Origin of the sequence: Pseudovibrio sp. Ad13 (genome assembly GCF_001623225.1) — a bacterium.
Lineage (GTDB): Bacteria > Pseudomonadota > Alphaproteobacteria > Rhizobiales > Stappiaceae > Pseudovibrio.
The window spans coordinates 1-57671 of sequence record NZ_LMCC01000022.1; the positions used below are offsets into that span (position 1 = coordinate 1).

The 57671-nt window shown below is 52.1% G+C and carries 53 protein-coding genes and 1 pseudogene (1 of these 54 running past the window's edge); 18 read left to right on the forward strand and 36 right to left on the reverse strand.

The window, feature by feature from the left end; translation table 11 throughout:
- On the reverse strand, window positions 1-308 hold a 308-nt coding region (locus PsAD13_RS24765), incomplete at its 3' end, for a hypothetical protein (protein WP_063319812.1).
- Between the two features lie 496 nt (window positions 309-804).
- On the opposite strand from PsAD13_RS24765, the gene PsAD13_RS24770 reads away from it, so the two are divergent.
- Window positions 805-1161 carry a VOC family protein gene (locus PsAD13_RS24770; RefSeq protein WP_057465498.1) on the forward strand — a complete coding sequence of 119 codons (357 nt, stop codon included), beginning with the start codon at window positions 805-807 and terminating at the stop codon, window positions 1159-1161.
- A gap of 281 nt (window positions 1162-1442) precedes the next feature.
- Here PsAD13_RS24770 and PsAD13_RS24775 read toward each other — a convergent pair whose 3' ends face one another.
- From PsAD13_RS24775 to PsAD13_RS24800, 6 genes are all read right to left on the reverse strand, one after another.
- Entirely contained in the window at window positions 1443-2510 is a 1068-nt protein-coding gene (locus PsAD13_RS24775; protein ID WP_063319781.1) for a hypothetical protein, read from the reverse strand.
- A 122-nt stretch (window positions 2511-2632) separates the two neighbouring features.
- Entirely contained in the window at window positions 2633-3109 is a 477-nt protein-coding gene (locus PsAD13_RS24780; protein ID WP_057465450.1) for a YaiI/YqxD family protein, read from the reverse strand.
- 72 nt (window positions 3110-3181) lie between these two features.
- A complete protein-coding gene (locus PsAD13_RS24785) occupies window positions 3182-4501 on the reverse strand; it encodes an amidase family protein (protein WP_208986924.1) in 1320 nt (439 codons plus the stop codon).
- A 233-nt stretch (window positions 4502-4734) separates the two neighbouring features.
- On the reverse strand, window positions 4735-5118 hold the full coding sequence (locus PsAD13_RS24790; protein ID WP_063319782.1) for a CesT family type III secretion system chaperone: 384 nt from the start codon (window positions 5116-5118) through the stop codon (window positions 4735-4737).
- Window positions 5108-5989 (reverse strand): hypothetical protein, encoded by an 882-nt coding sequence (locus tag PsAD13_RS24795; protein ID WP_063319783.1) that lies wholly within the window; start codon window positions 5987-5989, stop codon window positions 5108-5110. The genes PsAD13_RS24790 and PsAD13_RS24795 overlap by 11 nt, the downstream gene beginning before the upstream one ends.
- A gap of 295 nt (window positions 5990-6284) precedes the next feature.
- Window positions 6285-8738: a Tex family protein gene (locus tag PsAD13_RS24800; protein WP_063319784.1), complete on the reverse strand. Its 2454-nt coding sequence runs from the start codon at window positions 8736-8738 to the stop codon at window positions 6285-6287.
- Window positions 8739-9114: 376 nt separating this feature from the next.
- Between PsAD13_RS24800 and PsAD13_RS24805 the strand changes: the two genes are divergently transcribed.
- Window positions 9115-9504, forward strand: a complete 390-nt coding sequence (locus PsAD13_RS24805; protein WP_063319785.1) for a hypothetical protein — start codon at window positions 9115-9117, stop codon at window positions 9502-9504.
- A 75-nt stretch (window positions 9505-9579) separates the two neighbouring features.
- Here the strand turns inward: PsAD13_RS24805 and rpiB are convergent, their stop codons facing one another.
- Both rpiB and PsAD13_RS24815 read right to left on the reverse strand, forming a co-directional pair.
- The gene (gene rpiB / locus PsAD13_RS24810; RefSeq protein ID WP_063319786.1) at window positions 9580-10029 is read right to left on the reverse strand and encodes a ribose 5-phosphate isomerase B; all 450 of its coding nucleotides are present in this window, start codon (window positions 10027-10029) and stop codon (window positions 9580-9582) included.
- Between the two features lie 46 nt (window positions 10030-10075).
- Complete coding sequence (locus PsAD13_RS24815) at window positions 10076-11185, reverse strand: ATP-dependent RecD-like DNA helicase (protein WP_057465454.1); 1110 nt, start codon at window positions 11183-11185, stop codon at window positions 10076-10078.
- Window positions 11186-11364: 179 nt separating this feature from the next.
- Between PsAD13_RS24815 and PsAD13_RS24820 the strand changes: the two genes are divergently transcribed.
- Window positions 11365-12741, forward strand: coding sequence for a glutamate decarboxylase (locus PsAD13_RS24820; RefSeq protein WP_063319787.1), 1377 nt, complete (start codon window positions 11365-11367; stop codon window positions 12739-12741).
- A gap of 32 nt (window positions 12742-12773) precedes the next feature.
- On the opposite strand, the gene PsAD13_RS24825 is transcribed toward PsAD13_RS24820, so the two are convergent.
- Entirely contained in the window at window positions 12774-13727 is a 954-nt protein-coding gene (locus PsAD13_RS24825; protein ID WP_063319788.1) for an aminoglycoside phosphotransferase family protein, read from the reverse strand.
- A complete protein-coding gene (locus tag PsAD13_RS24830) occupies window positions 13720-14763 on the reverse strand; it encodes a P1 family peptidase (RefSeq protein WP_063319789.1) in 1044 nt (347 codons plus the stop codon). Before PsAD13_RS24830 ends, PsAD13_RS24825 begins: the two co-directional genes overlap by 8 nt.
- Before the next feature lie 403 nt (window positions 14764-15166).
- Between PsAD13_RS24830 and PsAD13_RS24835 the strand changes: the two genes are divergently transcribed.
- Window positions 15167-16102, forward strand: coding sequence for a sugar kinase (locus PsAD13_RS24835; RefSeq protein WP_063319790.1), 936 nt, complete (start codon window positions 15167-15169; stop codon window positions 16100-16102).
- A 45-nt stretch (window positions 16103-16147) separates the two neighbouring features.
- On the opposite strand, the gene PsAD13_RS24840 is transcribed toward PsAD13_RS24835, so the two are convergent.
- Entirely contained in the window at window positions 16148-16840 is a 693-nt protein-coding gene (locus PsAD13_RS24840) for a FadR/GntR family transcriptional regulator (protein WP_057465458.1), read from the reverse strand.
- Window positions 16841-17390: 550 nt separating this feature from the next.
- Between PsAD13_RS24840 and PsAD13_RS24845 the strand changes: the two genes are divergently transcribed.
- Complete coding sequence (locus PsAD13_RS24845) at window positions 17391-18335, forward strand: 2-hydroxyacid dehydrogenase (RefSeq protein ID WP_063319791.1); 945 nt, start codon at window positions 17391-17393, stop codon at window positions 18333-18335.
- A gap of 118 nt (window positions 18336-18453) precedes the next feature.
- The gene (locus tag PsAD13_RS24850; protein ID WP_084404817.1) at window positions 18454-19476 is read left to right on the forward strand and encodes a LacI family DNA-binding transcriptional regulator; all 1023 of its coding nucleotides are present in this window, start codon (window positions 18454-18456) and stop codon (window positions 19474-19476) included.
- Between the two features lie 6 nt (window positions 19477-19482).
- On the opposite strand, the gene PsAD13_RS24855 is transcribed toward PsAD13_RS24850, so the two are convergent.
- From PsAD13_RS24855 to PsAD13_RS24880, 6 genes are all read right to left on the reverse strand, one after another.
- Window positions 19483-20448 (reverse strand): aldo/keto reductase, encoded by a 966-nt coding sequence (locus PsAD13_RS24855; RefSeq protein ID WP_063319792.1) that lies wholly within the window; start codon window positions 20446-20448, stop codon window positions 19483-19485.
- 127 nt (window positions 20449-20575) lie between these two features.
- Window positions 20576-22942, reverse strand: a complete 2367-nt coding sequence (locus PsAD13_RS24860; protein WP_063319793.1) for a HEAT repeat domain-containing protein — start codon at window positions 22940-22942, stop codon at window positions 20576-20578.
- Between the two features lie 195 nt (window positions 22943-23137).
- Window positions 23138-25813, reverse strand: coding sequence for an arsenate reductase (azurin) large subunit (locus PsAD13_RS24865; RefSeq protein ID WP_063319794.1), 2676 nt, complete (start codon window positions 25811-25813; stop codon window positions 23138-23140).
- Between the two features lie 10 nt (window positions 25814-25823).
- Window positions 25824-26420, reverse strand: coding sequence for an arsenate reductase (azurin) small subunit (locus tag PsAD13_RS24870; RefSeq protein WP_193757822.1), 597 nt, complete (start codon window positions 26418-26420; stop codon window positions 25824-25826).
- A gap of 12 nt (window positions 26421-26432) precedes the next feature.
- Entirely contained in the window at window positions 26433-27575 is a 1143-nt protein-coding gene (locus PsAD13_RS24875) for a cytochrome c peroxidase (RefSeq protein WP_063290485.1), read from the reverse strand.
- 12 nt (window positions 27576-27587) lie between these two features.
- Window positions 27588-28661, reverse strand: a complete 1074-nt coding sequence (locus PsAD13_RS24880; RefSeq protein WP_063290486.1) for a cytochrome c peroxidase — start codon at window positions 28659-28661, stop codon at window positions 27588-27590.
- Between the two features lie 273 nt (window positions 28662-28934).
- Here PsAD13_RS24880 and PsAD13_RS24885 point away from each other — a divergent pair, with 273 nt between their 5' ends.
- Window positions 28935-29702, forward strand: a complete 768-nt coding sequence (locus tag PsAD13_RS24885; protein WP_208986925.1) for a helix-turn-helix domain-containing protein — start codon at window positions 28935-28937, stop codon at window positions 29700-29702.
- A 54-nt stretch (window positions 29703-29756) separates the two neighbouring features.
- Here the strand turns inward: PsAD13_RS24885 and PsAD13_RS24890 are convergent, their stop codons facing one another.
- From PsAD13_RS24890 to PsAD13_RS24900, 4 genes are all read right to left on the reverse strand, one after another.
- Window positions 29757-30479, reverse strand: coding sequence for an ABC transporter six-transmembrane domain-containing protein (locus PsAD13_RS24890; protein ID WP_208986926.1), 723 nt, complete (start codon window positions 30477-30479; stop codon window positions 29757-29759).
- Window positions 30466-30615 (reverse strand): ABC transporter six-transmembrane domain-containing protein, encoded by a 150-nt coding sequence (locus PsAD13_RS28545; protein ID WP_208986927.1) that lies wholly within the window; start codon window positions 30613-30615, stop codon window positions 30466-30468. The genes PsAD13_RS24890 and PsAD13_RS28545 overlap by 14 nt, the downstream gene beginning before the upstream one ends.
- 81 nt (window positions 30616-30696) lie before the next feature.
- The gene (locus tag PsAD13_RS24895) at window positions 30697-31845 is read right to left on the reverse strand and encodes a DNA alkylation repair protein (protein WP_063319795.1); all 1149 of its coding nucleotides are present in this window, start codon (window positions 31843-31845) and stop codon (window positions 30697-30699) included.
- Entirely contained in the window at window positions 31838-32170 is a 333-nt protein-coding gene (locus tag PsAD13_RS24900) for a hypothetical protein (RefSeq protein ID WP_063319796.1), read from the reverse strand. Before PsAD13_RS24900 ends, PsAD13_RS24895 begins: the two co-directional genes overlap by 8 nt.
- A gap of 69 nt (window positions 32171-32239) precedes the next feature.
- On the opposite strand from PsAD13_RS24900, the gene PsAD13_RS24905 reads away from it, so the two are divergent.
- From PsAD13_RS24905 to PsAD13_RS24915, 3 genes are all read left to right on the forward strand, one after another.
- Window positions 32240-32998, forward strand: a complete 759-nt coding sequence (locus PsAD13_RS24905) for a WYL domain-containing protein (RefSeq protein WP_063319797.1) — start codon at window positions 32240-32242, stop codon at window positions 32996-32998.
- Window positions 32999-33093: 95 nt separating this feature from the next.
- Complete coding sequence (locus PsAD13_RS24910) at window positions 33094-35316, forward strand: esterase-like activity of phytase family protein (protein WP_063319798.1); 2223 nt, start codon at window positions 33094-33096, stop codon at window positions 35314-35316.
- A 324-nt stretch (window positions 35317-35640) separates the two neighbouring features.
- Window positions 35641-36531: a hypothetical protein gene (locus PsAD13_RS24915; protein ID WP_063319799.1), complete on the forward strand. Its 891-nt coding sequence runs from the start codon at window positions 35641-35643 to the stop codon at window positions 36529-36531.
- A 71-nt stretch (window positions 36532-36602) separates the two neighbouring features.
- Here the strand turns inward: PsAD13_RS24915 and PsAD13_RS24920 are convergent, their stop codons facing one another.
- Together PsAD13_RS24920 and PsAD13_RS24925 are read right to left on the reverse strand one after the other, a co-directional pair.
- A complete protein-coding gene (locus tag PsAD13_RS24920) occupies window positions 36603-37460 on the reverse strand; it encodes an alpha/beta hydrolase (protein WP_063319800.1) in 858 nt (285 codons plus the stop codon).
- A 190-nt stretch (window positions 37461-37650) separates the two neighbouring features.
- Window positions 37651-38124, reverse strand: a complete 474-nt coding sequence (locus PsAD13_RS24925; protein WP_063319801.1) for an ester cyclase — start codon at window positions 38122-38124, stop codon at window positions 37651-37653.
- A gap of 109 nt (window positions 38125-38233) precedes the next feature.
- Here PsAD13_RS24925 and PsAD13_RS24930 point away from each other — a divergent pair, with 109 nt between their 5' ends.
- Window positions 38234-38593, forward strand: a complete 360-nt coding sequence (locus PsAD13_RS24930; RefSeq protein ID WP_063290496.1) for a helix-turn-helix domain-containing protein — start codon at window positions 38234-38236, stop codon at window positions 38591-38593.
- On the opposite strand, the gene PsAD13_RS24935 is transcribed toward PsAD13_RS24930, so the two are convergent.
- From PsAD13_RS24935 to PsAD13_RS24975, 9 genes are all read right to left on the reverse strand, one after another.
- Window positions 38590-38796, reverse strand: a complete 207-nt coding sequence (locus PsAD13_RS24935) for a hypothetical protein (protein ID WP_152986835.1) — start codon at window positions 38794-38796, stop codon at window positions 38590-38592. The genes PsAD13_RS24930 and PsAD13_RS24935 overlap by 4 nt on opposite strands.
- Before the next feature lie 154 nt (window positions 38797-38950).
- Window positions 38951-41104, reverse strand: a complete 2154-nt coding sequence (locus PsAD13_RS24940; RefSeq protein WP_063319802.1) for a 3-hydroxyacyl-CoA dehydrogenase NAD-binding domain-containing protein — start codon at window positions 41102-41104, stop codon at window positions 38951-38953.
- 148 nt (window positions 41105-41252) lie between these two features.
- Window positions 41253-41639 (reverse strand): hypothetical protein, encoded by a 387-nt coding sequence (locus PsAD13_RS24945; RefSeq protein WP_063319803.1) that lies wholly within the window; start codon window positions 41637-41639, stop codon window positions 41253-41255.
- A gap of 225 nt (window positions 41640-41864) precedes the next feature.
- Window positions 41865-43583: an ABC transporter substrate-binding protein gene (locus PsAD13_RS24950; RefSeq protein ID WP_057465478.1), complete on the reverse strand. Its 1719-nt coding sequence runs from the start codon at window positions 43581-43583 to the stop codon at window positions 41865-41867.
- A 74-nt stretch (window positions 43584-43657) separates the two neighbouring features.
- Window positions 43658-43939, reverse strand: a complete 282-nt coding sequence (locus tag PsAD13_RS24955; RefSeq protein ID WP_057465479.1) for a DUF2160 family membrane protein — start codon at window positions 43937-43939, stop codon at window positions 43658-43660.
- A 13-nt stretch (window positions 43940-43952) separates the two neighbouring features.
- Window positions 43953-44705 (reverse strand): carbohydrate ABC transporter permease, encoded by a 753-nt coding sequence (locus tag PsAD13_RS24960; protein ID WP_244271793.1) that lies wholly within the window; start codon window positions 44703-44705, stop codon window positions 43953-43955.
- A gap of 149 nt (window positions 44706-44854) precedes the next feature.
- Window positions 44855-45742 (reverse strand): sugar ABC transporter permease, encoded by an 888-nt coding sequence (locus PsAD13_RS24965; protein WP_057465481.1) that lies wholly within the window; start codon window positions 45740-45742, stop codon window positions 44855-44857.
- 3 nt (window positions 45743-45745) lie between these two features.
- A complete protein-coding gene (locus tag PsAD13_RS24970) occupies window positions 45746-46825 on the reverse strand; it encodes an ABC transporter ATP-binding protein (protein WP_057465482.1) in 1080 nt (359 codons plus the stop codon).
- A gap of 10 nt (window positions 46826-46835) precedes the next feature.
- Window positions 46836-47918, reverse strand: a complete 1083-nt coding sequence (locus tag PsAD13_RS24975) for an ABC transporter ATP-binding protein (protein ID WP_063319813.1) — start codon at window positions 47916-47918, stop codon at window positions 46836-46838.
- Between the two features lie 779 nt (window positions 47919-48697).
- Here PsAD13_RS24975 and PsAD13_RS24980 point away from each other — a divergent pair.
- The 3 genes from PsAD13_RS24980 to PsAD13_RS24990 all read left to right on the forward strand — a co-directional run bounded on the left by PsAD13_RS24980 (window position 48698) and on the right by PsAD13_RS24990 (window position 51207).
- A complete protein-coding gene (locus tag PsAD13_RS24980) occupies window positions 48698-49462 on the forward strand; it encodes a sugar phosphate isomerase/epimerase (protein WP_063319804.1) in 765 nt (254 codons plus the stop codon).
- Window positions 49463-49546: 84 nt separating this feature from the next.
- Window positions 49547-50578, forward strand: coding sequence for a hypothetical protein (locus PsAD13_RS24985; RefSeq protein WP_063319805.1), 1032 nt, complete (start codon window positions 49547-49549; stop codon window positions 50576-50578).
- A 242-nt stretch (window positions 50579-50820) separates the two neighbouring features.
- Window positions 50821-51207 carry a hypothetical protein gene (locus PsAD13_RS24990; protein WP_063319806.1) on the forward strand — a complete coding sequence of 129 codons (387 nt, stop codon included), beginning with the start codon at window positions 50821-50823 and terminating at the stop codon, window positions 51205-51207.
- A 36-nt stretch (window positions 51208-51243) separates the two neighbouring features.
- On the opposite strand, the gene PsAD13_RS24995 is transcribed toward PsAD13_RS24990, so the two are convergent.
- The 3 genes from PsAD13_RS24995 to PsAD13_RS25005 form a co-directional block, all read right to left on the reverse strand.
- Complete coding sequence (locus tag PsAD13_RS24995; protein ID WP_063291511.1) at window positions 51244-51777, reverse strand: methylated-DNA--[protein]-cysteine S-methyltransferase; 534 nt, start codon at window positions 51775-51777, stop codon at window positions 51244-51246.
- A gap of 109 nt (window positions 51778-51886) precedes the next feature.
- Window positions 51887-52732: a fumarylacetoacetate hydrolase family protein gene (locus PsAD13_RS25000; protein WP_063308353.1), complete on the reverse strand. Its 846-nt coding sequence runs from the start codon at window positions 52730-52732 to the stop codon at window positions 51887-51889.
- A 15-nt stretch (window positions 52733-52747) separates the two neighbouring features.
- Window positions 52748-53485, reverse strand: coding sequence for an SDR family oxidoreductase (locus PsAD13_RS25005; RefSeq protein WP_063299688.1), 738 nt, complete (start codon window positions 53483-53485; stop codon window positions 52748-52750).
- 267 nt (window positions 53486-53752) lie between these two features.
- Here PsAD13_RS25005 and PsAD13_RS25010 point away from each other — a divergent pair, with 267 nt between their 5' ends.
- The 4 genes and pseudogenes from PsAD13_RS25010 to PsAD13_RS25025 all read left to right on the forward strand — a co-directional run.
- Window positions 53753-54550: an IclR family transcriptional regulator gene (locus PsAD13_RS25010; RefSeq protein ID WP_063291447.1), complete on the forward strand. Its 798-nt coding sequence runs from the start codon at window positions 53753-53755 to the stop codon at window positions 54548-54550.
- A 10-nt stretch (window positions 54551-54560) separates the two neighbouring features.
- On the forward strand, window positions 54561-55601 hold the full coding sequence (locus PsAD13_RS25015; protein WP_063319807.1) for an aldo/keto reductase: 1041 nt from the start codon (window positions 54561-54563) through the stop codon (window positions 55599-55601).
- Complete coding sequence (locus PsAD13_RS25020) at window positions 55594-56439, forward strand: amidohydrolase family protein (RefSeq protein ID WP_063319808.1); 846 nt, start codon at window positions 55594-55596, stop codon at window positions 56437-56439. Before PsAD13_RS25015 ends, PsAD13_RS25020 begins: the two co-directional genes overlap by 8 nt.
- A gap of 1 nt (window position 56440) precedes the next feature.
- Window positions 56441-57671 (forward strand): annotated as a pseudogene (locus PsAD13_RS25025) (altronate dehydratase family protein) (it continues 293 nt past the right edge of the window).

The window sequence follows — 57671 nt, forward strand, 5'->3', positions numbered from 1 at the left end:
TTGGTTTCGACCGGTGGTGGAGAGGCGACGCTGCGTGTCGCGTGACCGGAAAGTCCTTTAGGGAAGGACGTGCCGGACAACGCATCGGTTAAAATTCCGCAGGTCTTATCAAGTGCCTCTAGGCGGTTACATAAAGCGTAGTGCAAAGTGAATAAAACATCACGTTCGCAACTGTTCTTCATCCGCTCGCTCAGCACCATATGCTGCATATAAGCAAGGTTTTGAAGATCAGAAACAGCAACGTTCACGTCATCAAATTCATTCTGAAGAGTATTTGTGGCGCCACAGGCGCATGCAGTGTCGGCCATATTCAAAGCCTCGTTGTTGGCTGTTGAAGGACCGCACGACAAATGAGCTTTCTACTGCCCACTGGCGAGCGGGAGGGTAGAAACCTGACAACGACAGGCGGGTTTATTCCCCCCCGAAGGAGGTGTTGTATTCACCGCCCTCCCGCTCATAACAAAGGGTTTGCACCTTCAGAAAAAAGGCACAAAAAATCCGCCAGTTACGGGAGCGGGTACCGCGTTGAGAGGTTTCTACGCCTCACATATGAATGTGGAATGGAACCGCCCACCTGTCAACGAAAAGTTGCAACAACCCCGCACCTGTTGCCCTAAGGATACGCTCAGGAAGGATCATAGAGTGTAACTCGTGATAACAGTCTGTCATCATGAAATAGCATTCGCGGACTCAAGAGGGCCTTCGCCGCGACCTAACTCACGGGAACTATGCACTTGCCTGCAACCAGATGACCAAGCATAATTGGCATCTAAAGTCAGGCTGCTTAGGACTTCACGGATGGCGATATCTTTAGGACGTTTAATTATCTATACCAAAAAACTGCCTCAAATGGCCAAATTTTATTGCCGTTACTTTGGCTTTGATGAAATCCAGAAAGACGGGGATCGGATTGTAGAACTTCGCCCGCAAAGTGATGGTTTCTCTATACTTTTACACGCTGCATCAAAGGGGCAAAAGGAAGGTCAGTCCTTGGTCAAACTTGTTTTTGATGTTGAAGATGTTCCAAGTTTCTGCAAGGCAGCGGGAGACCTTGGATTGCAATTCGGGCCAGTCCATCAGGCAGATGGCTATTGCTTTGCCAATACAACTGACCCATCCAACAACAAGGTGTCAGTATCTAGCCGCGCCTTCACGGTGTAACCATGTTGATCGCGACCTTACAATTGCCTGCGTAGTGATTGGGTGACGATTCATAGAACCGAACACCAGATCACTGCTCCGTTCATCCGGCATAACGGCGATGGCGCAACAGGCAAAGCATCAATCGCCTCCCCTCCTTCGTCTTCCCGCACTTGATGCGGGATCTAGAGCCCCACGCCAACGCCTATCCTCAAAGCACTGGGTACCGGATCTCCGCTCCGCTCGTCCGGCATGACGGCAGTGGCATATGCGATTTGACATACGAACTCTACGTCGAGCCGCTACTCAAAACAGCTCAGAACATCGTTCTCAAAATACGGTTCTTGATTGACCCAGAACATGTAGTCCACCTTCATAAAATCCTGCGCAAAAGCATGAAGCAGCGGCACGATATTCTGATCATTTTCAATCACTTCAGTTGTGCCCGTCCGCCCCGTATAATTGCCATCCTGAATAGCAATCCCGAGAGGCGCGGAGTACGCCCGCTCATGCATCATCGCGATGGTATGGTTCAGCTGACCACGACGCTTGAACATAAGGTCCGGCGCACCCAAACCAACACCAATGCTTTCACCATACTCATAGATTGAGCTCAGATAGCCCTCATCTTCGAAGGGAAGCCACTCACCCGGCATAAAGTTCGCATACTGCATCGTAACCGATGTCGGAAACGCCGCCTTCATCGCGGACATATTGCCCTTCAGCGCTTCAGAATATCTGGCCGGACTGAACTGCTCATCATCCTCAGCAGACACCCCAATGGCAGACTCTTGCAGATTGATACCCTCAATCCGCCCGTCAAAGGCTTGCCCCAGTGCCTGAAGAAGCTTGGTAAACCGCTCCTGCACCTTGCTGTTCCAACGCTTTGCAACCCAACCTTCCGGCTCGTTGTTATCGTCAAACTGATAAACAGCACCGCCGTCATACTCATCAGAAAGAATGTAGTCAGGAACAGGGACATAGTCTGGATTAAACGAAGCATCCTGAAGCTGGACGAACAGCGTCTTGCCTTTGGACTCCAGATACGCCAGATCCGCTTCAATCAGAGAGAAATCATAGTTTCCCTCGGAGGTTTCAAGCGCACGCCACGGATACATGATCTGCGCACCTGCAAACCGGGAGCTCTCCAAAAACGGATGCTCCTCAATCGCTTCGCGGTCTCTGGCAAAATAAACAAAGTGTTTGATGCTATCCGGAGCAATGGGGCAAGCAGCACCCAAATACTCTTTGTAAGCCTCTGCATAACGATCCGCAGGGTTCTTCCACTTGGCGAATGCAGATGGAGACGAAAAAGAAAAAAGCGCAACAAGGCCTAAGGCAACTGATTTGCGCACGCTGATAACTGGCATAGGGAAACGACCTGACGTCTATCGAGAGTAGAGCATCAGAAAAGCGCTCAACTTTGTCGACAAAGAGGCCTACAGCACATCATCGTCAGTTTTCACAGAGCTTAATGGCAAACACCACCCCGCTATACCGAAAACCCCTGACGCTTCAGCTGCTGAATGATCTGATCGATCTTCTGCAAAAACTGAGAACGGTCTTTCGGTGAGAACGGGCGCGGCCCGCCTGTCTGCTCCCCAAAGCTGCGCAAATCTTCCATCAGGTTACGTGTTGCCAGCGCCATACCAATGGAAGCTTCATCAAACACTTTTCCTTTGGGGGACAGCGCAAGCGCACCTGCCTTCACCACACGGTCAGCCAGCGGAATATCCTGTGTCACAACAATATCACCCGGAACGGCCCGCTCAGCAATCCAGTCATCCGCAACATCAGGCCCGTCAGGCACGATCACCCGCTCCACATCCATATCACGAGGCGTGTTGATGAAACTGTTGGCAACAACAAACACCTTCAGACGATACCGGTCAGCAACCTTGTAAATCTCGTCTTTGACGGGGCATGCATCCGCATCAATATAAATAAGTATCTTTTTAGCGCTGGTCACAGCAGCTCTTCTCCTGCATCGCAGCGTATTCCCCAAAAGTGGTTCCGGTTTTCGGAGAGGAACACGCTCAAATCAGCCCTTTAGTCGCGCAGGAGCGATCACTTTGTCAATCAAACTTGCCATTTCAAGCACATGCCAGTCACGTCCAGCCCGCTCAATCAACATCAAACCCGTCCCCGGCATGCCATGCGGGTTCATGGGAATGGTCGCAGCACATCCGTCAACCCAGTTCACAGCACGCGTATTCTGCGAAAGCTGAGAGCCAAATTTTTCCGGATTGCTGTCAACATCCTCAAGCAGCGGTGCAACAATCGGCACCGTCGGCGCAATCAGAATATCAAACTTGCCCGCCATCTCTTTAAAGGCACGAATAGCTTCCACCCGCTTCGAGCGCGCCTCTTCCATCTCTTTGCTCGTCACCTCAGTCGACTTGAGAATCCGCTGAACCACATAAGGATCACCAGTCTCTTTGAGACCTTCCAGATACCCGCCAACCAAAGCAGTGGTCTCGTAACTGCAGATCGTCCCAAGGAACGTCGCGCTATGGCACAAGACAGGCTCCGAAACCGGCGCAATGATAGCCCCCGCATCCCGGATCGCCTGCATCGAGCGGTCAAAATCCGCACTCACTTGCGTATCCAGCCCCTCAGCCAATGGCGAAGCCACAAGCCCCACATGCAATCCATCAAGGCTCTTTATCCTGCGCGGAGCAAGACACTGCCCCGAAAGCACAGCATGCAAACGGGTACACATATGTATTGATCGCGCAATAAAACCGACCGTATCAAAGGAAGGACAAACAGAGAAAAGACCCTTGGTCGAAATCGCCGCCCGCGTCGGCTTAAACCCGTAAAGCCCATTAAGCGCTGCCGGAATTCGCACAGACCCGCCAGTATCGGTTCCCAGAGCCGCATCACACAGCCCCAGCCCCACACTTGCAACAGCCCCCGAGGATGAACCACCGGGAATCCGTGCCGGATCAATCACATTTGCAGGGGATCCAAAACAGGGATTAAGCCCAAGCCCCGTAAAACCCAACTCACTCATATTGGTACGGCCACAGGTAAACGCCCCTGCAGCTTTCAGGGCAGACACCACCTTGGCATCTTCACAAGCCGGAGCCCGCTTGCGCAGGAACGGCGAGCCAGCACTGGTGACAATGCCAGTTTCATCAAACAGGTCTTTGAGAGAAACAGCCACGCCATGCAAAGGCAACGAGTCATGCGCTTCTTTCTGCCGCTGATCCGCAGCTTCAGCAGCGCGCATAATTCTCTCTGCATCAAACTCCAGAAACACACGTTCTACACATCCATCAGGCAGGTCCATTGCCCGATCAATATATCGGCGCGCTACATCTACCGCTCTGAAATGTATACGAGGATCTGTCGACAAGTTATCTCCACTCATCACGCATGCATATTTATCGCACTTTGATGGTTGTGGCCTGTTTTCCTCGTCAGTTCAATCATCTCCAAACAAAAGAGATACCAGTCTATTAATCTCCCACTGCGAAGCGCAGCAAAACTACAGTGTATCGCCGAAAAAAGCGAACTGGTTTTCGGACAAAGATACGCAAAAACAAAGGCTAAAGCAGTTCAGATGCTTCAACTCAAATGCGAACTGCTTTAGTTCCGGGCAGTGAGGGATAAAGCTGCTGAACCAAGCGCCTCAACGCTCTCCAGCAAATCTGGCAAAGACAATCCACTCAGCGCAATACGAGACCACAGCACCACAGAGTCATCATCCCCCTGCCCGACAATAATCGGATGGCCTGAAAGGTCAGGCAGGTTCAGCTTCAGCAGGCTGCTTTCACTCAGCCCCTCATGAATGGCCTCACGCTCAACCCGCACCAGCAGCTTAATATAGTCTGGCTCATTGCCCACAAAGTACATGCTGCGCGCACCATCAACATCCACCTGATAGACCTCATTCTCATCATACTCGTTGATCAGATACTGCCTCATGAGGTCTTTCATCAGGTGATGGAAGTTCACATTGTTAGAAGCCATGCTTTTTCCCAGCCTTCAGCCCCTCGAACTTCTCATGGAAGTATTTCGCAGGAATTTCATCCGCTTGAACAGTCTCTGAAGTCCAATCCGTCACGTAGGTAGTCGCAGGATTTTCCGTGGTACTGAGGCTTGAAAACATAAATTGAGACCTGGAGTTCTGCTCAACAATAAAACGCTCAAGCTTCTTTCCCGGAGCACTGGGAACGTCCAGCGACTTAAAGAAGCCCTGAATTTCCTCAAAGGGCACTGGCTTTAGCCCCTCAATATCCAGAGATAAAGCAGGCTTTGGCCCGGCACGCGTCCACGACACCACGGTTGGCGCTTCACCCATGATACTCTGTTTCCCGTCCTGAAGACGAAAAGCCCCCGGAAACGTCGGCCATGCATCAACAACAACAGCCTCTTGCGTAGGGTCTCTGGGATCACCAATCATGCAAAACGCATGATCAACCATTGAAGAGGAAACACGAGCCACTGGGCGATCTGTTTCTGATGCCGCCAGAAGCTTATAACTAACCTCGGCGTGCCCGGAACAGTTGCCGGCCTGCACACGGACTGAGCTTTCGGCCAACCCACCATGCTGCGGGGCTTTCGCCAGCCCATAATTGGCTCGCAGATAACTCTCACCGCGCGAAGCGAACACCTCCGGCGTCAAATTACCCGCACCGTACGGAAGCAACTGCTTGGTCTGCCAGATAACTTTTTGTGCAACCTTCAGGTCTTCAAAGGTCTGCGCGGAAACGCGAACCTCCTTCCCCTGAAAATCCCCTAGATACTTCTGCGCTTTCTTTACAGTTGTGAAGTTAACAGCATCAGGCGTCTCAGTAGTATTAGAACGAAGACAATGAACAAGCGAGGCAAAGGACGGCACTAAATTCTCCCGTTACACAACCTAAGATAGAACACACAACTCAAGATCAACAGTAACAATGAGAGAAATTCTAACTGTGAGATTCAGCACAGGGATCGATTACATTAACTTGAAGAAAGACCAGGAGGAAAAATATAAATACTACAACATCATGATTTTAAAAATCTTTGCCAATTCTACACCCCTGATAGATCAGGCATAAAAATAAAAATTATTTAAAATACAGAACTCCTAACAAAAAAAGAGCCCGCCAGCAGAACCAGCGGACTCCCCGAAAAACTGATTGGAAGCAGACTTACCGTTTAGGCTTGTTAAACGCCGCTGCCAGAGCCGCTGCCATGGCATTGTTGCTACCACCGCTCGTATCAGCTGGCTTGTTGCCACCATGATCGCCCCCGCGAGGTCCTCCACCACGGTTGCCGCCATTTGGACGATTACCGCCGCCCGGACGACCTCCACCCTGGTTGCGGTTGCCACCCCGGTCAGCCTGTCGTTCCCGCGCATTCTCACGAGCATCTGCAGTGTCCTTGCGCATGGTCAGGCCGATGCGTTTGCGGGCAATGTCCACCTCAACAACACGCACCTTTACGATATCACCCGCCTTCACAACCGTATGCGGATCATCCACGAACCGGTCTGCGAGCTGAGACACATGCACCAACCCGTCCTGATGCACGCCGATATCAACAAAGGCACCAAAGTTGGTCACGTTGGTCACCGTCCCTTCCAGCATCATACCCGGCTTGAGATCCTGCATGGTCTCAACACCGTCCTGGAAGGAGGCGGTCTTAAACTCAGGACGTGGATCACGCCCCGGCTTTTCCAGCTCTGCAAAAATGTCCTTTACAGTCGGCAGACCAAACTTCTCGTCCGTAAACTCTTTTGGGTCCAGATTGCTCAGCAGGTTGGAGCCCATGATCTCACGAATATCTCGACCACATGCTTTGATGATCTTCTGCGCAAGTGGGTACGCTTCTGGGTGAACAGAGGACGCATCCAGCGGGTTCTCGCCATCTGCAATCCGCAGGAAGCCCGCACACTGCTCAAACGCCTTTGGCCCAAGCCGCGCAACCTTCAACAACTGCCTGCGGTTTTTAAAGGTGCCGACCGTATCACGATACTCAACCACCGCTTTCGCAAGGCCCTCTGTCAAGCCGGAGATATGCGCCAACAGCGGAGCAGATGCCGTGTTGAGGTCAACCCCAACCGCATTCACCGCATCCTCAACCACACCATCCAGCGAGCGGGCCAGCTTAGTCTGGTTCACATCATGCTGATACTGCCCGACACCAATGGACTTCGGCTCAATCTTCACCAGTTCCGCAAGCGGGTCCTGCAAACGGCGACCAATAGAAGCCGCTCCGCGCAAAGACACATCCACATCCGGCATCTCTTTCGCAGCCAAAGCCGAGGCAGAATAAACCGAAGCCCCCGCCTCGTTCACCATCACCTTGGTTGGGCGATGTTCTGCCGGAATATCCTTCAACAAGTCCGCCGCCAAACGATCCGTCTCGCGGCTGGCAGTCCCGTTACCAATCGCAATCAGGCTCACGCCATGCTTGGCAACCAATGCCCGTAAGGTGGCAAGTGACCCCTGAATGTCATTGCGTGGCTGGAACGGGTAGATCGTGGCCGTATCAATCAGCTTGCCAGTCGCATCAACAACAGCAACCTTCACGCCAGTCCGAATACCCGGATCAAGCCCCAGTGTCGCACGCGGCCCAGCGGGCGCTGCCAACAACAAGTCCTTCAGGTTACGGGCAAAAACCTTGATCGCTTCTTCTTCTGCTTTGTCGCGCAGCTCGCTCATCAAGTCCAGCTCAACATGAAGACCAATCTTCACCTTCCACGTCCAGCGACACACATCAGAAAGCCACTTGTCCGCAGGGCGACCGTTGTTCACGATGCCCGCCGCATCAGCAATCATCTGCTCCACTGGCTTCACAGCGGAAACATCATCCTCATCCACCTTCAGATCCAGCGCCAGAATACCTTCATTGCGACCACGCAACAGCGCCAATGCACGATGGCTCGGAATGTTCTTCCAATTCTCAGAATAACCAAAGTAGTCAGAAAACTTCGCGCCTTCCTGCTCTTTGCCAGCAACAACTTCTGCCTTCACAGCACCCTGACGCGCCACATAGTTACGCAGTTTACCAACCAACTGAGCGTTCTCAGAAAAACGCTCCATCAGGATCTGACGAGCCCCATCCAGCACCGCCTTGGTGTCCGCAAACCCCTTTTCGGCATCAACAAAGCTGCCCGCTTCGCTCTCGGGCGTCTTGTTCGGATCACTCAGCAGCAGATCTGCCAGCGGCTCAATGCCAGCTTCGCGAGCAATCTGCGCTTTGGTACGGCGCTTCTTTTTGTAAGGGAGGTAAAGATCTTCCAGAGTGGCTTTGTTATCAGCACCAGCAATCTGTTTTGCCAGCTCGTCGGTGAGCTTGCCCTGCTCTTCAATGGATTTCACAATCGCTTTGCGACGATCTTCCATCTCACGCATATAAATCAGGCGCTCTTCCAACGTACGCAGCTGCGTATCATCCAACCCGCCCGTCGCTTCTTTACGGTAACGCGCAATAAACGGAACCGTAGACCCTTCATCCAACAACTGCACCGCAGAATTCACCTGCCCCGGCGCACAGCCAATTTCACCCGAAATACGCTGAGAAATCCGCAAAGCAATATCAGCAGAAAGCTTACCCGCTTTGGCAGGAGAAGAAGAAGCAACAGAACTCAGATCAGACATTCAAATCTCGCAGGCTTATTAAAAACAGATGCCCACCCTAGGTTCCCAATGCGGGCAAAACTAGGTACGAGAGACGAATACGCACAGGGAAAGATAATGAAAACCAGAAGCACTTGAACACATTAAGTCTGCATCATCCAATGATCTAGACATTCAATTGCCCTGCAAACTTTTGCATATGATCTTGATTTTGGGCTACTCCGACTTCTGAAAGCAAATACCTGCCTTCTGATTGCAACCCATCATTTTTGTTTTCACTCATATGAATATGATGAAAAAATTTCTTTTAAATGCAAATTTCCATGGCAAGAATGACCACCAACTAGCTGAATTATGTAGTATACTCGTAAAAGCTGAAATACAGGGGGCATTACTAATGAAACTATTAATTGCAGCTGCGGCGTGTTTGGTCGCGACATCGTCATTCGCAGACACCTATAAACGCGAAGTACCAGCCAACAAAGGTGGTTATGTGGATGGTGTCGGTTTCTACGACCGCTCAACCTGTTCTGCAGAAGCCATGCCAAGAGTAAAAATCAACAAAGAGCCTAAACACGGCAAACTTATCTTGAGACCATCCACTGGACCAATTAACCGGGACAACACCATCTGCAAAGGCAAGAACATAAATGTTATGTACATTTATTATCAGCCTGAGAAAGGATACCGAGGTCCGGACGAAGCACGCATAAGCTATAGCATCATGACATCAGGGCGCACCCGAGGCGGTCGCGGCTCTAACTCCTACAAAATTACTGTCAAGTAATCCAATAGAAACCAAGCGCGGGCACGCCCGCGCACAAGCTTACTAAAACTTAGAGTCTGTCTCACCAGACAAGCGCTAAACTTCCAGCGCTTCAATCATCTCCACACGCATTGCATGTCGCCCGCCCTCGAACTGAGCGGAAAGGAATGCATCCACGATATCGAGTGCAACTCCTTCGCCAATCACGCGGACACCCATAGAAAGCATGTTGGCATTGTTGTGCTCGCGGATCATGCGAGCAGAGAATGTGTCGCTACAAACCCCGCACCGGATGCCTTTAACCTTATTCGCCGCCATCATGATCCCTTGGCCGGTACCGCACAACACAATCCCGAACCTGCAATCACCAGAAGCAACAAGTTGTGCAGCCGCTTTACCATGCTTTGGATAGGGTGTGCTTTCAGGCGTTGTCGGTCCGATGTCGACAACCTCCCATCCCTTCGCAGCGATATGAGCCGCCACAACTTGCCGAAGCGGAATGCCTGAGTGGTCGCTTGAAAGAACGATGCGTTTGTTGCTCGTCATGAAATATCTTTCCCGTTTAGCAAGGCATTTTGACGGCAAAGGGTGGTTACCGCACCACCGTAATCTTCTGCGCCGCACGGGTCACTGCCGTATACAGCCAGCGCGTCTTGTGTTCGCGGAAAGCCCAGCTCTCGTCAAACAGCACTACATCATCCCATTGAGAACCCTGGGATTTGTGCACGGTTAGAGCGTAGCCGTAGTCGAATTCATCGGCACGGCGGCGGATGGCGTAAGGAAGTTGTTCGCTGCCTTCCTCGAACATCGCAGGCAGCACCTTCACCCTAATCGCCTTCTTGGAGATGTCATCCTCTGATGTAACGTCAAAGCGCAGCGTATTACCGCGTGGCGGACGCAGGCGGGAGACTTCCCAGAGGCCACCATTCAGCAAACCTTTGGTCTTGTCGTTACGCAGGCACACCAGTTTGTCACCCACGGATGGCATCTGTGTCGTGATACCTTTCAGGTCCCGAATCCGGCCGTTATAAAGCCTGCGCGTCTTGTTGGTCCCCACCAGCACCTGATCAGAGGCAAGGATCCGTTCTTTGTCGATGTCCCGACGGGAGATCACAGAACTGTCGCCATATTGGCCAAAATCCAGCTCTTGCCCATCGCGAATATCCATGGACATGCGCACAATCGGGTTGTCTTTCGCCTGACGATGAACCTCGGTGAGCATGATATCCGGCTCGGTCTCGGTGAAATAACCACCACCTCGCACCGGCGGCAACTGTGCAGGATCACCCAGCACAAGCACCTTTTTACCGAAAGAAAGCAGATCGCGTCCGAGTTCCTCATCCACCATGGAGCACTCATCAATGATGATCAGGTCCACTTTCGCGGCAGGGCTGTCGCGGTTAATGGCGAACTGAGGGCTCTCATCCTCGTCCTCATCATCCTTCTTGGTACCTTTTGGACGGTAGATCAACGAATGGATGGTCGAAGCATCTGCACAGCCCTTTTGGCGCAGCACATGCGCGGCCTTACCGGTGAAGGCGCCAAAGGCCACCTCTCCATCCAGCCCTTCAGCCAGATGGCGAGCCAGAGTGGTCTTACCGGTACCGGCATACCCGAACAAGCGAAACACCTGCGGCCCGTGCGAACGGGACCAGCGCGCCACTTCAGTAAGTGCATCATCTTGTTGCGGAGACCAATCCATTCCAGACCACCTGTAATAACTTTCTCAAACCAGAATGAGTAATAAACGAAGCTGACCTGAAACGCCCTCGTTTTCTTAAAAAGGTCAACAGGACACTCCAAATTGAACCTGTGAAACTTACGCGGCCTTCAGGCACTGACGCTAGGGTTGCATCAGCTAATCATTTTCGGAGCAACCTCATGCCATTGTGGAAGACAAGTGCCAGCGAAAGTCCAGACATTTACGCCACGGCTCGCGCAGTTGAAGGACTTGCCAAAGAGCACATTCCAGAAACCGGAATGAGCCCGGAAGAGGCCTACAACCTTGTCCGCGACGAGCTCTATCTGGACGGCAATGCACGGCAGAACCTCGCCACTTTCTGCACAACATGGGTAGAAGACGAAGTCCACAAACTCATGGCCGATTGTATCGACAAGAACATGATCGATAAGGATGAATATCCACAAACGGCAGAGATTGAAGCCCGCTGTGTTCATATCATCGCCAGCCTCTGGAACTCCCCGGAAGCTGAAGAAACAATCGGCTGCTCAACCACAGGCTCCTCTGAAGCCGCAATGCTGGGCGGCCTCGCCCTCAAATGGGCATGGAGAGATCGCCGCAAGAAAGAAGGTAAGCCCTACGACAAACCCAACATGGTGTGCGGTCCGGTTCAGGTCTGCTGGCACAAATTTGCCAAGTACTTTGATGTGGAGCTCCGCCAGATCCCTCTCAGCGAAGGATCTCTCCATATGAGGCCTGAGCAGCTGAAAGACTACGTGGACGAAAACACAATCTGCGTCGTCCCAACCCTTGGCGTCACCTTCACCGGTGTTTATGAACCCGTAAGGGAAGTCTGCGAGGAATTAGACAAGATCCAGGCTCAGACAGGTCTGGACATTCCGGTTCACGTAGACGCCGCATCCGGTGGGTTCGTTGCTCCCTTCCTGCATCCGGAGCTGCTGTGGGATTTCCGCCTCAATCGCGTAAAGTCCATCAACGCCTCCGGCCACAAGTTCGGTCTCGCACCGCTTGGTGTTGGCTGGGTAATCTGGCGAGATAAGAAAGAGCTACCGTCTGATCTGGTGTTCAACGTCGATTATCTGGGCGGCAACATGCCCACCTTCGCGCTGAACTTCTCCCGCCCCGGCGGTCAGATCGTCATCCAGTATTACAACTTCATGAGACTAGGCTGGGTAGGCTACAGAGACATCCAGTCAGCCTGCGCTGAGAACGCTCAATATCTCGCCGAAAAGCTGGCGGGGCTACCGGAGCTCGACATTCTGTATGACGGCAACGGCGCTCTGCCTTGTGTGTGCTATCGCCTCAAACACCCGGAAAAAGCCCACTATTCGCTCTACGATCTTTCAGAGCGGGTGCGCATGAGCGGATGGCAAATCGCTTCCTACCCACTGCCGGCAGACATGCACGATACGGTCGTCCAGCGTATCATGGTACGCCACGGCGTCTCTCATGACGCAGTAGACCAACTCTTTCTGGATATCCGTAAGGCTCTGAACTATCTGGACAAAAACAACATCAAATGGTCAGAGGCAGGGCCAAGCTTCTCTCACGGGTAAAGCATACTACCGTGAGAGAAACCGCCTAAAGATCAGGCCAGCTGCTCAAGCAGCTGCGCCAGATACTCAGGTTCATCCAGATGGTTCTCAACCATCAGCTCAAACTCTTTGTAGGTAGCCACATATTGTACAGCTGCCATGAGCGCTCGTATTTCGCTTTCGCGCGTTGCAAGCGGATGAGATGAGCCTCTTAATCCTGCGAAATAAGCATCAACAAACGCCTCACCGAGAGATTTATCGATCTCGCACAGGAATGGATAAACGCCAGCAACATCATAGACCGGCAGGTCCCAGCGGCATTCATCCCAGTCAAGCACACCGACCAACTCGCCAGAATTCTCGCTGATGAGCGTGTTGGGCGGTCCAAAATCACCATGGATCAGGTGCTTTGTCTCATTCAGGCTTCCAAGTTTACCCAGCGCTTCATCAAGCGCCGTCTCCACATCTGCCCAATAAGCAGAGCTCAGATACTTGGCATCGATGTTCTTGGAAGCTTCCAACTCAGAAAGCGCTGCCAACAAGGCAGCTCCTGACTTCAACGTCTCTTTGCTAACACCCGGACGTTCTTGTTCCGCAAATCGAAACGCATCTCGCTCCTCCCAAAGCTTGATGTGCAGATTTGCCAAGGCTTGACCACTCTGGCTGCAGGTCTCAATCTTATCCAGTGGTGGTGTCTCACCTTCGATCAACTCAAAGACAGAGTAGTAAGCACCCTCAACCTCGGTCAAACGCTCCTGATTAACGCCATAAAGCGCCTTCGGAACCTCGTATCCGATCAAATCCTGCAGCAGATCCAGACATTTGAACTCTGAAAGGATCTGCTCTTCAGTTCTGTTTGGATTGTGACGACGAAGAACAACAGGTTCCTCCCCGTCTATTTCTCCCAACCAGGTTTCATTGGCATGACCCTCTCCAAATGAGGACCACCTGGTATTTTCCGGCAAGGCAAAAGCTTCATCAAGGAGCTTGATTTCCTGCTTATTCATTTGCTTCCCCCATTAACTCGCCAAAATCTCCCAATGCATAGCGCGTATTGCCATCACGGCCCGTTACTCGTTCTGCATTCAACATTGAATTGACGATAGCTTCCTCTGTAACTTCTGCAGTCGCTCTAAACACCTTGTCAATTCGCCGCTCATCCACTTGTTCCACCGAATGCGTGCGTTTTCTGCTCTTTGTGTCCACTGGATCCGCAGTTGTGAATGCTAAAGCTATATCGCCACTTCCATGACCAAGAAATGAACCAGTTCGTGCAAGTCCTACAGAAGTTCTCTTGGCAACCCGCTTCAACTGGCGTTCGCTGAGCGGCAAGTCCGTTCCAATGATCATGATGATAGACCCTTTTTCAGGTCCGCTCTCATTACGTGCCAGCTTTTCTTCAATCTGTGGCCCTAAATGCTGGCCCGCCAATGTAAAGTCCGGCATCCGGCCCATATTGGAAAGCACAAGCGCGCCCACATGGTACTCTTTGTTACCAAGCTTCACCTGACGAGAGGCACTTCCAATGCCCCCTTTCAGGCCGTAACAGGACATCCCACGCCCCGCACCAACCGCACCTTGCTCAAACTCTTCAGAAACCGCTTTAATCGCGTCCAAAGCATGCTGTGGGCGGACATACAACGCACTGATCTTGTTCAGGAAAGCATCATTACATTCAAACACCACTGGATTGATCGTGCCCATCACGAAGTCAATATCCGGCGTTTCTGCCAAGGTATGCTGGATCAGACCTTCGCTCACCGCACCAACGCTTAGCGTGTTCGTCAATAGGATCGGCGTCTCCAGCTCTCCCAGCTCTTCAACCTGTACCAGCCCAACACTCTTGCCAAACCCGTTAAACACATGAGAAGCCGCGCGCGTTCTCAGGTTAAATGCATTCTCACCATGCGTGGTAATCGCGGTCACACCAGTCTGGCAGTCACCATCAGTCAGCGTCACATGTCCGACTTTGACACCCGGAACATCACAAATTGTATTCCGCTGCCCCTTTGGCAAAGACCCAATATTGATTTTCTGAAACATTCCAACCTCTGGCACAAATCGTAGAGCATTCAAGTGTTACCAGTCCTATTTCATAGCTAATCAGCAAACAACGCTACCAGCCGCTTTCCCAGCCAAAATCAGGAAAGCGCTCATTCGCAATTGGCTGACCAATTTCACCACCGATGCCCTTTCCTCTTATGTCTTGAATGATTTTCCATATTTAGTTCATCAAGAATTTCAATAAAATCAAAGAAAATAAGTGTAAGCAGCTAATTGCAAAATACCCTGAAATATCGGAAAATGGTCTACCAATTAGCTGCCACAAAACTCCCAGCGTCAGAATCTTTCCTGCATCATAGCAATCGCTCCGCTCGCAGGGAACTGAAAGGACTGGCCAATAGTGACGCATGCTGCCTGATACACTTTGAACAATGAGGACAAAATGACCACAGAAATCATCAGCTTTGGGGAGCCATTGTTCGAGTTCAATCAGGTTAAAGAGTATAGCGGAGAAGGACCGGATTACCTGTCAGGCTTCGGGGGCGACGCCTCCAACTTCGCATGTTGCGCGGCACGTCAGGGTGCAAACGTCGCCATCCTGACCCATCTGGGCGATGATGTCTTCGGCAACAAGTTCATCGATCTATGGGAGAAAGAAGGCGTTAAAACGCACCTTGTCGAGCGCAGTCCGATTGCTCCGACAGGCATCTATTTCATCTCCCACGACGAGCAAGGCCATCATTTCAGTTTCGCCCGCAAAGGCTCTGCAGCCTCGCAAGTCACACCAGACCAGCTGCCAGCTGATGCCATTCGTGCGGCCAAACTCTTCCACGTCACAGCCATCACGCAGGCCATTTCCACCAGCTCATGCGACAGTGTTTTCAAAGGCATCGAGATCGCCAAAGAGGGTGACACACTCACCTCATTTGACACCAACCTGCGCCTGAAACTCTGGGATCTGAACCGCGCTCGCGGCATCATTCACGAAACCGCACGCCTCGTTGACTTCATCATGCCAAGCGTCGATGAAGCTGAAGTGCTGACCGGTCTCTCCGATCCGGACAAAATCTGCGACTTCTACCTCAATCTGGGGTCAAAGAACGTCATTCTCAAGCTTGGCAAAGAGGGCGCGATGTACGCAACAGCCTCTGAGAGAAAGCGCGTTGCAGGCAATCCGGTAGAAGCAGTTGATGCCACTGGTGCTGGTGACTGCTTCTCCGGCTCTTTCTTCACCAATGTGGTGGCTGGCAAGTCGCTGGAAGACAGTCTCAAATACTCCAACGCAGCCGCAGCACTCACAACGCAAGGCTATGGCGCAGTCGCACCAATCCCGACACGCGATCAGGTCGAAGCCTTCATGCAGGCTCGCAGCATCTGATTTATTGATTATGAGAGGGCTCGCAACAAATGGGGCGAGCCTTTTCTATTTAAATTGATCCCCAAAGAAGCCGATGTGGTTTCGCATCTCACGGCGTGCACCTTCAACATCGCGCGCTCTGATCGCGTCCAAAATAGCCTTATGCTCTTCGATCCCGTGCCGACGCGCAAACTCGGGCAGCAACGGGTACAGCCCCTTGCTCATGTTCATACCAACAAGGATTTGCGGCTTCATGACTTCATAAACAGCCGCTGCATATTCATTCTTGGCAGCTTTCACCACCGCAGAATGAAAACGCATGTCACCATCAATGGTGCCGACAGAGTCCAACCCATCGCTGTGGATCTGCGCCAACGCAGCATCCAACTCTGCCATCTCTTCATCAGTCCAGCGCTCAGCAGCCAACGCTGCCATCTCGCCTTCAAAGGCCATTCGGGTTTCCTGGCATTGAATAACATCACCAATGCCGGAAATCGCAAATTCTCCGAGTGTGGGCGCAAAAGGCGTTGGAGTGACGTGCTCCTTGATGACAAAGCTGCCAGAGCCACGCACAGTCTTGATGTAGCCCTCTTTACGCAGGCGCTCCATCGCACCGCGTACAACAGGACGTGAAACGCCATACCGCTCACACAGCGCATTTTCTGTCGGAAGCTTAAGACCTTCCGGAAATTCTCCGGAGTCGACAGCATCTTTCATCTTGTCGTAAACCGCATTCGAGAGGTTTGCTGGACGGGCCACCACTCACACTCCAATTATTCTTGTTTTTTAAGCTGTTTGCAGCCTTGGAAGTTTATTAATTTACAACAGCTGCCCTAAGCTAACAAGCTTGCCACCCTAAACCGACCCCTTTGACGCAAAGCCTCTCAAACCAAATAAAATAGATAACAAAATCAGCTAGATAGAAGAATTCTAAAGGCCACCCTATAAGCGAACAACCATGTTCTCTAACCAGACTGCGACATTATGTAGTCTACTTATTTACAGCGCATCTTCCTAATATATCTGAGAGGGATTGTGGGGTCTCTCCAAGGTTGGGGGTGTTATTATGCGTCGACTTCCTTTTAAGACTGTTCGGTGTGCGGCAACTGACTTCTGTGGCACCGTCGCAGTAACGAGTATTCTGGTAGGCATTCTCTATCTGATTTTCACGTTCACATGAGTTCGGCGGGTTTCCTGACACGTTGAAACGCAGGCATCTGTGGGGCAGTCAAAACTCCCCACTGGCGAACGTCTGCAACTTGATGCATTCTTGACTTTGATGCTCAAGTAATCTTCAGATGACTGTCTTATGATCGATGTTCTTCAACTAAGCCCTTATGCGCCCAATGAAATCAACGAGGAGCTGGAAAAATGCGCCCCGCTTGCTCGCTATTGGGAACCTCAACAAGACGAAGAGCTGAGAGCTCGGACCTTGCCGAACATCCGCATCGTCGCAACCAAGGGTGATGTTGGCCTCTCCAGTGAGCTGATGGCAGAAATGCCCAACCTTGAGCTTATTGCGATCTATGGCGCAGGTTACGACAAAGTTGATCTGAAACAGGCCCGCGACCGAAACATCATCATCACAACCACACCAGACGCCTTGACCGAAGCCGTGGCCGATCATGTCGTGGCCCTTGCTCTGGCATCCTCTCGCCGAATTGCAGAGGGAGACCGCTTTATCCGCAATGGCGACTGGCTCAACGGCAAATTAGGTATCGGCTACAGCCTGCGAGGAAAAACACTCGGCATCTTTGGATATGGACGCATTGGCAGAAAAGCTGCCAAAATTTTAGGCGGCACATTTGGTATGCAAATTTTGTACTGTGATCGCAACGCAGACCCGAAACAAGATAAACAATGCCGGTCCTCTCCGTTGGAACTGGCAAGCGAATCCGACGTGCTTGTCATTGCTGCATCTGGCAGCCCGGACACAAAAAATATTATAGATATTAATATATTAGAAGCTCTGGGCCCGAGTGGACTTTTGATCAATATCGCCCGTGGTTCATTAGTAAACACTCAACACTTGATCACTGCACTTGAGAACAGAACACTCGGAGCCGCAGCCTTGGATGTATTTCCTAATGAGCCTAATGTTCCCAATGAGCTGATCGCGTCCCCCTACACAACCCTGACCCCTCACCTCGCGAGTGCCACACTCGAAACCAGACGAGAAATGGGGCGCCAAGTGATTGAAAATATTTCATCTTACAGGAAAAATGGAGAAGTATTTAACCGGCTAATTTTCTAACCTATACGTAATCCAAATAACATTTACATAGAAAAAACAAAAATATAGCTCACACGCACACGATTCAGGTGTTATTGTCACCTGATAATTCAACTTACTTTATAAATAAAGCAAATTCATGCCTTTAAAAAAATCCAAAGTTACTGTGTCCGATATTGCGAAAGCAGCGGGAGTATCCGTTGCGACTGTCTCGAATACCATAAATGACACAGGTCGAATGACCGATGAAACCAAAGCTCGCGTAAAGAAAGCTATGCAAGAGCTGGGGTTTGTCAGAGATTACAACGCCGCCAAACTCCGGTCAGGCCGTTCGCGACTGGTCGGCGTTCTCGTGCCGGATATTTCAATTCCATTTTACGCTGAGTTCTGCACTTCACTGGAAGCTGCTCTCTCAGAGCACGGCTACCTGCCCGTTATCGCTAATGTCGGCGAAGACACCAAGCGTCAGCAAACCATGCTTGAAGAAGTCATCGGCCACGGCGTCGCAGGCATCGCAATCAGCCCGAGCGCAGGCACGAAAAGAAGTGACTTCGAGATCGCCAACACGCGCAGAATTCCCGTGGTCACCTTCTGCCGGGAAATTGAAGGTCTGGCGATGGACTACATTGGCTCCAACAATTATCAGGCTGCCCAGCTGGCCACGAAGCATCTGCTTGAGCAAGGCCATCGCAAATTCGCAATGATTGCAGGCCTGCAGGAAACCATGCCGGGCCGAGAACGCAAACGCGGCTTCTACGACGCCTTAAAAGCAGCGGGCATTCCTGAATCTGACATACATGTTGAAGTATGCGGCTTTGATCGTGAATGCGGACGCATAAAAGCGCAGCAGCTCGTCTCAAACAAGGCTGAGTTCACCGCCCTGCTCTGCCACAATGACCTTGTCTCAGTCGGGGCAGCTGCAGAACTCAAGAAAGCAGGTCGGAACATCGGTGAAGACCTGGCCGTAGTTGGCTTCGACAACCTGCCAGAAGGTGAAGCATGGACTCCAGCACTGACCTCGGTTGAAAGCTACCCGCGCACCATCGGCAAGGACGTCGCCAACTTACTCATCAAACGCCTTGATGGAGAACCGACACCAACCACGACAGAACGGGTGGAGCCGCATTTATTGGTACGCGACTCCTCCAGTTTTAAGATCTAAGACCCCTTATTCAGGACGCGGCTCGTCCCAAAGGTTTTCCCAGGTGTACGGGCTGCCGGACAAGAAGTACTCATCGCCCGGAATAAAGCGATGGTTCTTGTCCAGATGCGCGATGCGGGACATGTCATGCTCATCAAGATCGCACTCAAGCGCTGCCAGGTTTTGTGCCAGACGTTCAGGATTACCTGACTTTGGCACAACGATAACCCCGTTCTGGATCGCCCATTTCAGCACCACCTGAGATGTCGTCGCGCCATGCTTCTCGGCAATCTCTTCAATGACAGGGTGAGCAAGAACAACATCCAGCTTCTGTGCGTCCGTCAGATCCGCTGGAACACCACGTCCAAGCGGAGAGTATGCAGTCAGCGCAATATTGTTGTGCAGGCAATAAGAGCGAAGATCATTCTGCTGAAGGAAGGGATGCAACTCCACTTGATTAACAGCCGGAACAACCCGCGTTTCCATGATCAAATCTTCCAGCTTTTGAGGGCTGAAGTTGGAAACACCGATCGTGTTCGCCAGGCCATCATCAAAGCACTCTTCCAGCGCCCGCCATGTATCCATCAGCGGCACATCTTCAAGCGAATAATAGTCTTCTGAGCTGGTAGGCTTCTTCACGCCCGTCTTCAGCGCCACAGGCCAGTGGATGAGGTAAAGATCAAGGTAGTCCAGCTGAAGGTCCGCTAGAGTCTTTTCCAGCGCGCCTCTCACATCTTCAGGCTTATGAAAGCTGTTCCATAGCTTGGAGGTGATGAAGAGTTCGCTGCGCTTGATGCCCTCTTCTCTCATGGCATCAGCGATCGCCTGCCCAATCTCAGCTTCATTGTCGTACATCATCGCGCAATCGATATGGCGATACCCAGCTTTCAACGCCGCACGAAGTGCAGGATAGGTCTTACCCTCTCCAAAGTTCACCGTACCAAGGCCCAGCATTGGCATCTTGTAACCGGTAGAAAGTGTCTTGGATCGCATGATGCCCCCTCCAAAAAAGAAAACCTGCCAGCAAACGCCAGCAGGTTTCCTTACAACGTATTCCGCACCAGATAAATACCGATGCACATCACGAGATTTGGTTTCGCCTCATTTGAGAGCAGAAACCTCAAGCCACGTATTTGTTCAGCACTTCAAGAGCCGCCAGCTTGCGGGAAAGATCTCCATCCAGCCACTGCTCCATAGCACCAAGAACACTCCCCTGAGCATAGCAACGCAAACACGTTGCAGCTCCGGGAATAAGAACGCCATTTTCCATCTGCGCAGCTTCGAAAATCTCATCCAGATTACTGGTATCTGAGTTTGCACTCACAAGCTCCAGCGCAGTCACACGCAGGCGACGGCGAGGGCTTTTGAGATAGCTACGCACATCAATGTTAGTGTCAGGTTTTCCGGCCAAAACTTTCAGCGCTGAAGCAGAAACAGCGTCGGTTTTGTCCTTCAGCCCTGCCGTCACAACCTTCTCAGCTTCTGGATTTGAGGAGGTGCCAAGCAGCTCAACACGCATCGCACGCACAGCCACATCATTTTCTGGTGGCAAAGCAAGGATACGCTCGATGGCTTCCTCAGATAGCTCAAGCCCATTCTCAACCAGATGAACGAGGCTCTGACTAGCCGCAAACCGAACCTGCATCTGACGATCAGACAAAGCAGATACCAGCGCATCAATCAGTTCAGGCCGCTTCGCATCACCACATATGCGCAAGGCCAGCAAACGAATGTCCAGAGCAGGATCATCCGGACGACCTGGAACAACGCGCTTCTTCTCAATCAGCTCATTCGCAAGCTCAAGGAAGTGCATGTCTTTCTTGCCAAGATCGACAGGCTCTTCAGCCAGCTTCTCAATCTCGTCTTCAGTGTTCAGGATCGCACCGAGTGTTGAACCAGGGAAGGCAACAACATTGTCAGGCAGGTCTTCCACACTCTCAATTGCACCTTCCGGTACATCTTCAGCGACATCAGGATCAGCACCGGCAGTGACCTTCGCAACCAGCTCTTCAGCGGAAAGCTCTTCGGCAACAACCTCTTCCTCAGCGACCACTTCATTTGGCGCCTGAGGCTCAATCACATTGCCTTCACGATCAATCTGAATGCGCGGCTGCTTGCCATCACCCTTGCCATTGCTACCCAGATCAGACGGATCTTTTTCTTTTGCGCCGTCGAGAATATCCTGATCATGCGCTTCAGGCATCAGCTTACCCGAAACCGCCCAAACCAGCTGTACAGCAGCATTGTCCGCAAAATCTCCCTCACCTTCAGCCAGCTTGGCCAGAGAGTTCAGGGCAGCAAGACGGATTTCCTGTTCTGCACTTGTCACCTGCTCCTGCAAAACAGCAAGTCCATCAACGCTCGGCTTCTCACCGTGAAGCACGATAAACGCTTTCAACACTGCTTCTTCCTGACGGTGGACAGCAATCTCACTCAACAGAACGGTCGCAGCTTCACTCTCAACCTTCGCAAGGACAGGCACAAGCGCGGCAACAAAAGCATCACTCGCACTACGCAAAGAGCGTTCAATCCGCTCAATCAGCGCATCTGGTTTGGTGATTTCAGAAGAAGCAATCCGACCAAGCGCCATAATACGCAGCGTCTCCTCCTCGTCTTCAAAAGCAACCTTTTCAAGCTTTGAGTAGGAGAGTTTACCAGATGCTTTCAGTGCCAGACGACGCATTTGCGGCTCGCTGTCAGCCAGCAATGCAGCCAGATCCGCGTCCTCACCACGAGCCATCAGCACTTCAGCCGCAGCAACCCGCACATCAGGATCAGCATCTGCAAACAGCACACGCAGGATCTCACCAACCCGCTCATCATTCGCAGAGGAGAGCGCACGCGCCGTATGCTCACGCACACGAGCAGACGCATCCGTCGCCAGTGAGGCCAGTTCAAGCAACCCGGCAACGCCCATCTCAGAAAGCGCCATGGTCACTTCCGGCCAAACTTCCTGACCAAATGGATCGCGGGCAGCTTCCAACAAAGCAGCAGCAGATGCTTCACATTTCAACGTGCCCAGCGCCAGAATGGACTTGCGCTGCACATCCAGCCAATCATCCCATTCAGCGCCATAACCGTCCCATGTAACATCATCTTCGCAACGGTCTTTAGCCAGCTTTGTCAGCCATTCTTCCGCAACTGTCCCGCCAACAATTGCAAGTCCGTCAATGGCAGAAAGCTTCACTTCCAACACTGGATCGTTCTGCAAACTCCACAGCAGAACATCAGCATCCAGGCCTTTGCCTGCGCTGATCAGAGCTTCAACCGCATCACTGCGGACGTCTTCATCTTCATCTCGTAGCGCTTCAGCAAGCGCAGCATGAGCCGTCGAAGTGCCAAATTTTCCAAGAATTTGAGCGGACAAACACTTTTCGCGCTCTTCGCCGTTTGCAAGCAACTCACACAAGATTTTCACGAGCTTATCAGTAGCTTCGGTCTGCTCCACTGCAAAATCCTGATCTAAATGCCTGATGGAAACCGTCATGATTGGCTTTTCTCCTCAAGCGTATTCTCGAGTAGTGGACTCCGGTGTTCGGGCAAGAATACGCAAAACAAAACTCAAAGCAGGTTGAAAACAAACTGACTTAAGGCCCACTTCTGCAAAAAGGCTCAAACTCGCGAGCCCCTTGGCACAAGCGGAAAAAGAACTGGCGGGATAGCCCCGCCAGCTCCTGATTTCTTATGCAATATCGCGACGTGCGAAAGACATAGACCGGAAACTATCCTTGTATGGGCTTGTGCCGATCTTTTTGATGCGACCAACACCCATCTTGTAGTTGTAGTTACCGCTGATCCAGTCCACCACGCGGCCAGACAGAGCGTTCGCTGGCTGTGCAGTGTGCAGGAAGTCCATGTAAAGCATGCCCTTCTTCAGCGCTGGGGTAACAATAGCTACCGCAGTAATAGCGCCTTCAGTCAGCTCGATATGGCCTTCATCCATCAGTTTGGTAAAGGTGAAGTCATCGCCTTCAATGCCCACTGTGGTGTCTGTCTGAACCGGAATACGGTCAGAGAAGAGCATCACGTAGTCACCGTTCTCGATACCGCGCTCTTTCGCATCATCTGGGTGGATTTCAACCCAGTTTTCAGGCCAGCGCTGCACGATGTAAGGACGACGGCGATCATCATAACCAGACTGCCAACGCTCGTTGATACGACCGGAAGTCACCCAAAGCTCATCATCCTTCGGCTTCATCCATGCCCAGTAATCGGAGAACAGGCTCCATGGGCTCTTCTGGATGTTGCACTTACCAGTCTGAGAGTTGAAGTGAGTGAGCTTCTTGTTGTAGCGGTTGGAACCGGTTGGACCAGTCGCTGACAGTTCACGGGTCGTGTCATGCAAGCGCTGGGTACCCTGAAGGGTTCCATCTTCAAGCATCACAACTGGGCCCTGAATACCGTCAGTACCGAACTCAGCAAACTTCTCGTGAAGAGTCTTGCCTTCCTTCTGAGCAGCAACCTTCAGCATAAAGAAGTCTTTACGGCTGCCACGTGAGAAGCGGGCTGCTTCTTCAAGCACTTCGTTGGAGTCTTTCCAATCGTAGCCTTTGAAGCCCATTTTCTTCGCGAGGTTCGCAACAATCCACCAGTCAGGTTTCGCTTCACCCGGTGCATCGTAGAATTTTGGATACAGACGCAGACGACGCTCACCGTTTGCACGGGTGAATGTATCTTCGCCCCAACCAGCAGCTGGGAAGACGATGTCTGCGAAACGTGCACCAATTGGATCTACGAGGTAGATATCCTGGTTCACAACAACCATACCACCGCTATCTACACGCTTCTTGAGTGTGTCGATGATGGTCTGCTTGTCGTAAGAGCGCACCTGATTTGGGTTCTGAACGGTCAGTTCCTCAAACTTTGCAGCAAGAGACTGGGAACCACACATGGACTGAATCCAGGTGTTGCCAATCACGTGAGCAAAGCGGGTGTGACCACTCATCAGATACCGGTCGGTATCCATAGCGCGGCGACGACGGCCTGGCAGTTTCTCAGGAGACTTGTTGCGTGGGTAAGACCCACCCTTCAAGCCACCACGCTGGTGACCACCAGCACGGCCAATGACCTGCCCCGGACGACCGCCACAACCCGTGATAATACCAAGAGACGAAATCGCATTGGTGTTACCGGTGTTGTTGGACCAGTAGAAGCCTTTCTCGATCATGATGGAGGTCTTAGGACGGGATCCATCATCACGAGGCTTAGCCATCCACTCAGCAGCCTTGTAGATTTTCTCTACATCGATCTGAGCGGTTTCAGCAGCAGCTGTTGGTTCAAACTCATCCTGAGCCATCAGCCACTTAACGAAGTCGTCGTAGCCCTTGGTCTGGAATTTGCCCCAGGTCGTACGCCACTGCCATGGAGTGTTACGAGTACCCTGACCGAAGCCTGAGGAGCTCTCCCACTTGTTGTTGACCCAATCGCGGATCCATTCAGCGTCCTGCCAACCATTTTCGATGATCACACGAGCAATCGCGTTCACAACGAGAAGGTCAGTACCTGGCTGGATGTCGAGCCACAAACCACCATTCTTCTCCGCATAAGCCACACCAGCAGTACGACGTGGGATCATGAAGATTGTCTTCTGACCGTTCTGGATGGCTGGCATAATCCAGTCAGTGAACAAAATGGTCTTGGACTCGTATGGATCGGTACCGCAGATCATCAGAGTCTCGGCATCTTTCCAGTCCTGATAAGAAGGACCAAAGTTGTCGAAACCAGCATCACGGAAGCCCGGAGTGGACGTCACATCAGATGGAGTGTCGTGGAATGTGAAGTTCGCAGTGCTAACAGAGCGCAAGGCATACTTGGAAATCGCGTAGGTGTTTTCCATGTAGCCGTAGGAGAATGTTTTCACGCAGAAAGCGTTCTCGCCGTGCTTATTGATAACGTGCTTACCAACTTCCGCAGCAATTTCCAGAGCCAGATCCCAGGTGACCGGCATCAACGTGCCGAACATGCGGATCATAGGTGACTTCAGACGATCACGAGTTGGGGTCTGAGGGTTGTAAACCTTCTTCGCCAGCGCACCACCACGGATAGAAGAGTTACCATTGATGTTTACATGCTTGGTATCTTTATCCGGAATGATGATCACATGGTGAGGTTCGCCCTTGTGCAGCACAACGTTGTACTGGTTTGGAGCAACCCATGGGCCCAGCGGATCAACTGGGAAGTCGACGCCAAAGGCGTTTTCAGCGGCTTTTTCACCACCTACTTTTCCAGCCTTAACAGGCCAGCGATAGATCTTATAACCACACGCTACGATGCAATAATCACAAGCAGTGGAAAGAACATCAGCATCTACCGGAGGCAGCGGAATGTTTGTTCCAGGAATGTAGTAGGGAGTTGACATGATTTACTCCTCACCCTTTGAGATTGTCGTAGCGGCCATAGATCAGCCCGAACATACCAACAGCGTAAACATCGTCGCCGTCCAGCTCGAGAAGAACCTGAGGCAAGCTCTGGTAAGCCTGGCCGGAGATGAAGATACCGTGACGGGTTAGGTCAAAGGTGGTCAGATGCAGTGGGCATGGACCCAGAGCCTTATCACCTTTCTGATAGGTACCCTGCAGCGGACCACCCTGGTGAGTACAGGTATAGTTGAACGCTACAATGTCCTTGTCAGAGCCAATACCGCCACCAGCTTCCTTGCCCAACTTAACAATCATGGACTCGCAATAAGCGCCTTCGTCCGGATAGTTAAAGTCGAGCGGTTCGTCTTCTTTCAGCTCAGAAAGCTTACAAATGAACTTGCGCTCATAAGTGGAGACCATCGCAGGCACCTTCGCAGAGGAAGGACCAGACTTGAGAGCCACCATAACGGTGAAGGTAGAAATACCGGAAGTCAGCAAGAACTGACGGCGTGTCATTACACAACGCTTGCCAGTTTTTGCAATTTCCTCAGGGCCGTTCACGACCTCAATCATCTCAGGAGAGACGGACTTAGGTTGATGTGTCATCTCCATCTCCTCTTAATTCGTTACAGCCGGAAGCGGTTCATACTCAGGAAGATCAGGTGTTTCCATGAGAAGACGCTCGCCAGTGAAGCTTTCTACGAAGGCCACCAGATCAGCTTTCTCTTTGTCGGTCAGACCGAGAGGCTTGATCAGGTCGGTTTTCGTTGCAGCCCAGTCGTTAGTGCCACCACCCTGGTTGTAGAATTCTACGACGTCTTCCAGAGTTTCCAGCATGCCGTTGTGCATGTAAGGAGCGGTGTACTTGGTGTAACGCAGAGAAGGCACACGGAACTTGCCGAGATCAGCATTCTGCTTGGTCACGAAGTAAAGGCCCGGATCGTCCTTCCACTTGCGGTATTTCTCTTCCGTGGAGCCTTTTGCAAAAAGCTCGAAGCGGAAGGTGATTTGCGCAAGTTCATCGTCTTCCCAACCGTCATAAGCTGGAACGCCGAGGTTGTAGTACTTCTGGTTGGAGATCAGAGCACCATCATGACAAGTAGAACAACCAGCCTTACCGGTGAACAGTTCCATACCGCGTTTCTGCTGGTCACTCAGAGCATCATCATCGCCGAGCATGTACAGATCAAACGGAGTATCACGCTGAACAATTGACCGCTCAAATGCAGCAATCGCCATATAAGCGTCACGCATCAGAGGGTATTCGGTACCGAACACATCGTTGAAGCGCTCACGATACTCAGGAATAAACGCAAGGCGCGCTTCCATCATGTCGTCTTCACCGTTACCGGCAACACCACCACGAGCAGCTGTACGAGCTTCTGCTTCCAAAGACTTGGAAACACCAGTCCAGAACAAGTTACCGTAGTATGCAGTGTTCACGATCGTTGGTGAGTTACGCCAGTGAACTGTACCCGGATAGCCCAGAGAGATCTTGTCAGGGAAATCCCAGCCAAGCTCTGGTAAATGACATGCCGAACATGGCATCGCACCGTTACCGGACAGACGTGGATCGAAGAACAGGAGCTTGCCCAGCTCAACCTTTTCAGGTGTCATTGGGTTATCTGGTGGAGAAGGAGGCTCACCCAAAGGAGCCAGTTCTGCCGGGCGTTTTTCAGCCGCTTGAACACCAGCTGCAACTGCAACAATGGAAACACCAGCAAGTGCAATCACACTAATGGTTTTTTTGAATGTTGTCATTTTAGCAGCCCCCTAGTTCTTCTTGTTTTTCCAGTCTTCGATCAACTCGTAAGAGTAGTCGTCGGCTGTCCAAACATATTCAGGAGTATCGAAGCTGTCGCCAGACAAGGTCTTCAGGAACGCGACCAGATTGGCCTTTTCGCTGTTCTTCAGATTGAGAGGCTTCAGACGTGAGTCTTTGTTGACATCATCACCGCCACCCTGGTTGTAGAATTCTACAACGTCTTCAAGTGTCGCCAACATGCCGTTGTGCATGTAAGGCGCAGTGTATGTCAGCTCACGAAGAGTTGGGGTCAGGAAGGAACGCTTGTTCTCTTCTTTATGATCCCGGATGAATGCACCCTGATCTTCACGCAGGTTCATGTAGTTGTTAACGCCCATGAACTTCGCGTAAGTCACATAGGTGATGTGACGCAGTGGATCAGACCAGATATCAGGGTTGTTAGGAACACCGATATTGTGTGGCTGATCATCTGTGAAGCGGTTGCCCGTGTGACAGGAAGAACACCCTGCTTTGCCCATGAAGAGTTCATAACCGCGTCGTTCAGAAACGGTCAACTCACCACGGTCAAACGCGGAACCTTGAGATGTAATGGATTTAAGGAATGCTTCTAAAGCACCGCGAGCACCACCGTTAGATGGTTCACCCTTACCCGCAGCTTTAAACATTTCAACGTAAACAGGATCTTGCTTCATGCGTTCCTGCATGATGCGCATATCCATGTTCATGATGTAGGTCTCTGTGATCATACCACGAGAGACATCGTTCAGGTTTGTACCTAAACGGCCATCATGCATCCAGGCTGCCCGGTGTCCGACATTCGCCAGTGTTGGCGTATTACGGAAACCTTCTGTACCTGTATATGCAGTAGAAAGCTTTTCGCCGTCTGTGAACCCCTTAGCTGGATCATGACATGTTGAACAGCTAAGGTTGGTGTCACCAGACAAACGGCTATCATAAAATAAGCGTTTTCCCAGTTCTACAAGAGCAGGTTTCTGCTCTATCTTTGCAACAGGCCCTAAATCTGTTGCGAATGCCGCAGTGCTTGTCATCAAAGCAATCGACATACTGACGAGAAGGCGCATTGTTACCCCCAGTTTGGCTGGGATGATACTAACAAGATTCGTTGTCAGGCAGCATCGATCCCCGAATACGCAGTATTTCTGCATGGAGCTGAACTGTTTTCATTGATTGCAATCAGTAGTTGGATTTAGGAGTTCTAAAGAATGATATTTTTTCACGCTCATCCGGTAACAAAATGTTGAATAAAAGTAATCCTTAGAATATTGATTTATATCAATGTCCTTGACTACAGGGGACTTTACGCCAAATCACGTAATAAGCGGGGAGCTTAACGCATGTCGGGGACAACCCCTCCAAAGATAGCGTCATCACCTGACCATCTTTCGTTTGAATGTGTTCAGGAATCCTGCGGTTTTAAGGGCGAGGAATGCCTCTGTCGCCCGATGCATCATCATTTCGAAAAAGCAGAATTACGTGCCGCCAGAACCATCGAGCTGAACGAAGGTGATCAACTGGCGCCAGAAGACTTTCCGGAACCTGTTGTTTTCGCAGTTCTCAATGGTGTGATCGCTGTTGAGAGCCACTTAAGTGACGGACGCCGCTCCCTACTCACGCTTCGCTTCCCGGGTGAGTATCTGGACATGAACCGTGCAGACCGTCACGCATCTGGTGAAGTGGTCGCACTTGCACCAACTTTAGTGAAGCTGGTTCCACGCAATGTCTTCGAAGAATTGCTGCTGCTGGATTCCAACCTGCGCCGCATCTACTGGCGCCGCGCGACGGATATCATGCACCAGCAGTTCGACCATTCCTCTGATCTGGGCAAAAAAACCCCAACAGAGCGCATGGCCTCCTTTATCTTTGAGCTACGCAACCGCATGAGCATTCCACGCTTTGTGGAAGAGTTCGCTCTGCCAATCTCCAGGCAATCCATTGCGGATTATCTTGGCCTGCGCGCTGAGACTGTAAGCCGTGTTCTGAAGAGCTTGGAGAAGGAAGGCGCTGTAAAGCTCATCGGCAAGCACAAGATTGCCGTTCTGGACTTCAAAGGCCTGCGCAAAATAGCAAATGGCGCACGTCCGCGCCTGTCAAACCATCGCTGATCTGATCACACGATTGTAAGGGCTGGTCACGGCGCCAGCTCTTCCTGCCCCAGCTTACTCTTCTTCTACATTATTTATTCGCGTAGTAATCTCATTCAGGCGTGTCAGGCTTTGCATCGTCATAGGCAGCATAATAGCCGCCTCCACGAACTCCCACGAGTAAGCCACGATAGAAAAGATCATGCCTGTACTCATGTCGGGTAGCCCAGCCGCCAGGATCAGATTGATCACAATAAACGCGATCTGAAACAGGAAAATCACGCCATAAACAATGGCCTCCGTGTCAGAAAGACGAACTTCATGCATCCTTAGCGCACGCAGATGCCTCCAGACACCACGCCGACTCCCTCGCTCAAGCGCATGCACCTGGTTCTCTGTCTCTGCATTTAGGGCGGAATTAAGTAAATAAAACCGGCTGTTAAACGCGGAGTAAGTAAGCAGCATCAGAACGACGACAGTAAACGCCGACGCTGACAGCCACAAATGGAAGCTAGCAAGCACCACCAGAGCGACAATAATCTGGATAACAGCTGAAAGTACTTCAGGTACTTCCCCTTCCAGATAGTCCACCAGCTCTCTGCTCATGTTCAGCCGCGCTGCTCGTTTCGAAACCGGCTTATTCTGATGCCTCTGATCCAGTTCCGCCCCTAAGTGGAGCCGGATTGTGCCGTAGGCGCGGGTATCATAAATCCGGCGCGCAACCGCGATCACCGTCAGCCCCACAAGGACACCGCCCATTACAATGACATTGTCGAACACCCCTTTAAAGCAGGTCATCAATGGCAAATCCGATAAGCAACGGGATCAGTGCCATCAAAAAATTCTCTGCAAGAACACCTGCCCATGTAAGACAAATCCGATAAGGAAATGTCTTCACAAGGGTAGAAAGTCCAAGATATCCTTCTAAACGCATGATGCCCTCAACACACAAACAATAGATTGTCATTTTAGATAATCTATTGTCGCACGGTGTCAAGGCCTGCTCATTCGGCAGTTAAGCAACCACCTCTTCAACACCAACCAATTCAAAGGACCCAATCGGCGTCTCAACTCCGTTCAGCAACACTGCCAGCCGATGTTCTCCCTCGTAATACCGACGTGTTGTGATTGGCCGAATACTGTGTTTGCCTGAAATACGCAGCGTCTGCCCAGCGGTCAACTCGCCTCTCCGCCACTTGAACACCTTTGGGGCCTGTGTCCCGTTCGCTTTGCGATGGTAGATGACAAAGTCCAGCATAAACGGAACTGCCTTCTCAGAGGCATTGCTTATCTCCGCAGAAAAGGTCAACCCTGATCCATAAACCACCCGATCAGTATCCAACACACTGCGCACCACACGCGTATGTTCTGCATCATATCCAAGCACGGCGAGGCTCGGCAGATGGGCCGCCTTCACATTGCTCCGCAACGCATGCCGCACCAACCGCAATCTACGCTCGGTTGGTTGCTCGAGCCAGCGCCCACAAACCTCCGCAGTTAAATCAGGGTGATCCTTGGAAATGTCATTCAGATGATTGGCAACAGACCGGCGCACATACTCAGTCTCATCATCTTTAAGCTTCTCTAACAATGGCAGGCACTTATCAGGAGCCTCAATAAAGCCCTTCAATCGCTGTCCCCATGGCAACCTTGGCCGTGTTCCCTCAGAAACAAGGCGCCGTACATGCGCACATTCATCCTCAGCCCACTCAGCAAAAAGCGTCATCGCCTCCTCTTCATAGCGTTCAATAAACGGACGAATAGCAAACTCAGCTGAAAAGCGACGCGTCATCTCTTTCATAGCAGCCATGGAAAGCTCAAACTTCTCCAGGCCATAAAGCAGCACGTAATCAGAGAACGGCATTGTTACGAAGCCAGAAAGCCCGCTTCCATCATTCTCCCAGACTGGCTCATCCTCCATAGCCAACGGAGCCGAGAGCGTCGCCATCATAATCCGCAGCGCTTCGCTATAATCCTCAGGGAGATAACGGCGCAAGCAACGCGCCAGATGGAGCGAACGCTCTTTCAGCTCCAGCTCACTCAAACCATCCAGAGCTTCAACTGTGAAACCAGAAGCAAGAAATGAGGGATGAACCCCTGCCAAAGCAGAGGCCATCCGTTCAATAGATGCTTGATTGAAAACCTCTTTAAAAGGCTCAGCCATATGTACCCACCACACTAAAGAATTCCATAGCACCAGCTTTACGCGGCTGATGCTCACGGCTCATATCAATCAAAGAAAAATACGCCTGCCCGGCTTCATGTTGACCAGCGGCGGCAAAAGCCTTCTCACTTGCACTGCTATCCGCCCAAACAACAATATCAGCATAAGCACCATCTTCATGCTTCACCAATGAACGGCGAACAAACCCTTCATGCTCATTCAAAAACTCCGCCTGAAACTGCTCAGAAGCAGCAACAAGATCACTTTCACTCTTGCCCTCAGCAAGATGAAACGGTGCAAACTCAATCACTTGGTTGGTCATCATTATTTTCCTTCAATATTCGGATGACCTGTTTGTATGGACATATATGTCATTTAATGACACATTTCTTTGATGAGCAACGAAACAAGCCGAGCAACCAGAGCAACAGCCTTAAAACGCCTTGATAGGCTTGAGCAGATAGAAGCACTGCTCAAATCTGGTGAGTGTCCGACAACGCATGATCTGGCAAAAGAGCTCGGCATTTCCCAAAGAACTTTGTTCCGGGATCTGGAACTGCTCCGCGAGCGTGGCTTGCCCATTGAGGCAGATAAAGGTCGCGGAGGCGGCATCCGCCTTCAATCCCGCTGGGGTGTTGGCCGCCTCAAACTGGAATACAAGGAAGCGATCGACCTCCTCATCAGCCTCGCCATCGCAGAGAACATGCGCTCCCCTCTCCTGCTGGCCAACCTCAAACCGATCCGCCGCAAGTTGATTGCGTCCTTCTCTCCAGAGCTCCGCTCCCGTGTCGACACATTGAAGTCCCGTATCTGGATTGGCGAAACGGCTTCTCTTCATGTCTATGGATCTTTTGAAGAATTTGACAGCGAAGCAATAAGCCCTGTCAACGAAGCCTTCTTGATGAGCAAGTGCATCCATATCCAATATAGCGATCAGAACGGCAACCTTTCTCACCGAACCATCGAGCCACACTACCTTTTTCTGAGTTACCCGGTTTGGTACATTATGGCCTGGGATCACCTGCGCGGCGCCGTCCGCACCTTCCGTCTCGATCGCATAAAATCCGCCCAAATGCACGACAAAGGCTTCGCCCTAAAGCCTAAAAAGCCCTTCATAGACGCCATCGACGGCATCGAGCCCGCAACGCCTTAGTCATCAAAGCTTCAACAAACATTCATAGGCCTGCCATGCGGTGCCCCTAACCAGAAAGCACTTAACCGCAAAACTATTCTGACAGGGGATTTTTCATGCGCGCTCTTCGCACTTCACTCTTGGGCGGCATTTCCGTTGTTATGTTGGCAGCTGGTGTTTCTGCTGCAAATGCATCTGAAGCAAAGTTCTTTAAACGCATCGCGACCATGCCGGTTTACGAAACACTGGCGGAAGGCGTAGACCGCAAATCCGAAACCGTCGCAGAAATCATTGCTGCATCTGAAGACGGAAAAACCTTAGCTTTCACCGATGGCCCTCAGGAAGCAATCGTCTTCCTTGACGCAACCAACCCAGCACAGCCAAAGCCGGTAGGACGCACCGCACTGGGCGGCGAGCCAACTTCTGTTGCAATTTCAGGTAATTACACGTTCGCAGGCGTCAATACCTCTAAGAGCTACACCGCACCTTCTGGCTATGTGGCCGTTATCAACACCGCAACAAAACAGATTGTTGCGAAGTGCGATGTCAATGGACAGCCAGACTCCGTTGCAGTGTCCAAAGACGGCAAGTTCCTTACGATCGCCATTGAAAACGAGCGTGACGAAGACCTGAATGATGGTGCTCTGCCGCAGATGCCTGCAGGTTTCCTCACTATCTTCGATCTGGACCAGAACGGCATGCCGATAAACTGCGATGCCGTGCGTATCGTGGAAATGACAGGCCTTGCAACTGAAGGCGGAGATGATCCGGAACCAGAGTTTGTTTCCATCAACGGCAACAACCAAGCCGTTGTTACACTTCAGGAAAACAACCACCTTGCAATCGTTGACCTCGCTTCCGGCAAGATCACCAGCCACTTTTCCGCTGGTACCGCGACAGCACAAAACGTGCCGGTCAGGAAAGCTCGCGCCTCTGATGCGTCTGGATCAAAGATAGATATTCCCCGTGAACCGGATGCTGTGGCCTGGATTGATGATAATCGCTTTGTGACGGCAAATGAGGGGGATTACAAAGGCGGGTCTCGTGGGTTCACCATCTGGAACAAGGACGGCACCATCGAGTTTGACAGTGGCAACCAGATGGAACATCTGGGCATGTCGCACGGGCATTACCCGGCCAAGCGTGCACACAAGAAGGGCACTGAGCCAGAGGGCGTAACCATTGGTAAGTTCGGCGGCGAGACCCTGATCTTCGTGAACTCCGAGCGCGGAAACTTCGTAGCAGTGTACCGCGACACCGGCACCGAACCTGAGTTCGTCCAGTTCCTGCCAACGCACATCGGCCCGGAAGGCCTGCTGGCGATCCCATCCCGCAATCTCTTCGTTGTTGCCAACGAGAAGGATAACGTGAAGGACAAAGTCCGTGCCCATGTCGGCCTCTATGAGTTTGGCGCGACCTCTGCTGAGTACCCGCAGCTGGTTTCCAACATCGATCCGGAAACCAACGCACCAATCGGCTGGGGCGCGATCTCCGGCATGGTCGCAGACAAAACCGATGCCAACAAACTCTATGCCGTCTCAGACAGCTTCTACGACAACGCCCGCATCTTCACGCTGGATGTTTCCAAACAGCCCGTTGAAATCACAGGCCACATGGATCTGACCGGCGGCACCGCCAAGAAGTACGACCTCGAAGGCATCGCCCTGCGCAAAGACGGCGGCTTCTGGCTGGCATCAGAAGGCAACGCGAAGAAGGAAATGGAGCATTTCCTGCTTCAAGCCTCTGCGCATGGCGTCATCGAAAAAGAGATCAAACTACCAAAGAGCCTCATCGCACAGGCAAAACGCTTCTCTCTGGAAGGCGTAACTGAGTTTGAGATGAACGGCAAAACTCTCGTGGCCGTTGCTGTACAGCGTGAGTGGAACGACGATCCAAAGGGCATGACCAAGATCGGCATCTACAACCCTGCTGATGAGGGCTGGGGCTTTGTGCACTACCCGCTGGATGCACCACGCAGCACAGCCGGTGGCTGGGTCGGTCTTTCCGAAATCACATCTCTTGGCAACGGCAAGTTCGCAGTCGTAGAGCGTGACAACAAAGGCGGCAAGGAAGCAGCCATCAAGCAGGTCACTGTGATCTCTCTGGAAGGTATCACCCCTGCCCCACATGGCGCTGAGCTGCCAGTGCTGACCAAGAAGGTCACTCTCGATCTTCTCCCCGCCATGTCCGCAACCAACGGCTGGACACCGGACAAGGTTGAAGGTCTGGCAATCACCAAAGATGGTCGCATCCTCATCTCCACCGACAATGATGGCGTGGACGATGCCAACGGCGAGACCCTGTTCTTCTCCATGGGTGATGCAACTCAGCTGAACTAGCCGATTGAAATTTAGAAGACAACAAAGCCCGGTCGAGAAATCTGCCGGGCTTTGTGCTGTCTTAAGGCAACAGCGCAAAGCCGACGAACCTACTCAGAGCCAGTAGATATTACTACCTACAAACAATCTATGCGTGCTGTATCAAACAATACAGCCATCAACTAAACTAAATCACAACAATACAACCACCAGTTACTATTGATTCTCAATAAACACGGTGGTCTCATGCCCATATCTAATGTAAATACAACACAAACAACTGTTCAAATTGAAAACAACGCAAGTCTCGCGCAAGTTAATACTAAAAGCACACAATCCTCAAGCTTGAATGATTCCGCCTTAAAGGCAGAACCGGAACACAAAACAGGCTTCTACTACGCACCCTTCGCATCTGAGGATGTCTTACTTTTCGCAGCAGGCACCAATCAAGCCCGCAACACCGCTGGCAAGGAACCACGCCATATTATCGTGGCAAATGATGCTGCTAAAACCAAACTGGAAACGCTCAAGCAGCAGCTGGTAGAAAAGAACCAGGCTCAGGCCAGTGACATTCGCGAAAAGGCAAATGCAGTCATCTCGGAGCTGAACCTTGAGGGATTTGAACTTCTGGATTTTGTATCATCAGATGCCTACACAGACATGCTGAAGCTGGCACAAAACTATTCCTTTGAAGCGGATGTTCTGCAGCAGGCAAACATTATCAGCAATGAGAAAACCGGCATTCTGGGCACGCTGAAAAACGGTGAGAACAAAATCTACGTACTCGGCCACGGCGCTAACGGCTCTAACGAAATCTCCAGCAAACGAAGCGCCAGTGAGGAAGGCTATGAAACCGTCTCCTCAAAAGGGCTGGCTGAGCAACTCTCAAAAGGCGGTCTGGATAAATCATTCACCGATATACGCGTCGAAAGCTGCTACAGCGCAGATGCAACTGCACCAGAGTCATTTGATCCAGAAGAACTGAAACTTTCCTCCGAACCCGGCTTCATAGATGCACCAGAAGACCCAGAACTCGACGGGACCAAAGTTTTCCCTTTTGCGCAGTCCTTAGCGAATGAACTCAAGAGTGCTGGCTTTGAAAGCCCGGAAGTTGCCGGTTATCACGGCGCGGGAAAAGCCTACTCAGAAGATGCCCATAGATACCAGACACTCCACACAGACGATGCACCAGTGGCCAGAAGCTCTGATGTGCGGCAGATATTTATTCCAGTCTGAACCTACAGCTTTCCAGAAGCGAACAGCCTAAGTGCATAAAGCCCAGCAGAACTCTTGGCCGGGCTTATTGCTTAGCCTTTACATTTTGCCAGCCTGCTCAGGATAGCGTCAGCATGTGTCCAGAGGATCGCACTCCCCTCCTCTGCAATCTGATGCAGCTCAGAGCAGCTCAGGCGCGTGGCAAGGGTGCTGCCAAAATCAGGCGAATGCACCGGGCTCGTATCCTTGAGGCCATACCATAACTGCACGTCCTGCTTGATGTTCTCAACGTTGAACGACCAGCGCCCCATCGCAAGCCGCGTATCACGGGCATAGCCGGCTGCTCCCTGAGCGAAGCCCGACGCCAGCGCATCACGATAGAGAGGAGCAAACAATGCTGAGGCATAAAACGCGCGGTCTTCTTCCCCGCTCATCCCCTCAATCATCTGCCACAGCCAATCTGCCGTCGCCATACCTGCAATGTCAGCCTCAAGACGGTCCGGATCATCGCAAGCTAAAGAAACCATGCCCTTCAACTCATCAGGAAGCTTGGCAAACATACCGGGGAAAGCCAGCTCATCCTGACCGGACACAATCGCAACCCCATCAACAAGACCAGAAGCTGCCAGTGCCAATGCAAAAGGCGCCCCCTGCGAAAAGCCAATCGCAAACGCCTGATCGGCCTTCACAAAATCAAGCAGTTCTTTGATATCCTCTGCCCAGCTTTCAAAGTTTTTCTCAGGATCTGCACCGGACTTCCCCAATCCCGGACGATCAACTGAGAGAACACGCAGACCCAGATTCTTTGCGGTTTGCTCTCCAAACGGAATGGCAGAGGCCATTCCTGCACCCTGACACAAAATCACAGGTCGCCCATCAGCATCACCCCATTCACTCCATGTAAGGGCGCGGTCACCGGGTAGATTTATTGTTCCTTCTTGCAGCTTCACAAACGTATTCCTCAATGCAAATTCAAAACTAAATCAACAATCTAATAAGGCAGATGATCTCTTCCCACCCTTAAAGCTGCACCTAACAAAACGGGTAATCACTGCAAGATCAAGCCAGCAAACAGACTTTTCCCAGCCACGTGGACGCCTCCTAAAAAGAAAGCCCGGGGGATTTCCCGGGCCTAATCGCTTAGTTCTTCGTAGCAAGCTGGGCGCTCAGCGAACTAAGTTCCTCAATATGCCAGAACTCGTGGATCTTGCCGTTCTCAACGCGATAAACCTCAAAACCGGCAATATCGAAGGCATTCCCATTAGCTTCAGCACCAAACAGCCCATCAGTGTTGGTGCCTTTGTAACGCCAGTAGATCAGAACTTTGTCATCACCGATTGGCTCAACCATACCAAGCTCATGGCGGAAGTCCGGTGCGCCTGCTGCCAGGGCTGTATAGGTCCCCACCGCAAACTGCTTGGCGTTTTGTCCCTCACGGCCATTATGGTCCACCATGTCATCAGCATAAAAAGCTGCCAGTTTATCCGCATCAAACGGGCGACTGTCTGCAACCTCATAGAATTTGCTCAAAAGATCAGTCGCTTCAGTGGCACCAGCAACTGCGGTTGAAAGGGCAAGAGCTGCAGCAGCTACAGCAAGCTTCACTTTGTTCATCGGCGTGTTTCCCTTGTTTTCATTAGGCAAACCCCATATGAAAGCAAAGAAGCAGAACGTCTAGTACGCACTATTTTAGCAGCTAGTATATAAAAGGGTACTGCCCACCATGAGCGATGACAGCAAAGATACAGCCAGCAGAGCATTCATCGGCTATGAAACCTGCCCTGTGCGCCGTACCCTGACTGTTTTGAGCGGTAAATGGAAACCATTGATAATATACGAGCTTCTGCCTGCACCCTGCCGTTTCAACGAGCTGAAACGCAGACTGCCCGGTGTTTCTCAACGCTTATTGACAGCACAACTCCGCTCTCTGGAAGAGGATGGAATTGTCGACCGTAAAGTTATGGAAGTTGTACCGCCGCACGTGGAATACTCCCTTTCAGAAAAGGGCAGATCCCTGCAGCCGGTCCTTCAGGCAATGGAAACCTGGGGCGAGAACGAGGTCAAAAACTTCCCGATTTCTTAATCCTTGCGCTCATAGTGATAGGTGATCTTGGGCTTGTTCTTGCCGAACAGGATCTTCAGGATCACAATGGGGATAGTGATGGCAATAACGGCCAGCATCAGGCCGGAGGCAAATCCGATAATGAGGAGGATAAATGCCAGTAAAGCCATCGCGAACAAAATCGCAATCACCCGCCCGGTTATGTATTCCAGAAAATTCAGCATCACCATCTCCAACGGGCATATCTTCCAAAACCGGCGTCGGTTTTCGGTTCAGGATACGCAAATAAACATCCAAAACAGCACCGTTGCTATGTGCGCTGTTTTCGAGCTACCCAAAGGGTACACCACTAGAAGATGGCGATGCAACTGAAGAGAATCAAGCGTTCTCGTGCTTTTTCGCTGCCGGGTTATTCCCCCGCTCAGCATTCAGGTCAGCAAATGTTTTGCCAGAGGAAACCAGTTTCTCAAGCAGCTTTGCAGGCTGCCAGAAGTAAACATCTTCCTGCGCATACACCTTGATATTATTGAGGATTTTCTCAAGCCCAATCTCATCTGCGTACTGCATCGGGCCACCACGCCAACGCGGGAAGCCATAGCCGTAGATCAGCGTCATATCCACGTCCAGTGGCCGCAAGGCAATGCCTTCCTCAACCACCTTTGCAGCCTCATTCACCATGGCTGCCATGTACCGATCAAGGATCTGCTCTTTTGAAAGGTTTTGTGCGTTGATATGTTTTTCTTTGCGTTCCTCTGTCAAAATTTCGAGAACAGCGGGGTTTGGCGTGCCTTTCCGCGCACCTTCCTCATAAACGTAATAGCCCTTGCTGGTTTTCTGCCCAAACCAGCCTTGCTCACACATGCGGTCTGCAAATGTGAAATAGCGTTCACGTGGATCACGGGTTGGTGCTTTCCGCTTACGGGTTGCCCAGCCGATATCCAGACCTGCCAAATCAGCGACTGCATATGGCCCCATCGGGAAGCCGAACTCTAGCATCACCTCGTCCACCTCAAACGGCGATGATCCGTCCACCACAACGGCATCAGCAGCTGCGCGATAAGTCGCAAGAATGCGGTTGCCGATGAAGCCATCACAAACGCCAGCCCGAACAGCAACCTTGCGCATGATCTTGCCAAGCTGGAAACCAGTCGCAATCACATCAGGGGCGGTCTTGTCCGCAACCACCACTTCCAGCAGCTTCATGATGTGGGCCGGGGAGAAGAAGTGCAGACCAATCACATCCTGCGGGCGCTTGGTGACATCTGCAATGGCGTTCACATCCAGATAAGACGTGTTGGTCGCCAGAACAGCACCGTCCTTACAAACCTCATCCAGTTTCTGGAACACCTGCTTCTTCACAGTGATGTCTTCAAACACCGCCTCAACAACCAGATCCACGTCAGAGAGTGAGGCATAATCTGTGCTCAAAGACAGGGCTTCAGCAAAGATCCGCTGTTCCTGCTCTGCTGAAAGCTTGCCCTTCTTAACAGCACCACCAGTATTCTTGGCAATCGTCGCTTTCGCGCGGTTGAGAGCCTCATCATCCCGCTCAATCAAGGTAACAGAAAGCCCGTTCATCAGCGCACCGGTCGCTATGCCAGCGCCCATAGTACCACCGCCGATCACGCCGATAGATTTCAACTCGCGTGAAGCAATGCCTTCAATTTCAGGAAGCTTGCCAAGAGCCCGATCTGCAAAGAACGCATGTGACAAAGCGCGGTGCTGAGCAGAGTTCTTCAGCTCCATAAACATCTCACGCTCTTTCGCCATGCCATCTGCAAAGCTGGTCTGGCTGGCAACTTCAATGGCTTCAACACACACCACCGGTGATTTCTGTCCACGAGCCCGCTTGGCAACCGCAGCCTTGGCATCCGCAAACACCTGCGGATCAACAGCAGGCGCAACCAGCTCAGAGCAATGGCGCAGCGGCGTCCCATTATCAATCACAGACCGTGCAAAGGAGAGGCCAGCAGCAACCGCATCAGCTTCCTCGCTCACCTCATCCAGAATACCAACAGCCTTTGCAGCATCCACCCCAACTTGCGCACCGCTCGGGATCATCTCCAGCGCGGTCTCATAACCAGCCAAACGTGGCAGACGCTGCGTGCCGCCTGCACCCGGAATGATGCCCAGATGCACTTCTGGCAGACCAACCTTGGCGCCCTTTACCCCAACGCGGAAATGACAACCCAGTGCAACCTCAAGCCCGCCGCCCAGCGCAACACCATGAATGGCAGCAATCACAGGCTTCGAGCAGGCTTCAATGCCATCAATCACATCAGGCAGATGCGGCTCAGTGGCAGGACGCTTGAACTCGCGAATGTCCGCCCCCGCAATGAACACCTTGCCAGCGCCAACAATCACCGCAGCCTTCGCCGCATCGTCTTCTTCAAACTGCTTGATACGCTCAACCAGATCTTGCCGGATCGCCAGCGACAACGCATTCACTGGCGCATTGCTCACGGTCATAACCGCAACATCACCGCGCAATTCATAGGAAACCTGACCTGATGACTTAAATGAAGAAGACACTCGAAACTCCCTGAGGCAAAGCGCACTCCCGCGCCGCACTATCACTCGCAATTCCACATAGTTTAGCAGGGCACGGCAGGAATTCCAGTTGTAAAATACAATTCTAATATGCGGAATTACAAGAAAAGAGCCTGGTTACCCTCACCACCTACAACGGCTCATCCAACCCATTCGGCAAGGAGATCCAAAGCACAGTCTGAGCCTCAGGTGAATGCCGCGAAAGGTGCCCCTTGCCATGCGTGTCCTCAATAAGCACGAACTCCCCAGCGCCGACTGTTCGAACTTCCCCGTCACTGGTTTCATACTCAACGGACCCATCAAGCCTCACAGTCAAAACCCGATCAGGCACACTATGCCATTCCACCTGTTTCATACCTGCTGGAATGTGAGAGAAACGGACGCGCGAAGCCGGATAACTGGCACTTACATCAAACGGAGTTGCTTCGGGATGCACCGACACTTTCTCAGTCGGTATCTCAACCTCACCAAAATGCGACTCCCCATCCGGCGTTGCGTAAATCCGTAGACACTTCACAGCAGCAGCCCCTTCAATCTGACCAAGACATCGCAAAACCTACCTACCATGCCGCAACCAAAAGACAAAACAACCACCTTGGTTGCAGCTGCACTTCCCAACTCAGCACAACACCCAAAAACAAAAAACCCGGCGCCTTACGACACCGGGTTTCTCGTTTAGTCTTGGAAGCGCATCATCGCAAACAAACTTTGTTCGCGATGATGGACACTTTAGAAGCGACGCTTACTTGGAAGCATCTGCCCAGCTCTTGATCAGCTCGTCGTAGTCAACGGTGACCGGAGTTGGTTTTTCGTTAGCCAGTTTGGCTTTCGGTGCGCCTGGCTGGTTCAGCCAGAAATCGCGATCCTTAACTTCGTTGAGCTTAGGACCACACTCGCCCTGAACACCAGCACGCTCAAGACGCTTCAGAACTTTGTCCTGAGCAGCTGCAAGAGCGGTCATAGCTTCCTGAGGAGTTTTCGCGCCTGAGGATGCATCACCAATGTTCTGCCACCACAGCTGAGCCAGCTTTGGATAGTCAGGAACGTTGGTACCGGTTGGAGTCCACTGTACACGAGCTGGGGAACGGTAGAATTCTACCAGACCACCCAGATTAGGTGCACGCTCGGTGAAGGACGCATCACGAACGTCACTGTCACGCACGAAGGTCAGACCAACGTGAGACTTCTTCAAAGAAGTTGTCTTTGCAACGGTGAACTGAGCGTAGAGCCATGCAGCTTTTGCACGATCTTCCGGGGTAGACTTCATCAGAGTCCAGGAACCAGCGTCCTGATAACCCAGCTTCATGCCTTCTTCCCAGTAAGCACCCTTCGGAGAAGGAGCCATACGCCACTTAGGAGTGCCGTCTGCATTCACAACTGGAATACCCTCTTTCACCATGTCTGCGGTGAACGCGGTGTACCAGAAGATCTGCTGAGCAACAGAACCCTGTGCCGGAACCGGACCAGCTTCAGAGAACACCATGCCTGGTGCTTCAGCCGGAGCGTACTTCTTCAGCCACTCGATGTATTTGGTGATGGAGTAAACCGCAGCAGGACCATCGGTTGCACCACCACGCTCAACGGAAGAACCAGCAGGGGAACAACCGTTTACGCGAATGCCCCACTCGTCAACTGGCAGACCGTTTGGAATACCCTTGTCGCCAGCACCTGCCATGGAGAGCCACGCATCGGTAAAGCGCCAACCCAGGGATGGATCTTTCTTACCGTAGTCCATGTGGCCATAGACTTTTTCGCCGTTGATTTCTTTCACGTCGTTGGTGAAGAACTCAGCGATGTCCTCATAAGCGGACCAGTTAACCGGAACACCCAACTCATAGCCGTATTTCGCTTTAAACTGAGCTTTGATGTCTGGGTTTGTGAACCAGTCATAGCGGAACCAGTAAAGGTTCGCGAACTGCTGTGTTGGAAGCTGATACAACTTGCCATCTGGGCCAGTTGTGAATGAGCGACCGATGAAGTCTTCAACATCCAGAGTTGGCAGCGTAACCGCTTTACCTTCGCCAGCCATCCAGTCAGTCAGGTTACGAACCTGCTTGTAGCGAGCGTGCGTACCGATCAGGTCGGAGTCGTTGACGTAAGCATCATAGATGTTCTCGCCAGACTGCATCTGGGTCTGAAGCTTCTCAACAACATCACCTTCACCGATCAGGTCGTGAGTAACTTTAATGCCGGTGATTTCGGTAAATGCTTTTGCAAGAACCTTCGCTTCGTATTCGTGGGTCGCAATGGTTTCGGAAACCACTTTGATTTCCATACCTTTGAAAGGCTCAGCTGCTTTGATGAACCAGTCCATTTCCTTCATCTGCTCTTCCTGAGAAAGAGTAGAAGGCTGGAATTCGTCGCTCACCCACTTCTTCGCGGCTTCCATGTCTGCAAAAGCAGAGCTGGATGCGCAAATCATGGCTGCAAAGCCAACGGACGCTAAAAGCTGACGTCTCATATATATTCCTCCCGACTATATTTTATTGCACTGAAAGTTCCCCTAAACATCAGTGCGGAGAAAAAAGCTCAATCCTAAACCCAGCGGAACACGCAAAACGCGTATGCCACACAGACCAACAGAGCCCACCAAAGGTTTGCGCTAACAAACCCAAGCCAAAACAGGCAGATAAACGCACTGCCCAGCAGCGAAACAAACAAGCGGTCGCCGCGTGTCGTCTCAAATTTCAAAATCCCATGCCGGGGTGTCCCCCCCGGCACAAACCATTCCCAAACCGCCATGCTGGAGATCAGCAGGCCAATGGTGATGAAGAAAATCGCAGTCGGCGACGTCCAGGCCATCCAAGAAAAATCCATAATCGCCTCCCTGTTAAACGCGGCCCAGGGCAAAGCCCTTAGCGATGTAGTTACGTACGAAATAGATCACCAGCGCACCCGGAATAATTGTCAGAATCCCCGCCGCCGCAAGTACACCCCAATCCATGCCGGAAGCTGAAACCGTACGGGTCATCGTGGCCGCAATCGGTTTAGCTGCAGTTGTGGTGAGCGTACGGGCAATCAGCAATTCCACCCAAGAGAACATAAAGCAGAAGAACGCTGCCACACCGATACCGCTTGCAATCAAAGGCATGAAGATCTTGCCGAAGAATTTCGGGAAGGAATAGCCATCGATATAAGCAGTCTCGTCAATCTCTTTTGGAACACCAGACATAAAGCCTTCCAAAATCCACACAGCCAGCGGCACGTTGAACAGACAGTGCGCCAGAGCCACTGCAAGGTGCGTGTCAATCAGACCGAAGGCGGAATAGAGCTGGAAGAAAGGCAGCGCAAACACCGCTGGCGGAGCCATACGGTTTGTCAGCAGCCAGAAGAACAGATGCTTGTCACCCAGAAACTTATAACGCGAAAACGCATAGGCCGCTGGCAACGCAACCGCCACGGAGATAACCGTATTAAGCGCCACATAGGTGATGGAGTTGATGTAACCGTTGTACCAGCTTGGGTCAGTGAAGATCACCATGTAGTTGGCGAGCGTCGGCTCATCCGGCCACAAGGTAAACTTGCTCAGAATTTCCTGGTTGGTCTTCAGGCTCATGTTGAAGAGCCAGTAGATCGGCAGCATCAAAAACGTGATGTACAAAGTTGGAACGAGGAAAGCATAGCGGCTTCCGGTTCTCTGTGCCTTTGCGCGGGTCCGGCTGCGTGGAGCCTGTCCACCAGCAGCAACACCACCATCAATGACTGCAGTTCCAGTTGTTGTCGACATGGTGCTTACTCCTCGCCTGCGTAATGTTTCTTCTCAGTCCCAATGTTGTTCATCGCGGTGTAGAACACCCATGAGAACAGCAGGATGATGAGGAAGTAGACGAGTGACATTGCAGCAGCTGGCCCAAGGTCAAACTGACCAATCGCCATCTTCACAAGGTCGATACTCAGGAAGGTCGTGGAGTTACCCGGTCCGCCACCTGTAACAACAAACGGCTCGGTGTAAATCATGAAGCTGTCCATAAAGCGCAGCAGAACCGCAATCAGCAAGACACTGTGCATCTTTGGCAGCTGGATGTAACGGAACACCGCCCAGCGGGACGCCCCATCAATACGCGCGGCCTGATAATAAGCCTCAGGAATAGAAACAAGCCCCGCATAGCACAGCAGCACAACAAGGCTGGTCCAGTGCCACACATCCATAACAATCACGGTGGCCCATGCAGCAACAGGGTCCTGTGTGTAGTTGTAGTTGATGCCAAGAGAGTTGAGGAAATAACCCAGCAGACCAATGTCCGCACGGCCAAACACTTGCCAGATGGTACCAACCACGTTCCACGGCACCAGCAATGGCAGCGCCATCAACACCAGACAAACCGGAACGCCCCAGCCTTTTTTAGGCATACAAAGCGCAATACCGATACCCAGCGGGATCTCAATTGCAAGAATGGAGAAGGAGAAAATCAGGTTGCGGACCAAGGCATCATGAAAGCGCTCGGAGCTGAGCAGTTCCTGAAACCATTCAATCCCAACCCAGAAAAACTGATTGTTTCCAAAGCTATCCTGAAACGCATAGTTCACAACAGTCATCAATGGAATAACAGCGGTAAAGGCCACCAGCAAAAGAACCGGTAAAACCATGAACCAGGCTTTGTTGTTTACGGTCTTTTCCATGGATCAGGCCCCCTCGCTTACGAGCCAGCTGTCGGCATAAAGGTTCGTCTGTGTTGGATCGAAGAGAGCCGTCGGGCTTTCCGGAATGCTCATGCCTTCGCCAACAATGGCATTCAGCGCAACACCTTCCATCTCACCACGTAAAATGCGGTAGCGGCCAATGTCTTCAACAGCGTTGACTTTCAACGGCAGACCTTCTCCGGCACCACCGAGTTTCACAAACTCAGGGCGGATACCAACCTCGGTTTTCTGGGCGACTTTTTTCGGGTCGAGACCGCATGGCAGCGGCACACTGTGACCACCAACACGCGCCATGGTTCCATCCACCTCGCACGGCAGAATGTTCATGCCCGGAGACCCGATGAAGTAGCCAACAAAAGTGTGCTGAGGTTTGCGGAACAGCTCGTCCGGCGTTCCAATCTGCACAACTTCGCCGCCATACATCACCACAACCTTATCCGCGAAGGTCAAAGCCTCGGTCTGGTCGTGGGTCACATAAACCATGGTGAAGCCAAACTGCTTGTGCAGATGCTTCAACTGCGAGCGCAAAACCCACTTCATGTGTGGGTCGATCACGGTCAGCGGTTCATCAAACAGGATCGCGTTGGTATCAGAGCGCACCAGACCGCGGCCCAGCGAGATCTTTTGCTTCTCATCAGCCGTCAGGCCCTGCGCCTTGCGCTTTGCCTTACTTTCCAGATCAATGATCCGTAGAATCTCGTTGACCTTCTGATCAACTTCAGCTGCCGGAACACCGCGGTTGCGAAGCGGAAACGCCAGATTGTCGTAAACAGACATGGTGTCGTAAACGACCGGAAACTGGAACACCTGCGCAATGTTACGCGCTTCGGTAGAAAGCTCCGTCACCGGCTTACCATCAAACAGCAGCTCACCTTCAGAGGGTGTCAGCAAACCGGAGATGATGTTCAAAAGTGTTGTCTTGCCACAGCCGGAAGACCCAAGAAGCGCATAAGCACCGCCGTCTTCAAAGGTCAGATTAACTTCCTTCAAAGCGTAATCGCTTGGGCTTGTTGGGGTCGGCAAATAAGAGTGGCGAATGTGGTCGAGATCAATACGTGCCATGCTCGCCTCCTTAAGCCGGTTCATGCATGAGAGACGCAACAGAGCGGCCCTCATCATCAAAAATCATGAAGTTCTTGGCATCCACAAACACGTCGATCTTGGCATCCACGTCTACGTTATGAATGCCATGTTCCAGCGCCACCCAGCGGTGGTTCAGGCATGTCAGATGAATGTAGCTCTCAGAACCGGTAATCTCGGAGACATCAACAACCGCAGGAAGACAAACAGCAACTTCACTTGGGCGCTGCAGGTAAAGGTGATGTGGCCGGAAACCTGCTTTGTAATGTCCATCAGGAAGACGCTTCTCTTCTTCTGATGCCGGAATAACCGTGCCATTTGACGTGCGGAACTCACCCCCGCTCTTCGTCAGGCCCAGCAGGTTCAACGGCGGATCAGAGAAAGTCTGCGCGGTAACGATGTCCTGAGAATTGCGGTAAACGTCAATGGTATCACCAAACTGCGAAACCTGCCCCTCATGCAAGGTGGCTGTACGCCCGCCCAGCAACAAAGCTTCTGTCGGTTCTGTTGTCGCATAAACAAACACAGCACCGCTTTCAGAGAAGATCTTCGGCAGCTCGTCGCGCAATTCTTCGCGCAGTTTGTAATCCAGATTCGCCAATGGCTCATCCATCAGCACCAGATGCGCCCCTTTGACCAGCGCACGCGCAATCGCAGTACGCTGCTGCTGACCACCAGAAAGGTTCAGCGGTGTTCTGTCCAGATAAGGTGTGAGCTTCATCAAGTCCGCAGCTTTGCGCACTTGCTTGTCAACATCAGCCCCTTTTACTCCCGCAACGCGCAGCGGGCTGGCGATGTTTTCATAAACCGTGAGAGCCGGGTAGTTGATGAACTGCTGATAGACCATGGCGACGTCGCGCTTGCGCACGGAAACACCGGTCATATCCTGTCCATTTACGAGCACTTGCCCTGCAGTTGGCGTGTCCAGCCCTGCCATCAAACGCATAAGCGTTGTCTTGCCTGACAGTGTTGGTCCCAACAATACGTTCAATGAACCACTTTCAAGACGCAAAGACACGTCGCGAATATGGTCCATACCGTCAACAGTCTTGCTGACGCCCCTTAATTCAAGCATGTTGCCCTCCCGGAACAGAAAGCGACCCAACTGCTTCCTGCGGTACGCGCTGCTTGCACTGCGGTACCTTCATATTCCTGACTGTAATTCCAAAAAACAACTCGGTGGCCGAGCTGAATCTCTTAGTAAAGGTCCCAGCCTTTTAAAGAACTGCGCCGTTTTACAACGCTACGCATCTGTCAATTTTTCACGAGCCTCCCCGAACACTTTCAAGTTCTGCTTTCTTACGCAGCTCCGTCCCTACAAAGTGCCATTAGAGATCAAAATTAAACTACGTCCTAACCAACACGTCAATTTTCGTTTACAGTCGATTACGCGCATATTCGCGTAATTTCGAAATATAAGCGAAACCACTTAAGCGTCAATTCGAAAATTGACAAAACGAAACTCTCAGCTGTTATCCATTAGGATGAGAACGCACCCAGTGCGGCAGAAAATGTTGAAGATCTGTCATTCTTGCATCTGACAGCCTGAACCAATAACACGTTGAAAAGACTGCGCTGTTGACGCAAACTCTGATTTATTAAGCTAGCTAATATTTTCGCGGCGAAATAATTCGAACCTAAATTCCCTATTCAGATGTTCTCCACCGGGTGTGGTCAATTCATGAAACCACCTTGCTCAAACATCGATTCTGACAACCGCTTCCGGAGAGGATCACCTCTCCTCCCCCTCTTTCGCAAGCCCCCTTGCCCTTCAGGTAGTTGCAACTCTATTGTCGTGCAGAGCGATAAAACCGGGGCAGTTAGCTTTGGTCGCTCTTGGAGGGGAACTGTATCATGGACTTTTGCCTACAGCTTTACAGCGCACGAAACTTCCAGCCCTGGAAAGAGGTTTTTCAGGAAACAGCCCTCCTCGGCTACACACAGGTAGAAGGTTTCGAGGAGCTCTATCCCACATTGGAAGCCGCTCAGACAGTGCGAGACCTCCTCGATGAGTACGACCTAGACATGCCCTCTGGCCACTTCGACCTCAAGGATCTGGAAGAGAACCTTGATCAGTGTATCAAGATCGCAGTCCTTCTCGGCATGCACACAATCTTCGCTCCTTACCTCACACCAGAACAACGCCCAACAACCAAGAGAGAATGGACGATCTTCGCGCACCGTTTGGAGCACATGGCCAACACGCTCAAGCATAAAGGCTTCCACTTCGGCTGGCACAACCACGACTTCGAGTTCAAGCCACTCCCGGACGGCACCATTCCTATGGAACTGATCATCTCTGAAGCCCCCACCGTGGAATGGGAGGTCGATGCCGCATGGATCATCAAGGCAGGTCTGGACCCGCTGGACTGGATCGAAGCCCACGGCACCCGCATCACAGCGGTCCACATCAAGGATATCGCCCCCGAAGGCGAAGGCGCTGATGAAGATGGTTGGGCAGATGTCGGCTTCGGCACCGTCCCATGGGCACATATTCTAACCGCCCTGCAGGAAAAGAGCCGTACCAAGATCTACATTCTCGAACACGATGATCCGAACAATTTTCTCCGCTTCGCTGACCGTTCCTTAACCTCACTTAAAATGCTTGAGGGTGTATAGGTAGTTTGCCATAGACACGCCTTTCCCTTGCATTAAGGCAAGTCGATTGTCTCCACCAAGGAGACGGCATAAGGGAGAGGTAGGATGAACAGACGAGAGTTTCTCGGAGCATCTGCCCTAACAATTTCCAGCGCCTATTATATGGGCATCGTTGCTGGACCTGTTTTCGCTGAAGGCGAAAAAACAAACTCTGTCAAAAACGCAAAAGTCACGTATTTTGACGCCCGTCCAGGTGCGCGCTCCAGAGACATTGGCTTCGATTCCGATGGCATGGTTTGGTACTGCGGACAGGCAGATGGCACACTCACACGTCTTGATCCTGACAATGGAGAACTCCACCCGGTCTCACTGGGCGAAAATGCAGCCCCACACGGCGTGGTGCTTGGCCCCGATAACGCAATGTGGGTCACCGAAGGCGGACAAAACGCCATCGCACGTGTTGATCCGGCAACAGACGCCGTCACCCTCATTCCGCTACCTGCCGAGTTTGCAGACGCAAACCTCAACACAGGCATCTTCGACCACGACGGCATCTACTGGTTTACCGGACAAAACGGTGTCTATGGCCGCGTTGACCCCGTCACACAAGAGATCGAAGTCTGGCCAAGCCCTCAAGGCCCCGGCCCTTATGGCATCACCGTCACGCCGCAAGGTGATGTCTGGTACGCCTCCCTCGCCGGTAGCCACATCGCCAACATTGACAGAACCAACGGACGCGCCCGCATCGTGACGCCTCCAACAAAAGAGCAAGGCGCCCGCCGCGTCTGGTCCAACTCAGAAGGCAAGCTCTGGGTCAGTGAGTGGCTCTCCGGTCAGGTCAGCGAGTACGACCCGAAGGCAGACACATGGCGCGCATGGCGTCTCCCCGGCAATGATCCACTGCCCTACTCGGTCTATGTCGATGAGAACGATAAGGTCTGGCTCACAGATTTCGATACCGACGCCATCGTCCATTTTGATCCGGATACAGAAGAGTTCACCAGCTTCCCAAGCAACAAAGCAGACGCTGACGTCCGCCAGATGGCAGGACGTAAAGGCGAAGCATGGGGCGGAGAATCCGGAACAGACAGGATCGTGCGCATCCAGTTTGATGAAACCGAAACAACACCATCCTGAGTACAACAGGATCAGCAAAAAAGAGGGCGCTCAATCGGGCGCCCTTTCCCATTTAAAACCTGCAAATTTTAAGCAAAAAAAGGTGATTTGAGAAAAAAACCTGCGCTGATAAAAACCAGCGATCACGAAGCATATCTAAGCCTGCCTAACCAAATCGGTACCTGTACTGAAACGCAAATTCAGTCCTGAATGGCAGATAAACAGCTGACCATCATCTCAATTTATCTCTGGAAAGAAGCAATATGAAGAAAGTGATTTTAGGCCTTGCTATTGCCGCATGCGCAACGCCTGCACTGGCTGGTGAAGTGACTTTGAACAACACTCAAATTACTGAGTTATTGACTGGTTCAACCATCAAAGGCATCCACTTTGCCGCTGAAACACGCCAGTACTTCTCTGAGTCTGGTCTCACCCTCTGGATCAAAGAAGGCGACGCAAAACCATCCGAAGCGCGCTACAAGATCGAGAACAATCAGTATTGCTCCAGCTGGACTGGTCTTTGGAGCAAAGAAGAATATGGCTGCTTCAACATCACCCATGATAAAGAGCAGGGCATCTACTACTTCATCAACGAAGATTTCCGCGCGCCATTTATCCTGAACAGCAAGTTCCAGCTTACATTTGATTGATCTGCATTGCGCTCCAGTTCTAAAGCGGGTTCCGTTTTAGAACTGGAATGCCATCTGGTCTTTGCTGGCACCGGCTCCGTGCGGAATACCCTCATGATCCAGCAACCAGACTTTTGTATCCAGCCCGCCACCAAATCCAACCAGAGCACCATTCGCTCCAATCACCCGATGGCATGGAATAACAATCGGCAATGGGTTCGCATTGTTCGCCAGCCCCACAGCACGGCTCGCACCCGGATTGCCTAGCGCTTTCGCAACATCGCCATAACTGCGCGTTTCCCCAAACGGGATTGCAGCCAATTGCTCCCAAACGCTCTTCTGAAAATCAGTACCAATCAGCTTCCAGTTCAAAGAGAACTCTTTAAGCTCCCCAGCAAAGTAAGCTTCAAGCTGCGCAATCAAGTCCGCATAAGGCGTGGCATCTTCCACCCAGCCGTCTTCAACAAATCGTCTGCGTGCACTTTCAGGAAAATGAAGAAACTCCAGCCCACCAGCTTCTCCACCAATCAGCAAAGACCCAACCGGGCTTTCATAACTGCAATATGTGATTGGCTCTGAAACGCTGGTCATGAAAGTTTTCTCCCCCTGAAAACGCATAAAAAAACTCTCCACCACGATCAGCAGCGGAGAGTTCTCTAAAGCTTAGTGAAGGCGTCAGAGCTTAGCAAGCTCACGCTCCTCAATCAGCAGCGTAAGTAACCTGTTTTTGAACACCAAGACCTTCAATACCCAGCTCCATCTTGTCGCCCGGCTTCAGGTAGGTCTCTGGCTTCTGGCCCATGCCAACACCCGGAGGCGTGCCAGTGGAGATCACATCACCAGGCTGCAAGCTCATGAACTGAGACAGATGCGAAATCACCTTCGCCACATCAAACACCATGGTTTTGGTAGAACCGTTCTGATAGCGATGGCCGTTCACTTCCAGATACATGGAAAGGTTCTGCGGGTCTTCAACTTCATCACGGGTCACAAGCCACGGGCCAATCGGACCAAAGGTGTCAGCAGACTTACCCTTCACCCACTGGCCACTGCGGTGCAGCTGGAAATCACGCTCAGACAGATCGTTGACCACGCAATATCCGGCCACATGATCCAGCGCGCCTTTTTCGCTCACATACTTGGTGTGTTTACCAATCACCACACCCAATTCCACTTCCCAGTCTGTTTTCACAGACCCACGCGGAATTTCGATGTCATCGTTCGGGCCACAAATAGCTGAGGTCGCCTTGAAGAAGGTCACAGGCTCTTTTGGCACTTCCATGCCCGCTTCAGCAGCATGGTCGGAATAGTTAAGGCCAATACAGATGAACTTGCCCACATTGCCGACACAGGCACCAATGCGCGGATTACCTTCCACCACTGGCAGGCTGGTCAGGTCCAGCGCCGCAATTTTTGCAAGACCATCCGCGCTGAGCGTATCTCCAGCAATGTCACCAACCACACCAGAAAGGTCGCGAATGTTGCCATCCGCATCCAGAACACCCGGTTTTTCAGCGTTCAGCTCACCATATCTAAGAAGCTTCATATCCTACCCATTTTCTTATACTGACCAACCGCCATCAATGGCGTGCGTCTGACCTGTTGTAAACGCGCTATCATCACTACCAAGGTAAACAGCCAGTGCAGCAATCTCTTCTGGCTTGCCAATGCGTCCCATAGGTTGACGCGCAATAAAATCTTTCATTGCCTGCTCGTAATTGCCCGTGGCCTTCAGCCGGTCATGCAGGGACGGACTGTCGACCGTTCCCGGGCAAATCGCATTACAGCGAACACCTTTGGTCACAAAATCCGCTGCAATTGCCTTGGTCAGGCCAATCACTGCTGCTTTGGAGGAACAATAAACAAACCGGTTCGGCACCCCCTTCAACGACGACGCCACAGACGACATGTTGATGATGGAACCACCACCATTTTCCAGCATGCCAGGAATCGCAGCACGGCAGAGGCGGTACATCGCCTTCACATTCAGATTGAAAGAGAAGTCCCACGCATCTTCATCACAGTCGAGAATCGTACCGCTGTGTACGAAGCCCGCACAGTTGAACAAAATGTCCAACGGCCCCGTTACTTCAAGAGTGTCACGCACATCATCTGCATTGGTCACATCCAGCCTCAGGCCGGTCACACCCTCAATCGCATTCAACTCTGTAAGCGCAGCTTCGTTGATGTCTGTTGCAAAAACCTTCGCCCCTTCAGCGGCATAGGCTTCCACCGTAGAACGGCCAATTCCCTGCCCTGCAGCGGTGATAAGGGCTGTCTTGCCAGTCAATCGTCCCATGTGTCCTCCCCCGGACTGAATCTCTCAAAATATAGGCTCGGCCAAACGGACCTGAAACTCGGATTATTAGAGAGGAAGCACTGCTTATCGTCAAAACAAAAGGCAAGTGGCCCGTTGGCCCTCTCCCAAAGACCGCAGAAATCCGTCAGTTCACCAAATCACATAATGGCATAACTTAAATATAAAAACTTCTTTCAAATGTAAATTAGAAATTGACAAGGTCGAATTTTGCGTCAAAAAATATGCTCACATCAAACAGAGCTGATCATGGCAGACACACAGACATCGCAAGACAAAGCTGAAAAATACCGCGCTCCTGCTTTGGAGAAGGGACTGGATATTCTGGAACTGCTGTCCCAGTACGCATCCGGCCTGTCTCAGGCAGAGATCGCCAAAGCACTCGACCGGTCACCCAATGAGATCTACCGCATGCTCACCACACTGGTGCGCCGCGAGTATGTATCGCGTTCCATAGAGGGCGACCGCTTTCAGCTCAGCCTGAAAATGTATTCCATGTCGCATCGCCATCCACCCGTCACGCGGTTGTTGGAAGCGGCGGTGCCCATGATGCGCAAAACGGCCAAGGACGTTCACCAGTCCAGCCACATCGGCATGGAGCATCAGGGAGAGATCGTTGTTGTCGCCAGCGTGGAAGCGCCGGGCAACTGGAGTTTCGTCCTCAAAACCGGCTCGGTCATCGGCCTCTGGAACACAGGCACCGGACGGGCAATCGCTGCCTTCCAGAAGCCGGAGATCCGAGAACTCATGTACAACCAGCATGAGCGCGCACTCGGAGAACCGGAGATGAGCCTCGATGAATTCCGTGCCATTCTGGATGAAGTACAGGAACAAGGTTTCGTACGTATGCCATCCGCCAGCACAGTCGGCGTTACAAATCTGGCCTTCCCAATTCTGGGACCAGATGGAAACGCAGTCGCTGCACTCAGCTGTCCATTCATGGAGCGCATCGACGATTTCAAAGCACCGGGAATTGAAGACGTTCAACAAGCCTACGCTCAGGTAGCGAAGGACATCACCAGCATTTACGGCACAGTGCCAACATAAGGAAATCGCTATGGGCTTGGGAGGGAAGCTGGCTCATCGACAATTGGGGGGAACAGATCTGCAACTGCCGACATTGGGAATCGGCGGCGCAGCATTTGGTGGGCTGTTTGCAACAGCTCCTCGCAAAGAGTCTATGAGCACATTGGATCGCGCCAAAGAGGTTGGTCTCACCTACATTGACACCGCCCCTTACTATGGCTTTGGCCGCTCCGAACGTGTCATTGGAGATGCCGTGCGCAAGCACGACTACATCCTCTCCACCAAGGTTGGCCGCCTGCTGAAACCGGGCATGGCAGACAATCCGGCCCAGTTCGGCTGGCCAGACCCACTGCCCTTCCATCCGGTCTATGACTACTCTTATGACGGCATCATGCGCTCCTACGAGGCCAGTCTGCACCGCACCGGTCTCGACCGACTTGATATCCTATTGGTGCATGATATCGGCACAGCAACCCATGGCCCGGAAGAAAACCTGCGCCACATGAAAGACCTGCAAGGCGGCATCAGGGCCCTTCAGGAACTCAAGTCCTCCGGCGCAATCTCAGCAATGGGCCTTGGCGTGAACGAGACCGCCATTTGCATGGAGCTGATGCAGCAAGCCCACTGGGACGCCTTCCTCCTTGCTGGCCGTTACACCTTGCTGGAGCAAGCCCCTCTCAAGGATTTGCTGCCTGCCTGCACAAAGGCTCAAACCTCCATCATTCTCGGCGGCCCGTTTAACTCAGGCATCCTCGTTGGCGGCAACACCTGGAACTACAGAAGCGCACCGCCTGAAATTCTGGCCCATGTGACAGCGCTGAAAGAATGCTGTCAGGAATTCTCCGTTGATCTGGCAGCAGCTGCCCTGCACTTCCCACTCGCACACCCAGCAATCGCCAGCGTTATTCCCGGTATGCGCAATCGCAGCGAGCTGGAAGACATCCTCAAATGGATCGCTGCCGACATTCCCGACGCCTTCTGGGCACGACTGAAAGAACGAGACCTTCTTCCCGCTGAAGCCCCAGTCCCATCTGGCAATCTCTTCTTCGAACAAGAGGTGAAGCATGCTTAGGATCGATGCCCACCACCATTTCTGGAAGCTTTCCCGCGGCGACTACAGCTGGCTCACGCCAGAGCTGAACGTCCTGTACCGCGACTTCCTCACCAGCGACATCCAGCCTCTACTCACGCAGGCAAAGATGGACGGAACCATCCTTGTTCAGGCTGCAGATACAGTCGAAGAAACCCTCTTCATGCTGGAACTGGCTGCAGAACACGACTGGATCCTCGGCGTTGTCGGCTGGGTAGACATGGAAGCGGGGAACGCGCCAGACACCATCAAAGAACTCTCCCAAAACCCGAAACTCGTCGGCATTCGTCCGATGATACAGGACATTGAAGACGACGAGTGGATGCTGCAGGACAATCTGCGCCCTGCCATTCAGGCTCTCATCGACAACAACCTGACACTCGACCTGCTGGTCCAGCCCCGGCACCTGCCGCACCTTAAAACCTTCCTCAGCCGCTATCCGGACCTGCGCGCCGTCATCGACCATGGTGCAAAGCCGGATATCCGCAACAAGGCCATCGAGACGTGGTCCCAACACGTCGGCGACATCGCCCGCACCTCCAACGTCTGCTGCAAACTCTCAGGTCTCCTGACTGAGGCCTCCGAGAACGCAGAGATCGAAGACATCGCGCCCTACGCCTTTCACATTCTGAAATGCTTTGGACCGGAGCGCGTCATGTTTGGCAGCGACTGGCCTGTCCTTCTCCTCGCAAATACCTATCAAAACTGGGTGGATATGGTGGAGCAGCTCACAGCTGATCTGCCTCAGGCAGACTGGGAGGCCATCTTTGGTGGCACCGCTGCAAAGTTCTATCTCACCAAAACAATGGAAACTCTCTGAAATGTCGGCACCCATTCCAGCCAGCGTCAAACTTCAGCCAGCGGACAACGTCATCATCGCCACAAGAGCTTTGCAGCCGGGTGATAAGGCAGGCAATCTTCAGGTCCTCGACAATATCTCCGCAGGTCACAAAATCGCCGAACACGACATCAAGCAGGGACAAGCCCTGATCAAGTTCGGTCAGACCATCGGCTTCGCAACAACGGACATTCAGGCAGGCGCCCATGTGCACTCGCACAACATGGAGTTCTCCGACCCCGGCGTGCACCACAGCTTCTGCAAGGACTACAAACCAACGCAATACGCCAAGCACCCGGAAGAGCGTACTTTCCTGGGCTATCACCGCGAAGATGGCAGTGTCGGCACCCGCAACTACATAGCAGTCCTCACCAGCGTAAACTGCTCCGCCACCGCCGCTCACCGCATCGCAGATGCTTTCAGTGATGAAGACCTGTTGCAGTTTGAAAATGTAGACGGCGTCGCCTCCTTCGCTCACGGCACAGGCTGTGGCATGGCAGGCGACAATGAGGGCTTCGCCAACCTCCAACGCGTGCTCTGGGGCTACGCTAAAAACCCAAATGTCGGCGGCGTTCTGCTGGTTGGCTTAGGCTGTGAGGTCAACCAGATCGACTTCCTGCTGGATGCCTACGGCCTCAAGCAATCACCGACATTTCAGTTCATGAACATTCAGGGCATGGGCGGCCTGCGCAAAACCATCGAAGCTGGCATAGAAAAAGTCAAAGCCATGCTGCCGGAAGTCAACAAAGCCTCTCGTCAGCCAGCACCACTCTCCAAACTCATGGTCGGCCTGCAATGCGGCGGCTCTGATGGCTGGTCCGGAGTCACCGCCAACCCAGCTCTTGGCTACGCCACAGACCTGCTCGTCAAATACGGCGGCACCTCGGTCCTTTCGGAAACCTCTGAGATCTACGGCGCAGAACATCTGCTCACCAGCCGCGCCGCAAGATCGTAGCCGGGACTGTCCATGAAGACGAAACCTTTGGTTTGGGAGGACTACACCGCCCGCAACAACGGCACCATGGACAACAACCCCTCACCGGGCAACAAACGCGGCGGCCCGACAACCATCCTCGAAAAGTCCCTCGGAGCTGTCGCCAAAGGAGGCACCACTGCTCTGGAAGGCGTGTACAAATACGGCGAGCCGATTGAAACCAAAGGTTTCGTCTTCATGGACAGTCCCGGCTACGATCCTGCCTCCGTCACCGGCCAGA

Coding starts and splice junctions, on each gene's coding strand:
- PsAD13_RS24850 (WP_084404817.1), top strand. CDS start 18,454: ATGCCTTTAAAAAAATCCAAAGTTACTGTGTCCGATATTGCGAAAGCA.
- PsAD13_RS24975 (WP_063319813.1), bottom strand. CDS start 47,918: ATGCTTGAATTAAGGGGCGTCAGCAAGACTGTTGACGGTATGGACCAT.
- PsAD13_RS24985 (WP_063319805.1), top strand. CDS start 49,547: ATGAACAGACGAGAGTTTCTCGGAGCATCTGCCCTAACAATTTCCAGC.
- PsAD13_RS24875 (WP_063290485.1), bottom strand. CDS start 27,575: ATGACAACATTCAAAAAAACCATTAGTGTGATTGCACTTGCTGGTGTT.
- PsAD13_RS25005 (WP_063299688.1), bottom strand. CDS start 53,485: ATGGGACGATTGACTGGCAAGACAGCCCTTATCACCGCTGCAGGGCAG.
- PsAD13_RS24800 (WP_063319784.1), bottom strand. CDS start 8,738: ATGTCTGATCTGAGTTCTGTTGCTTCTTCTTCTCCTGCCAAAGCGGGT.
- PsAD13_RS24825 (WP_063319788.1), bottom strand. CDS start 13,727: ATGAATAAGCAGGAAATCAAGCTCCTTGATGAAGCTTTTGCCTTGCCG.
- PsAD13_RS24900 (WP_063319796.1), bottom strand. CDS start 32,170: ATGATGACCAACCAAGTGATTGAGTTTGCACCGTTTCATCTTGCTGAG.
- PsAD13_RS24870 (WP_193757822.1), bottom strand. CDS start 26,420: ATGACACATCAACCTAAGTCCGTCTCTCCTGAGATGATTGAGGTCGTG.
- PsAD13_RS24790 (WP_063319782.1), bottom strand. CDS start 5,118: ATGGCTTCTAACAATGTGAACTTCCATCACCTGATGAAAGACCTCATG.
- PsAD13_RS24845 (WP_063319791.1), top strand. CDS start 17,391: ATGATCGATGTTCTTCAACTAAGCCCTTATGCGCCCAATGAAATCAAC.
- PsAD13_RS24965 (WP_057465481.1), bottom strand. CDS start 45,742: ATGGAAAAGACCGTAAACAACAAAGCCTGGTTCATGGTTTTACCGGTT.
- PsAD13_RS24895 (WP_063319795.1), bottom strand. CDS start 31,845: ATGGCTGAGCCTTTTAAAGAGGTTTTCAATCAAGCATCTATTGAACGG.
- PsAD13_RS24815 (WP_057465454.1), bottom strand. CDS start 11,185: ATGGATTGGTCTCCGCAACAAGATGATGCACTTACTGAAGTGGCGCGC.
- PsAD13_RS24950 (WP_057465478.1), bottom strand. CDS start 43,583: ATGAGACGTCAGCTTTTAGCGTCCGTTGGCTTTGCAGCCATGATTTGC.
- PsAD13_RS24775 (WP_063319781.1), bottom strand. CDS start 2,510: ATGCCAGTTATCAGCGTGCGCAAATCAGTTGCCTTAGGCCTTGTTGCG.
- PsAD13_RS24995 (WP_063291511.1), bottom strand. CDS start 51,777: ATGACCAGCGTTTCAGAGCCAATCACATATTGCAGTTATGAAAGCCCG.
- PsAD13_RS24905 (WP_063319797.1), top strand. CDS start 32,240: ATGAGCAACGAAACAAGCCGAGCAACCAGAGCAACAGCCTTAAAACGC.
- PsAD13_RS25010 (WP_063291447.1), top strand. CDS start 53,753: ATGGCAGACACACAGACATCGCAAGACAAAGCTGAAAAATACCGCGCT.
- PsAD13_RS24830 (WP_063319789.1), bottom strand. CDS start 14,763: ATGTTTCAGAAAATCAATATTGGGTCTTTGCCAAAGGGGCAGCGGAAT.
- PsAD13_RS25015 (WP_063319807.1), top strand. CDS start 54,561: ATGGGCTTGGGAGGGAAGCTGGCTCATCGACAATTGGGGGGAACAGAT.
- PsAD13_RS24955 (WP_057465479.1), bottom strand. CDS start 43,939: ATGGATTTTTCTTGGATGGCCTGGACGTCGCCGACTGCGATTTTCTTC.
- PsAD13_RS24890 (WP_208986926.1), bottom strand. CDS start 30,479: ATGACCTGCTTTAAAGGGGTGTTCGACAATGTCATTGTAATGGGCGGT.
- rpiB (WP_063319786.1), bottom strand. CDS start 10,029: ATGACGAGCAACAAACGCATCGTTCTTTCAAGCGACCACTCAGGCATT.
- PsAD13_RS24925 (WP_063319801.1), bottom strand. CDS start 38,124: ATGAACAAAGTGAAGCTTGCTGTAGCTGCTGCAGCTCTTGCCCTTTCA.
- PsAD13_RS24970 (WP_057465482.1), bottom strand. CDS start 46,825: ATGGCACGTATTGATCTCGACCACATTCGCCACTCTTATTTGCCGACC.
- PsAD13_RS24960 (WP_244271793.1), bottom strand. CDS start 44,705: ATGCTGCCGATCTACTGGCTCTTCAACATGAGCCTGAAGACCAACCAG.
- PsAD13_RS24980 (WP_063319804.1), top strand. CDS start 48,698: ATGGACTTTTGCCTACAGCTTTACAGCGCACGAAACTTCCAGCCCTGG.
- PsAD13_RS24930 (WP_063290496.1), top strand. CDS start 38,234: ATGAGCGATGACAGCAAAGATACAGCCAGCAGAGCATTCATCGGCTAT.
- PsAD13_RS24855 (WP_063319792.1), bottom strand. CDS start 20,448: ATGCGATCCAAGACACTTTCTACCGGTTACAAGATGCCAATGCTGGGC.
- PsAD13_RS24990 (WP_063319806.1), top strand. CDS start 50,821: ATGAAGAAAGTGATTTTAGGCCTTGCTATTGCCGCATGCGCAACGCCT.
- PsAD13_RS24860 (WP_063319793.1), bottom strand. CDS start 22,942: ATGACGGTTTCCATCAGGCATTTAGATCAGGATTTTGCAGTGGAGCAG.
- PsAD13_RS25000 (WP_063308353.1), bottom strand. CDS start 52,732: ATGAAGCTTCTTAGATATGGTGAGCTGAACGCTGAAAAACCGGGTGTT.
- PsAD13_RS24910 (WP_063319798.1), top strand. CDS start 33,094: ATGCGCGCTCTTCGCACTTCACTCTTGGGCGGCATTTCCGTTGTTATG.
- PsAD13_RS24805 (WP_063319785.1), top strand. CDS start 9,115: ATGAAACTATTAATTGCAGCTGCGGCGTGTTTGGTCGCGACATCGTCA.
- PsAD13_RS24880 (WP_063290486.1), bottom strand. CDS start 28,661: ATGCGCCTTCTCGTCAGTATGTCGATTGCTTTGATGACAAGCACTGCG.
- PsAD13_RS24935 (WP_152986835.1), bottom strand. CDS start 38,796: ATGCTGAATTTTCTGGAATACATAACCGGGCGGGTGATTGCGATTTTG.
- PsAD13_RS25020 (WP_063319808.1), top strand. CDS start 55,594: ATGCTTAGGATCGATGCCCACCACCATTTCTGGAAGCTTTCCCGCGGC.
- PsAD13_RS24820 (WP_063319787.1), top strand. CDS start 11,365: ATGCCATTGTGGAAGACAAGTGCCAGCGAAAGTCCAGACATTTACGCC.
- PsAD13_RS24835 (WP_063319790.1), top strand. CDS start 15,167: ATGACCACAGAAATCATCAGCTTTGGGGAGCCATTGTTCGAGTTCAAT.
- PsAD13_RS24865 (WP_063319794.1), bottom strand. CDS start 25,813: ATGTCAACTCCCTACTACATTCCTGGAACAAACATTCCGCTGCCTCCG.
- PsAD13_RS24885 (WP_208986925.1), top strand. CDS start 28,935: ATGTCGGGGACAACCCCTCCAAAGATAGCGTCATCACCTGACCATCTT.
- PsAD13_RS28545 (WP_208986927.1), bottom strand. CDS start 30,615: ATGCGTTTAGAAGGATATCTTGGACTTTCTACCCTTGTGAAGACATTT.